We start from the raw sequence: 57671 nt of genomic DNA, 5'->3' as shown, positions 1-57671 counted from the left end.
GCCGAGGGCAAGGGCCGCCCGTCCGCGAACCGTTGCATCGGGATCATCGAGGGCTCGTCTCAGCAATACCGTTGCCTCCGCGGTGTGCACTGCCGTGATCGCGGCAGTGGCGCGACGCCGGACGTCGACCTCCTCCGAGTCGAGACCGGCGGCCAGATCCGCGAGTCCCCGACCGTCGGCCCTCGCCAACGACCACTGCAGCGCCCCCGCCACATTGGGGTCGTCCTCCGACAGGACCGCCGCGACCAGCGCTTCGACCGGCAGCGGGGCGCCCTCGTCGTGGGACAGGACCGCCTGCTGGCGGCGGGCCCCGGACTCCGATTCGAGCGCGCGCAGCAGCGTGACGATGCGCAGGACATCGCCCCACTCCGCAGGCGCCGCCGCGTCGACGCGCTCGAGCTTCGCGAGCAGTTCTTCCTCGGCGGCTATCCGCTGCCGCGTGTGCCGGATGAGGTCTCCCACCAACTCGGTCGGTGCGAAATCGGCCTCGTCCAGCGCGCGCTTGGCGTCGTTCAACGACAGTCCCAGGGTCCTCAGGCTCTCGACATGGAAGAGCCGTCGGATGTCGTCGGCGGAGTACTCGCGGTAGCCGCCGGAGGTGCGGCCCGTGGGTTGCACCAGCCCCAATGAGTCGTAGTGCCGCAACATCCGCGTGCTGACACCGGACCGCCGCGAGACCTCACCGATCAACATCCCATCTCCTCCTCCTACGTGTCCGGACCGACGACCACGACGCGCTTGGCCATCTCGAGCGAGACGGTGAACCCGCTGTCAGGATCGTGACAGAGCTGCTTCGTGGCCTCCGCATGCGCACGAGTGCGCGGATCGGGACTCGTCCCCGCTGCGTCGAGGACCGGGAGGACCGTGTCCCCGAGTCCCACCAGCGCACGGCTCAGACTGAGCTGCATCTGCCGGTCGCCCCGCCCGAGCTCGGTCACGAGGTCGGACGCGAGCACGGCCTCGTCGCCGGGCGGCACTAGCGCCACGGCCGCCCGCCACGCGCTGCGCGCGACCTCGTCGTGCTCGTCGTGCAACAGTGCCGACACCGCGGGCCAGGCGAGCCGGTCCCCGATCTTGGACAGGGTGTGCAGCGCCTGACTGCGGGCCTGCGCGGTGTCGGACCCGAGCTCGTGGACCAGGCTCGGCACCGTGATCTCGGCGGGCAAACGGCACAACGCCCAGGTCAGCATGTCGCGGACGTAGAAGTCCGGTTCGACCGCGCACCGGGCGACCAGAGCCTCCGCCAGACGGGGATCAGCGCGCGTGCCCGCCGCGAGCGCCGCCTGCAGCCGACCCGACGGGTCGGCGGCGGCCAGTGCGTCGACGAGGTGAGCATTCGGCCCACCGTGGTTGGTTGTGTTCACGACAACCACCTCCTTCGTCGACCATTCGAGTCCTTGTCACTGTGTCAGGGTCAAGTCCTCACCGCCCGGAGAACAAGACGGCACCTTGCTTGACCGTGCGATGCTGGAGCAGGCGGGAATTGCGAGCAACGGGGAGGCTGTCATGGGGTTCTATGGGGAGCAGATCGTTCCGCGGCTGGTGGACTGCTCGTGTGGCATGTCGCTGACCGATCGGTCACGGGAGCGGGTGTGCTCCGGCCTGCACGGTCGCGTGATCGAAATCGGGTTCGGCTCGGGCCTCAATGTCCCGTTCTACCCGGCCACCGTCGAGTCCGTCAGCGCCGTCGAACCGGCGGACCTGGCCTGGAAGCTGGCCGGCAAGCGACTCGCGGCCTCCCCTGTCACCGTCGAACGCTCCGGACTGGACGGCCAGTCACTTCCCTTCCCCGACAACACCTTCGACACCGCCCTGTCGACCTGGACGATGTGCACGATCCCCGATGTCGACGCCGCGCTGCGCGAGCTGCGGCGGGTTCTGAAGCCGGGTGGCACCCTGCATTTCGTCGAACACGGTCGCGCCCCGCACGAGAAGGTCCGACGGTGGCAGCACCGCTTCGAACCGATCCAGAAGGCAATTGCGGGCGGCTGCCACCTCACCCGCGACATTCCCGCTCTCGTGCGGGAATCCGGGTTCGAGATCCGCGATCTCGACACGTTCTACGAGAAGGGCGCCCCGAAGATCATGGGCGCCCTGTCGCTCGGGGTCACCGAGCCCCTCGTTGGTTGATCACCGCGCATCCGCAGTCGCGCCGCATTCACCGCACGCGGGCGACAGCGCCTCGATGGGCTGCTGTCCCACACCGGCCCGCGACCGCACCGGGAGCAGCGGTCGCCACGGCCAGTGCTGGCCGAGGCGGCCCCGCACATGCAGGAAGCCGAGGCCGAGTACCAGTCCGAAGATCAGGTGCCCGATCAGCGACAGCGTGATCGTCGTCGGCGTGAGCGGAAACATGTCGTCCTGACCGTGCGGCGACAGAGCAACCGTTCCGATGAGCCCGGACCATACGGGGAACACCGCGAACGCAACGAACGCGAGGAGGACCGTGCGGCGTGATCGATGTTGGAGGCCGAGCGCGAGGGCGATGAGGAAGAAGGCGATTCCGATGCCGCCGCCGTCGCCGAGGTAGCGCCACAGGTAACCGACGATCGCGCCGGTCCTGGCATCGGTTCCCGTGTGGAGCCACGTACCCATCTTCGGGATGAAGTCGCCCCAGAGGCCGAGCAGGTACACGGTGTCGAGGCGGAAGACGTCGTAGACCAGGCACGCGAACATCCCCCAGCCGAGGCCATGGCCGACGATGCGGTCGATCGGGTGCGGCGCGAACACGCACAACACGATGAGGGTGGCCGCGAGCGGAATGATCAGCAGCGGTCCGGTGGCATTCATCGACACGACGCCGAACACGTGCGCCGAGATCGCGAGCAGCGGCAGCGAAGCGAGCAGCAGGTACATGCCGATCCGGGCGAAGGCCCAGTGGTGACGGACCGCCTTCCGGACGGATTCGACGGCGGGCAGGGCTGAGCCCGGCGGGCCGTGTTCGTGCACGTCGGGGGCGGTGGTACCGAGGATACGGGGCATGGCGGCGGGTTCCTTTCGGCCGAGGGTCTCTCAACGAGTGGTCGATTTCCGACTCCCAGCGTCCGTCGAATACCCGGCATGCGAATAGTGCCCCGAGGGGTGGTGATAGCCACCCCGCGTTGGCCCGGCTGGTTCATCTCGACCTTCGCAAGTCGGGCATAATCCCCGTCGAACCCACCCGAGACCAGGAGTGCCCCCGGTGATCAGCGAGCTGCAGAACGAGGTCCACGGCCTTCCCGTCGTGGAGTTCCCCATCGACACCGCCCCCACCGTGCCCGCGCAGGGCCCGGTCGCCTGGCGAATCTCCGTCCCCACATACGAACCGCCTTTCGAGTGGCCGGAGGCGTTCGCGAAGTTCCGTGCCGCGGTCGATCCGTCGACCGTGCAGGCGATCGTCGTCGGCGGCTGGTCCGATCCGTACGAAGACGACAACAGTTCAGCTCACGTGGTGGAGGCTCTCACCGCGGCAGCCGGCGAACTGCCCGCGTTGCGTTCGCTGTTCATCGGGGACATGACCTCCGAGGACTGCGAGATCTCGTGGATCGTGCAGTCAGACGTCACCGCCCTGCTGACGGCCTTTCCTCGGCTGGAGCACCTGGGGGTGCGCGGCGGCAATCAACTGGTGCTGACGCCGGTCCGGCACGAGAACCTGCGCAGCCTGGTGATCGAGACGGGCGGCCTGCCCGCCGACGTGGTCAGGGCAGTGGCCGCTTCGGATCTGCCGGCCCTGACCGACTTGGAATTGTGGTTGGGCACAGAGGAATACGGTGCAGATTCGACCGTCGACGACCTCACCCCGATCCTTGACGGCGAGAAGTTCCCGCGGTTGACCCGCCTCGCACTCTCCAACAGTGACCAACAGGACGCGATCGCGGCCGCCGTCGCGACGGCGACGATCCTCCCGCAGTTGCGTGCCCTGGATCTGTCCAAGGGTGTGCTGCTCGACGCGGGCGCCGAGGCGCTGCTCGCCGGGCAGTCGCTCACCCACCTCGAATCGCTGGACCTGCACCACAACTACCTCAGCGACGGTATGCGGGAACGTTTTCGGGCGGCACTCGAGCCGTCCGGTGTGGACCTGAACCTCGACGCCGGGGACGCCGACGAAGACGAGTACGACGGAACGATCTACCGATCGGTCGCGGTCGGCGAATGACCCGTCCCCACCTGGCGGTCGTGGGCAATCCGGGGAACCGACGCGTCACGCTGCTGCAGGATGCCGCGGCCCGCAACGGCATTCCCGCCCCGCGGGTGGTGTCCTGGCGCCAGGTGCTCGCCGAGGGCGGGGCGCGGTTCGACCCCGACGAGTTGGTGCGCCTCGATTCGCCCGGCGAAGACCCCGAAGTGGACGCACTGCTTCGCGGGCCCGGAGACCCGACCCGCATCGCCGGCGGCCCACGCTGGTACGCATCGCTGCTCGCCGCGGCGGGAACGCTGCGCGGCGGGCGGCGACTGACCGATCCCGACGACCTGGCCGTGCTGTTCGACAAGCGACGGTGCCACGGGGTCCTCGCGGCCGGGGGCGTCCCGGTACCGACCTCCCCCACCTCGGGCGGCGGCGCACCGGTGCCCCTGGATTGGCCGGAGGTGCGCGAGTTGGCCGCAGCGGCCGGGCTGCGGCGGTTCTTCGTCAAACCCGCGCACGGCTCGTCCGCGGCCGGGGTGGTCGCGGTGGAGACCGCGCCCGGTGGCCGGGTGCAGGCCCGCAGCAGCGTGGAGATCGCGGCGGACGGTGTCTACAACTCGCTGCGCGTCCGCCGGCTCACCGGAGAGGCCGAGGTGGGCGCCCTGGTCGACGCTCTGGCGGGCGAACTCCTGCACATCGAGGCGTGGTTGCCGAAGCCGTCGTCGCGGGGCCGCGCCGCCGACCTTCGGATCGTGGTGGTCGCCGGGCGGGCGACCCACGCGGTGCTCCGCACCAGCGCCCACCCCATGACCAACTTGCATCTGGGCGGACAGCGCGGCGACCTGGACACCGCGCGAGCGGGTTTCGAGTCCGCCGGATACGGCTGGGACAACGCGCTCGCCGTTGCGGAACGGGCCGCCGCCCGGTTCCCGCGCACCCTGTGCGTCGGGGTGGACCTGCTACCCGCCGCGAACTGGCGCGGTGCCGCGGTCGGTGAGGTGAACGCCTTCGGCGACCTGCTCCCGGGCCTGAGCGGTCTCCCGGGCCGCGCCGACGGTCTCGACACCTATTCGGCGCAACTGGCCGCGATCGTGGAGTGGACCGGTCATGCCGCGGCCTGACGCAGCGGTCGCCGCACAGTCGGAATCGACTGCGGCACAGCCGGACATGAACACAGTCGTCGGCTCCGACGATATCCTGCTGATCACGCTCGACACCCTGCGCTACGACGTGGCGTGTGAGCTCGCGGCCGCCGGGCGGATCCCGAACCTGGCGCGACACCTGCCCGGCGGCCGGTGGGAGGAACGCCATGCCCCCGGAAGTTTCACCTATGCCTCGCATCAGGCGATGTTCGCCGGATTCCTCCCCACCCCGGTCGGGCAGGGGCCGCACCCTCGGCTGTTCGCGGCCGAGTTCGGCGGGAGCGAATCGACCGCGGATGGCACCTTCGTATTCGCGGAGTCGAATCTCGTTGCGGGCCTTGCCGCCGTCGGCTACCGCACGGTCTGTATCGGCGGTGTCGGCTTCTTCAACCGCCGGGGCGCGCTGGGTTCGGTGCTGCCCGACCTGTTCGAGGAGGCGCACTGGTCTCCCGAGCTGGGCGTGACCTCGCCGACCTCGTTCGCAGCGCAGGTGGACCTGGCGGCGCAGGTGGTGGCCGGGCTTCCCGCCGAGCGCCGCCTGTTCCTGTTCGTCAACGTCTCGGCGCTGCACCAGCCGAACTGGTTCCACGCCGAGGGAGCCACCGCGGACCACGGGGACACCCGGGAGACGCACGCGGCGGCGCTGGAGTACGTGGACCGGCACATCGCGCGGCTGTTCGCGGCGATGTCCAGCCGGCGTCGGTGTTTCGCGATCGTGTGCTCCGACCACGGAACCACCTACGGCGAGGACGGGTACACCGGGCACCGGCTGGGCCATCCCGCGGTGTGGACGGTGCCCTACGCCCACTTCTTCCTCGAGGGACCACGATGACCGCCGTCGACCTGCCCCTCCCGACCGGCGTGGCTCCGGCGGGATACGTTCCGCCGTACCAGAACTACGTGTACGCATACCCGCACAAGACCGCGTACCGGCCGCTGCACCCGCGCCCCGCCCTGACCGACCTGTGGGCGGACGAACCGCAGGACGCGCTGTCGCTGTATCTGCATGTGCCGTTCTGCGAGGTGCGGTGCGGATTCTGCAACCTCTTCACCCGCGTCGGCGCGCCGGGCGAACTGTCCGCCCGATACCTGGTCGCCCTGGAACGACAGGCCGAGGCGGTGCGCGAGGCCCTGGCGCCGTCCGCCCGATTCGCCACGGCGGCGTTCGGCGGCGGTACCCCCACCTACCTGACCGCGGCGGAACTGGACCGGCTGTGCGACATCGCCGAACGCATGGGCGCCGACCTGCGAGCAGTCCCCCTGTCAGTGGAGGCGTCCCCGTCGACGGCCACCGCCGACCGGCTCGAGGTGCTGGCCACGCGTGGCGTCACCCGGCTCAGCCTCGGGGTCCAGAGCTTCGACGAGACCGACGCAAGGGCGGCGGTCCGACCGCAACGACGCGCGGACGTGGAGGCCGCCCTGCAACGCATCCGGGACGCGGCCATCGACGTCCTGAACATCGATCTGATCTACGGGATCGACGGCCAGACACCGGAATCCTGGATCGCCTCCCTCGACGCCGCGCTGGCCTGGCGTCCCGAGGAGTTGTACCTGTACCCGCTGTACGTGCGACCGCTTACGGGTCTGGCCCGCCGCGGCGGCGGGCCCGATCCGGAATGGGACGCCCGCAGACTGGACCTCTACCGGCGCGGCCGCGATCACCTGATCGCGTCGGGCTACATCCAGGAGTCGATGCGCATGTTCCGGCGCGCCGACGCGCCCGACCTCGGTCCGAACGACTACGCCTGCCAGACCGACGGCATGATCGGACTCGGCTGTGGCGCACGGTCATACACCCGATCGCTGCACTACTCCTTCGACTACGCGGTCGATGCGCGCGAGGTGCGCGCCATCATCGACGACTACGTCGCGGGCACCACAGCGGACTTCCGCCGCGCCGTGGTGGGCCACGCGATGACCGAGGACGAGTCCCGACGCCGGCACCTGCTGCAGTCCGTCCTGCAGGCCACGGGAATGCCGGTGGCGAACTACCGGTCCCAGTTCGGGGCCGACCCGCATGAGCATTTCGGCGTCGAGCTGAGCCGGTGGGCCGAGCGCGGATGGCTTGTCTCCGAAGGTGACCGGCTGCGACTGACCGCACTGGGCCTGGCGTACTCCGACGCCCTCGGACCGGAGCTGTTCTCACCGGAGGTGCGGGCGGCGATGGCCGAGTACGAGGGCCGCTGACGGTGCTGACCATCCTGTATCGCGGCCCGCTGGCGTCCTGCGACTACGACTGCCCGTATTGTCCCTTCGCCAAACGCCGGGACAGCCCCGAGCAGCTGCGCGCCGACCGGGCCGCCCTGGAACGCTTCTGCGGGTGGGTGGCGGACCAGGACCAGGAGCTGTCGATCCTGTTCACGCCGTGGGGTGAGGGCCTGGTTCGGTCCTGGTACCGGCGGGCCCTGGTGACGCTGTCTCGGCTCCCTCAGGTTCGTAGGGTGGCGATCCAGACCAACCTCAGCTGCCGCACCGGCTGGCTCGGCGACGCCGACCGCGGCGCGGTCGCGCTGTGGTGCACGTACCACCCCGGCCAGACGCCTCACGAGCGGTTCCTGACCAAGACATCCGAGCTGACAGCGCTCGGGGTGCGCTTCAGCGTGGGTGTCGTCGGACTGCCGGAGCACCTGGAGGCGGCACGTCGGCTGCGCGCCGAGCTGCCCGATTCGGTGTACCTGTGGGTCAACGCCGCCGAGGGGCACGAATACACCGACGCCGACGCGGCCGGCTGGATCGGGATCGACCCGCTCTTCGAGTTCAGCAGGCGTCCGCATCGCACGCGAGGTCGCGCCTGTCGTACCGGGGACTCGGTGGTGTCCGTCGACGGTGACGGCACCGTCCGGCGCTGCCATTTCGTCCCCGAGGTGCTGGGCAACCTGTACGACGACTCCTTCCGGGACGGGTTGCGGCCGCGGCCCTGCCCGCTGGACGTGTGCGACTGTCACATCGGCTATGTGCATGCCGAGCAGCTTCCGCTGTACGACGTCTTCGTGGGCGGTGTGCTGGAACGGATCCCGGCGGAGCCGGTGTGGCTACCGCTCCCCGCGCGGCGCGAGAACACCCTGGAACTCAACCGATCCGCGGCCCACGGCAGCTCATTTAATTGCGTTGCCGCGGGAGGGACAACTCCGTAGGTTCTGTCGCATGCATTGCCTCGACTTCATCCGCATCCGCCACAGCCGGGCTCTGGCCCGCTAGCGGACTCCCGGTCGCGCTGGCGCGCCCAGGGCCCTTCGAGACCTTCTTTCACTCGAAGACCCGGAAGGGCAGCAGCTGTGGCGTCACAGTCATTCGCACACGGAAACTACTCACACACGCAGAAGAAGGTACGGGTCAAGGGCGGTCGCACGCCCAGGGACCGAGCCAGGCGGGAGCTCTCGCAGAACTTCCTGACCGACCAGCACGCCGTCGACCTGGTGGTCAAGGCGGCCAGACCGGCCGGACTGGTCCTGGAACCCGGATCCGGCAAGGGCGCGCTCACCGTCGCCCTCGCCGGCACCGGAGCCGTGGTCGTCGGTTACGAGATCGACCCGCTGCTGGCCGTCACGCTCAAGGCCAGGACCGGACTCAAGGTGGTCACGGGCGACTTCACCGCCGCCCGGCCGCCGCGCGAGCCGTTCGCGGTGGTCGGCAACATCCCGTTCTCGATCACGTCGAAGATCGTCGACTGGTGCCTGCGGGCCCCGTCGCTGACCTCGGCGACACTGGTCACGCAATTGGAGTACGCGCGCAAGCGGTCCGGCGACTACGGCCGCTGGAGCCGGGTCACAGTGCAGAGCTGGCCGTGGTTCACCTGGGAGCTGCTTGGACGTATCGGTAGGGAGAGCTTCAGGCCGGTGCCCTCGGTCGACTCGGCGATCCTCCGGATCGAGCGACGGCCCGAGCCGCTGGTGCCAGAGGGACCCGCCTACCGGGACATGGTGGAGCTGGGCTTCTCGGGCATCGGCGGTTCGTTGCACGCGTCGTTGTCCACGCGGTACCGCGGGGTGGACGATGCCTTCGCCCGGGCGGGGATCGCCGACGACACCGTCGTGGCGTTCGTCCATCCAGACCAGTGGATCGCGTTGGCCGACCTGTTGCTCCGCTGAGCGGACACGCCCGGGCATCGAGCCCAACGATGCCCGGGTGTTCCGCTTTCGCTTGAGTAGGGGCGTGCGCGCGTCACCACCAGTGAAGGATCGCGGCTATCACTCGGCGCCGCGGGCAGCCAGGCGCTGCCGCCACTGCTCCATGGCCTGCCGGAGGGCCTCGCTCACGAGGAGAGTCAGTTCGGCGGAGGATTCGAAGCGGGCGCCCGCCGGGGTTGTGGGCCCGAGGATCTCGGCTGCGCGCTGGGATGCGGCCGCCAGGGCGACGCTCATCTGCACAGCGGTGAGAAGGTTCCGGAGCCCGATCTCATCGTCGATGACGTAGCGTTCGCGACGCCCACCGGGAACCAGTTCCCGCCTGAGCATTCCCTGCTGTTCGAGGAATGCGACGGCGTGTGAGACGGACGCGGGGCTGACGCGAAGCCGCTGGACCAGGTCGGCGGCGGTGAGAGCGCCGGAGTCGGTGATCTGCAGGCATGCCAGCACCCTGGCCTCCATCCGGGGCAGCCCCTGCTGAATCAGGAGTTCGGTGAAGGATTCGGCGACTTCCTGGACCGCTTGGGGGTCGCGCCCATGGCCGCCGTCGGGGATCGGCGGCGCCGGGGGCTGAGCTTGCTTGTGCCTGCGCGCGCGCTGGCGTGTGGCCTTGTGCGCGCGGTCCGCGCGGTAATCGTCGGGACCACCGTTGCGGGTGACCTCCCGCATGATGGTCGAGGCGGGCCGCTCCAGACGGCGGCCGATTTCTGCGTATCCGAGTCCCTTGGCCAGCCCCGCCGCGATGTGCTGACGGTCCTCATTGGTGAGTCTGCCTCCGGGCATCGGTGCCGGTCCCCTCCCGTGTCGACATGCGCTGAGCGCGGCGCCCGCACCCGCCCCAGTATGCATTCAGCTCTATCCCATTGCAAAGCTCAAACCGAACCACCCTTTGCGTTCACCGCCATATTCATTGCAAAGATCGCTCTACTCATCCGTTTTAACTGGTTAAATAGACGAACGTTGAGTGTTGACGGATCTATAAACGCAACGTACTGTCTCAATCGTTCAGAAGTTCCCGAACATCGATGGGGTGCCGGTGGCGCCACAAGGAGGATGAGAAGAATGACTGTTTCGAACTCGACCACTTCGAGCTGGACCGGCATGGTTCCCGTCGACGACACGGAGCTGGCCGTGACCGACACCGGTGGGCCCGGCCGTCCCATCGTCTACCTGAACGGCTCCTACGCCGATCAGAAGCCCTGGCGGCCGTTGATCGCCGAACTCGGCCCCGACTACCGGCACATCACCTTCGACGAGCGGGCCCGGGGCAAATCGAAGCGGTCGGCGGACTACTCCTTCGAGGCGTGCCTGCGGGATGTCGATGCGATCCTCGCGGCGCGTGGGGTGGAGCGGCCGATCCTCGTGGGCTGGTCCTATGGTGCGCTGCTCGCGGCGCACTGGGCCGAACGGAACCCGGACCGCGTCGCCGGGGTGGTGTCGGTGGACGGCGCCATGCCCTACGGCATCACCGGCGAGGAGGCTCGTGAACGGATCCGGAAGCTGTTCCGCCGGATGCGGTTTCTGATGCCGGTGGCGCGCCCGCTCGGTATGGCCGCACGGATGACCGCCGACCAGCATGCCGAGGTCAACATCGAGGCCAACGAGCTCCACGCCGCCCTCGGTCCGGTCCTCGACCGCGTGACCTGCCCGGTGCGCTACGTGCTGGCCACCGGCGCCAACCTCGGCGGAGGCGAGGAGGAGATGGAAGCGGTGCGGGCCTCACTCGATCCGGTGCTCGCCCGGAACCCGAACATCCAGGTCAGCGCGAAGGTCGCGAGCAACCACTCCCACATTCTCCGCAAGGACTTCCGGGCCGTCGCGGAGGCCGTACGTGAGACGGCGGCGACCCTGGCTCAGCAGAGCTAGTCGAACCAATCACCGACCAGCCCAACATATTCAACTATCTGACTCTTCAATTCAGTTTCACCACAACAGATTCGAAGGAGAACACCACCATGTCCATCACCCTCAACGACCAGGACAAGATCACCCTGCGGACCGCGGCCTACGGCGCCGTCTCGCTGCTGGCCGCCGCCGGCAGCTCGCCCCACAAGATCGCCACCAACGGCACCATCGCCCTTTCCTCCGCGACCGGCCTCGTCGGGCGCGTGCTCGCCGAGAAGTCCTCGATCAAGGACCTGAACGGCAAGTCCGTAGCCGAACTCGCCGACCACGTGCTCCCGGCGCTGACGGCGGCCATGAGCCTGCTCGAGAAGCAGGTTCCGGCAGAGGCAGAAAACTTCCGCAGCACCATCAACGTCACCATCGAAGCCGCCCAGATCCATCAGGGCGAGCCCAGCCCCACCATGACCGAGATGGCCCGCAAGATCACCGGCGCCCTCGACGCCGCCTGATCGGATGCAGACCAACCCAGCCGCGGCGTGTCACGGGGTCCTGTTCTGGACCCCGTGGCACGGCAGCGGGCCGGTCGACTCAGCTCAGCGCTCTGAGGCTCTGCAGCCTGCTCAGGATCGGCGCCCGCCACGCCTCGAGATCCTCCGGACCGTTCTCAGCCCACAACTCATGCAGCTCCGAGGTGTCGCTGTCGGCGATCGTCCGTTCGAGCGTGGCGAGAATCCATCCGCGCTGCTCCTGGCTCAGGGACCCGGTGTACGCGGCGGCGTCGATGCCCTCGAGCTGAGGGGGCGCAGGCCGAAGTCCGTGGGCCACCGCGACGATCTCGGCAAGCGCGATGGCCGCCTGCGCGTCGTCCACCTCCAGGTACCCCTCGTCGACATGCCCACTGAAGTCTTCGATCTCGAAGTCACCTGCCCGAAGCGCCGCGAGCAGATCCCCCGCTCCGTCGTTCTCGAACGGTCCCGAACCCCACGTCCCCACGCCTCGCTCCTCCTGTTTCGCGGGCCGCTCGGCCCGTCGCGCCGACCCTACGATCGACCACCGACAGCCCGCACGTCATGCTCCTCAGACGACGAGACGCGGCGGTCGTTGGGATTCTCAGAAGCTTCTTAGAGGACCACCTGAGATCGCTCCTGGACACCCGACCACCAGGGAATTCACCCTCCGCCGTGTAGCTTCCGCCGGTAGTTCGGGCGGCTGACCTCACCGGATCGGCACTTGTATGCCCTCCACAACCAGAGATCTTGCGTACCGTGAGCTCGCGGTACCGAGCAGGTCGAGGACCGGTGGGGGCAGTTGCCTCGACATGCGCGGGGCTTATCGGGCTCGATGCTCGGAGAGCCCGGTCCGTGCACCACCAGGGGGGGAGCGCAGCAGGTGTTCGCTACATGGGGACGGATCGCCTATCGCCTGCGGTTCACCGTGATCGGGTTGATGGTCGGGCTGATGCTCGCCCTCGGGGCATATGGCCTCGGGGTCGAGAAGCAGCTGAGCCAGAGCGGATTGGTCGACCCGGGATCAGAGTCCGTGGCCGCCGCGGAGTTGGCCGACGGCACCTTCGGTCGCGATACCCGCGCGGACGTGGTGCTCCTCTACACCGCACCCGAGGGCAAGACCGTCGACGACCCCGCGTTCGCCGCCAGGATCACCGAGAGCCTCGACGACCTGGCGGCAGACAACCCGGACGAGATCCTCAAGATCAACGCCAGCTACTGGCAGACCAAGATCGCTGCCGCCATGATGGCCGATCCAGCCAAGGAACACGCCATCGCCAGCGTTGCGATCAAGGGCGACAACGACACCGAGGTCGCCGCGAACTTCAAGAAGGTCCGCGACCAGTTCTACATCGACGGGGTCGACGTCCAGCTCACCGGACTGCAGCCGGTGACCGGCACGATCAGCGACACGATGGCCGACGACCTGCACCGGATGGAGATCCTCGCGATCCCTGCGGTCGGCGTGCTGCTGTTCTTCATCTTCGGCGGCGTCGTCGCCGCGGCGCTACCGCTGATCGTCGGCGGCCTGACCATCATCGCCGCCAATGGCATCGTCAAGGCACTGGCCCAGCTCACCGAGGTGAACGGATTCGTCCTGTCGGTGGTCTCGCTGATCGGCCTGGGCCTGGCGATCGACTACGGCCTGTTCATGGTGAGCCGCTTCCGCGAGGAGATCGCGGAGGGCTACGACACCGGCGACGCCGTGCGCAGGACCGTGATGACCGCCGGCCGGACGATCGTGTTCTCCGCGACGATGATCGTCGCCAGCCTCGGCGGCCTGCTGATCTTCCCGCAGGGCTTCCTCAAATCCATGGCATACGGCGCGATCGCGGCGGTCGTCCTGGCCGCACTGATCTCGATCACGCTGCTGCCGGCCATCCTGGGAACCCTGGGCCCTCGTGTCGATGCGCTCGGACTCAAGTCGATTCGCAAGACCAAGACCACCGAGGAGATCGAGAACGGCGTCTGGGGTCGGCTGACCCAGTGGGTGATGAAGCGCCCACTGAAGGTCGCGATCCCCATCGTGATCGGACTGCTGCTGCTCACCATCCCGATCTCGGGGATCAAGCTGGGCGGGATCAACGAGACCTACCTGCCTCCGGACAACCCGACCCGCCTCGCGCAGGAACAGTTCGACGAGCTGTTCCCCAGCTATCGCACCGAGCCGATCAAGCTGGTGTTCGACGGCGCCCAGGGCACGCAGCAGATCACCCAGATCGTCAAGGAGGCCAACGGGGCGCCCGGTCTTGTCGAGAAGTTCTCGGTGAACAACGCCACCAAGGACGGGGTGACGGTCTTCAAGGCAGGCCTGGTCGACCGCAACGACTCCGAGGCGACGATCGACTACCTCCGCGCGATGGACGTGCCCGACGACGTCACGATGCTGGTCGGCGGCACCCCCGCGATCGAGCAGGACTCGATCGCCGCGCTGCTGGACAACCTGCCGCTGATGATCACCATGGTGGTACTGCTGACCACCCTGCTGATGTTCCTGGCGTTCGGGTCGCTGGTACTGCCGATCAAGGCGGTGCTGATGACCGCGCTGGGCCTCGGCGCCACCCTCGGCATCCTGACCTGGATCTTCATCGACGGCAGCGGTGCCGGTTTCATGAACTTCTCCCCCGGCCCGATCATGTCGCCGGTCCTGGTGCTGATCATGGCGATCGTCTACGGCCTGTCCACCGACTACGAGGTGTTCCTGCTGTCCCGGATGGTGGAGGCGCGGGCACAGGGCGCGAGCACCACCGAGTCGGTTCGGATCGGCACCGCGCACACCGGCCGCATCATCACCGCGGCGGCACTGATCCTCATCGTCGTCACCGGCGTGTTCGCGTTCTCCGAGCTGGTGATGATGAAGTACATCGCCTACGGCATGATCGCGGCGCTGATCATCGACGCGACCCTGATCCGGATGTTCCTGGTGCCGGCGACGATGAAGCTGCTCGGCGAGGACTGTTGGTGGGCACCCGCCTGGATGAAGCGGATCCAGGAGAAGCTGGGCATGGGCGAGCCGATCCTCGCGGACGAGCGGATGCCATCCGACATCCCGGATCTCGCCGCATCGTATGGCCCGATGCCCGCACAGGAAGAAAGCCCAGAAACCGCGACCTCGCTGAAGCCCGTTGCCGGCGAGTCACGTCCGTCCGTCTCGCCCGCTTTTGGGGCCGCCCGGAATCGGCGTTCGGACGACGCACCGACGATCAGTGTTGCCGAACTGATTGCGCGGCAGAACCGCCTCCGGGCCCCCCGGAGCTAGCAAGGGCCGCCTGGCCGGCTGGGGCAGAGATTCAGCTACTGCCTTTGTAGGCTCGACGCCATGTCGAAGGCATTCCTGGCACCTGTGGGCGCCGAGTTGACGATGCCGGAGCGCAGCACGGTCACCTCACATCCGGCCGGCTGGCTCGTCTCGTCGCCCGAACGGCTGGAAGTATTCGACGCGACCTTCGGCCGGTCGCTGTTCGCAGCCGAATTCGAAGGATGCGGCGCTTCGACGGTATCCGCCGCACTCGACTACGCGGCGGTCAGCCTTCGAGACCGAACGCAGCTGCGCAGGCCGGACGGATCGGTCGTGTGGGAGCATGTCCACGACGGTTGGCCGGAGTGGGGAACCGGTTCCGCGTACTGGGATTCGGCCAGCGAGACATTCGCGTTCACCGAGCCTGGTCACGACAGTGACCGTTGGTGCCTTGTCCGCGACGGGAAGATGGTCGCATCCGTCGAGCTCACCGACCTGACGGCGGGAGGATCACACGTTTCCCGCACCCGCAGCGGGCATCTCGGGCTTTCGATCGGTGCGGGGCAGGATGGCTGTGCGGTCTATTGGATCGACCCGATTCGGCTCGGCGATCGGCTCGACCCGCTCGTGTACGACGAAGAGGTCGTCGTCGATGTCGGCCGAGTCGATTCGGTGGTGACGCTGACACACGAGTCGGACATCATGCGCGTGCGGCCGACTGTGGACTCGGATTCGTACAAGTCGATACGTTCTGAAGACATCGATTCCGACATCGACGAGGGCATGCCATTCCACTGGGCGGTTGGCGCCGAGGATCGATTCGTCGTGTGCGTCGGCGACGACGAAGACCAGGTATTCGCCTCCGGTGCAGCAGATCTCGATTCATGGACACGGCTCGATCCTCCGGCCGGCCTCGGTCCGGATGCCACCCTGGTCGGTGGTGCCAACGGATCGTGCGCGAGTTATGACTGGCCCTCAGGCGTGGTACGCCTGTGGCACGGCCCGATGGTGTGATCCGAGCGCAGATACCCGGGTCACGCGCGCTCAGCCGGCGGCAGCGCCGAACCACGTGGGCAGACGGCCGATCAGATCCTGCTGATCCTCACCGGCCCAGGCCACGTGGCCATCCGGCCGCAGCAGCACCGCGGGCACGTCGAGTTCCTCGCTGACGTCGACGACATGATCGACCCGATCCGCCCAGCCCGCCACCGACAGCCGGCCGGTCTGGTCGAGCAGCAGTCCGCGGCCTGCGTGCATCAGTCCGTAGAGGCGGCCTCGATTCGCCAGCCCCACGTCCCGCAGCCGCCGGCCCAGCAGTTCATGCCCCTCGCCGAAGTCGTAGCGGACCCCGATCGCGGTGACCTTCTCGGTCAGGAACCGGTTCACCCCCTCGAAGTCCATCAGTTCCGACAGCAGCAGGCGCACGGACCGGGGACCCGGCTCGGTCGACAGCAGTTCGGACTGCACGCGGGTGTTGTTCAGCACGTCATCGGCCACCGGGTGCCGTTCGGTGTGGTAGCTGTCGAGCAGCCCGTCAGGCGCCCAGCCGCCAACCTCGGCGGCCAGTTTCCAGCCCAGGTTGAACGCGTCCTGGACGCCTAGGTTGAGGCCCTGCCCGCCCAGCGGCGGGTGGACGTGCGCCGCGTCGCCTGCCAGCAGCACCCGGCCGACCCGGTAGCGCTCAGCCAGCCGGGTGGCGTCGCCGAAGCGGGACAGCCAACGCGGTGAGTGCACGCCGAAGTCGGTGCCGGCGAACACCCGCAGCTGTTGCTTGAACTCCTCGAGGGTCGGCGGGACCGACCGGTCCTCGGCCACCCCCTCGGCGGGCACGACGACGCGGTACACCCCGTCCCCGGAGGGCCCGGCGCCGAACCCCTTGTGGGTCTCGCGGACCTCGGCCACCACTGCCGCCACGGTCTCCGGCGCGGCCATCTCCATCTCGCCCAGCAGCGACTCGACCCGGGTGGGCTCGCCGGGGAAGCCGACGCCGAGCAGCTTGCGCACCGTGCTGCGGCCGCCGTCGCAGCCGACGAGGTAACGCGACCGCAGCTGCGTGCCGTCGGCCAGCAGGGCGGTCACCCCGTGGTCGTCCTGACTCAGCCCGACCAGTTCGCAGCTGCGCCGGATCTCGGCGCCGAGTTCGGTGGCGTGCTCGGTCAGCAGGCGCTCGGTGACGGGCTGCGGGATGCCAAGGGTGTACGGATGTGCGGTGTCCAACCGGTCGGGCCGCGGCTTGGTGATGCCGGCAAAGAAGCCGCCGACCGGGTACTGCTTGCCGAGCGCGAGGAACCGCTCCAGCAGACCGCGCTGGTCCATCATCTCCACGCTGCGCACGTGCAGGCCGAGCGACCGGACATGCCTGGTCGGCTCGGTCAGCTTGTCCAGGACGAGCGCCTGCACGTCGTGCAGGCGCAGCTCGGCGGCCAGCATCAATCCGGTCGGTCCGCCGCCGACGATGATCACGTCGATCATGGAATCCCCCTTCTGCAAGAGCCCGCATACTTCGCGAATCCCTGATTTCCGCAGGTCCTGGCCTCCGGCTTGGAGATTCTGCAACACGATGGGGGCCTTGCCGCAAGACCCCCATCGCGCTATATGTTGAGAGTGGCAGGGAGTGGGTGACCTCCTTGCCTTTGCTTTGGTCGTCCGCCGTCGACGGCCAACCTCCTCGCGAAGCCACGCGAACGCTGACCGAAGCCCGCCGGACCGGAACGCTGTCCCGGCGTGGCTCGGGACCGAACAGGGATCTCGGTGGAATGATCTCGCCTACGCTGCGGCCGGCCGCTGCACGGGATTCCGTTGCGGTGCGTCTGCCCGGATACGCGGGGTAGCTGGATCTTCTCGGGGGAGGACGGCTGGTCGGGGTGAACACCGTTGTCACTGCAGAGCAAGAACACCGATCCGACGGTGACCGCCTCACCGATCCCACTGCAACGCGATCCGAGACGAGTTTCCGCCCGGACATCGAGGGTCTGCGGGCCGTCGCCGTGGTCATGGTCGTCCTCTTCCACGCCGGCGTTCCCGGCGTGGGCGGCGGGTTCGTCGGCGTGGACATCTTCTTCGTCGTTTCCGGTTTCCTGATCACGGGGATGCTGTGGCGCGATGTGTCGACCACCGGCACGGTCGGCCTCGCCCGGTTCTACGGCGCGCGGGCTCGCCGGCTGCTGCCTGTCGGGGGGCTGGTTCTGGTCGTCACCGCGATCTGCTCGGCGGTGCTGCTGCCTCCGCTGCAGGCACGGGACGTCCTCGGCGACGAGATAGCGAGCGCGCTCTACGTCGGCAACTACCGGTTCGCGCTGCACGGCACCGACTACCTGGCCGCCGACGCGCCGCCGTCGCCGTTCCAGCACTTCTGGTCGCTCGGGGTGGAGGAGCAGTTCTACCTGCTGTGGCCCGCCCTCATCATCGGGGCCGCCTGGATGGTTCGGCGCGTCACGCGTCGCGACGACGCGAACGCCCCGACATCTGCGACGCCATACCTGCTCGTACTCACACTGGTTGCGGCGGCATCGTTCGCGGTCTCGTCGGCCTGGACCGACACGCTGCCGTCGTGGGCATTCTTCTCGCTGCCGTCGCGGGCCTGGGAACTGGCAGCGGGCGGACTGGTGGCGCTCTCACTCCGCGGGTGGAGTCGGCTGCCCGCGGCCGCGGCCGCCGTCGCGGGGTGGGCGGGGCTGGTCCTGCTCGTCCTCGCGTGCACACGACTGGACGAGACGACTCCGTATCCCGGTACCGCCGCGCTGCTTCCGGTGCTGGGCACCGTCCTGGTGATCGGCGCCGGCTGCGCCGCACCGCGACTGGGGGTCGGTCGCGGACTCTCACTTTCGCCGATCCGGGCCGTCGGCCGGGTGTCGTACTCCTGGTATCTCTGGCACTGGCCGGCACTCCTGCTGATGCCTGCCCTCCTCGGTCATCCCCTCGGCCTGCTCGGACGGCTCGGCGCGGTCGCGTTATCCGCCGGATTGGCCATGCTGACCTTGCACCTCGTCGAGAATCCGGTCCGGTTCGCCGCGCCGCTACGGGATTCGGCATCGCGGAGTCTCGCCCTCGGTGGCGCCATCACGGCCGTCGCCGTGTGCGCGGGGCTGATGCTCCTGGCCGCACGTCCCGTCCCGGTCGGCCACGGCGCGGCGGCTGCGGATCTGACGGTCACCACCACGCCCGCGCCCGCGGCGGCGGCGGCCCCGGCCGTCGACCCACACGAGGCCGCGGTGCAGCAGCTGACCGCGCAGGTGCACGCCGCGGTCACGGAGTCGGCCGCGACGCTCGCCGTGCCGTCGAATCTGTCCCCGACGCTGGCCGACGCACCGGCCGACAAGCCCGAGGTATTCGTCAACGGCTGCGTGCGGTCCTGGCTCGAGGTCGGTGCGATCGAGTGCGCCGCGGGCGACCCGCTCTCGACGACGACTGTGGCTCTGGTCGGCGACTCGCACGCCGCGATGTGGGATCCCGCATTCGAATCCGCTGCCGAGCAACGGCATTGGCAACTCAAAACTCTGGGCAAGGTCACCTGTCCGCTGCTGGACCTGCCGCTCACCAGCCCCTACCTCGGTCGGGAGTACAGCGAGTGTGAGCAGTGGCGAGGCGAGGTCGTCGCGCGGCTACAGGCCGAGCGGCCGCGGTTGATCGTGCTGAGCATGTCTCGGCGCTACGGCGGCGATTTCGGGTTCGACGTCTACGGCCCCGCCTGGCTCGACAGCCTGACCCGTATGGTGGCACAGCTACGGGCCACAGGGGCGGCCGTCCTCGTCCTCGGTCCGGTCCCCGATCCGCATTCGACCGTGCCGACATGCTTGTCCGCCCACCTCGACGACGTGACCGCATGCTCGCCGCTCCGCCCGGTCGCGGTGAATGCCGCGGGCGTCGCGGCGGAGGCCGCGGCGACTGCGGCGGGCGGCGGACAGTACGCCGATCTCACGGAATTGTTCTGCACCGCAGACCGCTGCCCCGTCATCGTCGGAAAAGACCTGGTGTTCCGCGATGACAACCACCTGACGCTTGAGCACGCACTGGCGCTCACGCCGGTCGTCACCGCACTCGCGGACCGCGCACTCGCCCCGCGCTGAGCTCGGGGCTGCAGGCCATTCACTTCCAGGCATCATCGAATAGTGCAGGCGTAGAACCGGAACCAGGTCCCACCTGTCGATCACATTCAGTGCTAACTTCGTAGTGCACAATGGCCGCGCTCGCGCTCGGCGGGCGCACCGGCGGCAGGGAGGTGCAACGCTGTGCCCCGCGAGGACGATCAGACGCAGACCCGGGTCGGCGAGTCGCATACGAGCCACCGCGACCCCCACGTTCCGCCCGCCGAGGAGCAGATCCATTGGCCGGAACCAAGCCCCCTCAACGACTGGTGGCAGACCGTGATGAACGGCGGTCGCAATTCTTCGATCTGACCACGCCGGTGAAGCGGTGGTCACCGACGATCGGCCACTGCGGAAACGGGGCGGGCAAACGGAGCGTGTGGGAGGGTGTGCGGACGAAACCCGGAGGGAGAACCATGCGCCGCACGATCATCCGAAAGACGGGCATCGCCGCAGTCGTGTTGATGGCGGCCACCGGGCTGAGCGGCTGCCTGGCCCCGGGCACACCCCCCGGCTGGTCGAGCTACACCATCGAGCGGGGCGCGCACAGTGCGGCGGTGGGTCGCCCGTCCGGCGCGACCGGACCCCTGGAGGGCTGGGTCAGCCCCGGTGGCGCGTCACGGACCTACGACTTCGTGCTGACCCCGACGGCCGAGTACGTGCTCACCTCGCCCACCCAGCCCGAGGACCAGTTCGACTGGAACAAGCTGCCCGGCTTCTCCGACTGCGGCGACTTCGACCTTGCTCGCAATGGCGCAATGTTCGGCTGGCGGTGGCGTACCGACACGTCGCCCCGCGTACTAGAGATCGTGCCGTACGCCAATGCCAACAGCGTGCATCAATACCCGGAAAGCGCGCTCGTCACCCTCTCCCACGACGATCTCGCGGCCACTGCGCCCCTGAGGTATTCGATCCAGATCGACGGGTCCGTCTACCGTTTCGCGATCGATGGCACCATCCTCGGTCGGGACATCCACGAGACGGCCACGCTCCCCCGGTCCTGCCCTTCGAACCCGACTAGCACCGGTAAGTGGTACGCCGGCTTCTACTTCGGCGGCACCTCGACCGCCCCGTCGCAGATGTACGCCTACGTGCGCGAACCCGCAGGCGGCGCGGTGCCCGGTCAGCCCGGCGGGGGCGGCTCTGTTGGTATCCCATCTCCCGCAAGCTGATTCACGGTCGCGCCAGGACGCCCACCGGGAACGCACGCCCGGAACGCGCCTCATGTTTCGCGAGCGAGGGCAGTTCGGGCGCAATCACGTTTCGCCAGAGTCTGTCTCGCTCGTCACCCGTCGCAATCCGTGCCGATACGTCCCATTCCTGATCGGCGACCCGAATCCGGACAGAGTCGGCCGCCGCAAGGTTCCTCATCCAGTCAGGGTCAGTTTTCGATCCGAATGCGGAACCCACCACAACGTACAAATCGCCGTGCTCGAGATAGATGACCGGGACGGTTCGCGGAATTCCGGTCTTGCGACCGGGCACCGTCAACAGGAGAACGGGCAGTCCTACCGACTTCCCACCGAGACGACCGTCTGATGTCCGGTACAGGGCGGCGGTCACTCGGTTGACGAAAGCCAATGCGGCCTTCACCGTCGCATGCATCGGTCAGCCGGCCTCCGTGCCGTCCGGCATCGTGACGCCGGTGAGGTCGGCGCCGTCCAGGACGGCAGCGGCGATGTTCGCACCCGTCAGGTTCGCCTTGCCCAGATAGGTGCCGATCAGGATGGCGCCGGTCAGGTTGGCATCGCCGAGGAATGCGCTGGTCATGTACGCACCGGAGAGGTCCGCTCCGGTCAGATCCGCGTGCCCGAGAAAAGTCGACGTCAGGAAGGCCATTGTCAGGTCGGCATCCCGCAGGCCAGCCCGCGTGAGAAATGCGCCCGTGAAGTTGGCGTCATGAGCGACCGCACCGGCGAGATCGGCCCTCGTCAGGACGGCCCCGGCGAACTCGGCGGAGGTCAGATTCGCGCCTGCGAGACTGGCATCGGTGAGATCGGCTCCCGACAGGTCGGCGCCGGTCAGGTCTGCACCCGCCAGGTTTGCACCGGCGAGGTCCGCACCTGCCAGGTCGGCGTCTACGAGGCTGACGCTCCCCGAGTCACGAACCTCCCGTTGGGAATTCCAGGCCGCAACATCCGAACGGAGTAGTTCGAGAGGATTCGCCTGCGATGTCGATGTCATTGAGCCCCCATATAGGACGAACCAGGTTGACGCCGTCAACCTAACAGCGGCTTGTTGACGGCGTCAACAACCTTCTACCCTCAGGAGATGCAGGACAGAACCCGGGACACGCGCCGCACCCTGATCGCCGCGGCCAGCGACCTCTTGGCCCGGGGCGGACCGGCTCACGTCACGCTGCGGGCAGTCGGTGCGGCGGCCGATGTGTCGCGGACGGCGCCGTACCGCCACTTCCAGGACAAGGACGACCTGCTCAGCACGGTGGCCGCCGAGAACCTGGCCGCTCTGAAGGCGGAGATGCAGGGCGCGGTCGCGGACACCGCGACAGACTCCACCCCGCTGTTTCGCGCCTGCCTCGCCTACGTCCGCGTCGCCTGGGAATACCCGAACCACTACCGACTCGAGTTCGGGGGCGACTACGCGATCAACCCGAGCCAGGTGCTGGTAGACGCCGCCCAGGACTTCACCGACTACTTCAACGAACTCGTGATCGAGGCTCAGCAGAGCAACACCCTCATCGGCGGCGACGCCCGGGAGGTCGGCCCCCTGCTCTGGGTCCTGCTGCACGGACTGGCCATGTCCAACCACCTCGTCGCCGGCCACACGTGCGAGCCCGGGACGGGCTATCAAACCGAAGACATGCACCGCGTCCTCGCCCTGGCCCTACGAAACCTGGCCCCGCGCTGAGCTTTAGACAATTCACCCAATGGCCCCACCACGGGCCTGAGGCACGTAACGTCACCCACCACCTGGTCGATACCCAACCAGGCAGCGTCGTCTCCCGATTCGAGGCGGCGCCAAGGCCCGATCAATCTCCGATCGGCAACAAACATGGCCACCATGAGCCGGTCGGAACCCCGGCAGGCGTAGCGTTAAACACCGAAGACCTGCGAGACGGGAGGCCTGCTCGATGACGACCTCCGTGATGGACAAGCCAGGAAACCTGCCGGCGGAATTGACGAGTTTCATCGGCAGGCGCCACGAGATAGCCGAGGTCAGGCGGCTGCAGTCCGCCTCCCGGTTGGTGACATTGACCGGCATCGGCGGCGTGGGCAAGACCAGGTTGGCGTTACGGGTCGCCGAGGATTCGCGTCGCGCTTTCGCCGACGGTGTTTGGTGGGTCGAGCTCGGCGAACTGCGCGATTCGGCCTTGTTGGCGGAGACCGTCGCCGCCACACTCGGACTACCGGATCAGCCGGGTCGGTCGATGTCCGACCTGCTGATCGATCACCTCTCCACCAGGCAGACGATGTTGGTCCTGGACAACTGCGAGCATCTGCTCGGTGCCGTCGCGGAGTTGGTGGAGACCCTGCTGCGAGCATGTCCGGGACTGCGGATCCTGACGACGAGCCGCGAGGTCCTCGGGGTGGATGGCGAGCGCGTGGTGCGGGTGCCGCCGTTGACGGTGCCGGACACGAAACAGACCCCACCGCTCGAGGCGATGGCCCAATACGAGGCGGTGGCACTGTTCGTCACGCGGGCCACCGCCCGGCAGCCGGACTTCGCGCTCACCGAGGCCAATTGTGCTGCGGTGGCCGGAATCTGCGGCAGGCTGGACGGCCTTCCGTTGGCGATCGAGCTGGCCGCGGTGCGGATCCGGGCGATGTCGGCCGGACAGATCATGGACCGCCTGACCGACCGGTACCGGCTGCTGACCGTCGGCTCGCGGGTGGCGCCGACCCGGCTACAGACCTTGCGTTCGTGTGTGGACTGGAGTTACGAGCTGTGCACCACGAAGGAGCAGCAGCTGTGGGCGTGGCTGTCGGTGTTCGTTGGCGGTTTCGAGCTGGACGCGGCCGAGGGCATCTGTCCCGAGGAGCTGGTCGCCGACGGGTTCCTGGACGCGGTGGCCTCCCTCGTGGACAAGTCGGTCCTGGTTCGTGAGCAGGTCGGGGATGTCGTGCGCCTGGGCATGGTGGAGACGATCCGCGATTACGGCAGGGAGAAGCTGAGCGAATCGGGCGACCTTCACAGAGCTCTGCGGCGGCACCTCGTGTGGTACGAACGGCTGGTGCTGCGGGCGGAGTCCGAGTGGATCGGCCCCCGCCAGACCGATTGGATCGCCCGGCTCGATCGCGAACAGCCGAATCTCCGGGAGGCGCTGGCCTTCAGTCTGACCGAGCCGGTCGTCACCACCGATCCGGATGTGAATGCGCGCCTCACCAATGCCATGTTTGTTGCGTTCTGGTTGTGCCGCAGCCAGTTGGCGGAGGCCAGGCGTTGGATGGACCGCTCTCTGACAACCGCCGTCAACGCGCAGACCGAGGAACGCCTGAACTCGCTGTACGACGACACCGTGTTGGCGGGAATGCAGGCAAAACCCGACGAAGCCGCGGCGAGGGCGGCGCAATGCCGTTCGCTCGCAGAGCAATTGGGAGATCCGGAGTCGCTCGAGACCGCGAACTACGCGAGCGGCTACATGGCGTTGTTCACCGGAGACCTCGCCGCCGCGGTCGAGCCGTTCCAGGCCGCTCTCGCCAGCGCAGGCGTGCGGTCCGAGGTCGGGCCCCCTCCAAGGCGAGCCGGGTACGAGATCACCCGACAGCTGGGTGGCCTCCTCGGCCTGGCAGGCGCGAGTGGACTGCTGGGAGACGAGGAGACGGCCGTTGCCTGCCACGAACAGATCCTTGCGATCACCACCCCGAGAGAGGAATCCTTCTTCCGCGCGCACTCGTCGTGGGCTCTCGGGCAGACAGCGCTGCAGGCGGGGGACGACGACAGGGCCGCCACCCTGACGGCACAGGCGTTGCGGCTGAGCCGGAAGATCAACGACCCTGCCATGACGGGCTGGTGCCTGGAGTCGTTGGCCTGGAAGGAGAGACGCGAAGGCAAGCCGACGCGTGCCGCCGTCCTTATGGGTGCCGCGGAGGCGCTCGCGAAGGCGGTGGGAAGCGAGTCGGTGACCCTCACGTACCTGCAGGGCCATCACGACGAATGCGAGCGACTCACCCGCGACGCACTGGGGACCCGCGCGTACGGCGAGGCATTTCGCACCGGCACCGAGATGAGTGTGGACGACGCTGTCGCCTACGCGCTCGGGGACCGTCAAACCGACAAACCCCGGGCGACACCTGCCGCACCGCTGTTGACCCGCCGCGAAGCCGAGGTGGCCGATCTCGTCGCAGAGGGACTGACCAACAAGGAGATAGCCGCGACATTGGTGATCTCGCCCCGCACCGCGCAGGGTCATGTCGAGCACGTCCTGTCCAAGCTCGGGTTCACCTCGCGAACACAGATCGCGGCCTGGATCGCCGAGAACCATCAGGAACGACTGCACTGATCCGAAGCCGGCAAGGTGGAGAGCACTTCTTCACCCTCTGGACCTCATTGCTTGCCGGGCAGCCATGCGTAGTTCGCCGTCCTTGACCCGTGCTTGGCGTATCGGGAACTGGGCGAGATCGCGATGATCTACGACTGCGCGCTGATGGTCTCGGTGTCGATGCGCACACCACGTCCCCCCGGGTGCAAATCGCCGCTAGTCTGACGACGCAGCTCGAAGCAGGCGGGGCGGGAAGGCGAGCACGCACGGCGCCATCCCGAAATCGAGGGGAGCGTCTTCATGAAGTCGATCATTGTGTGCACCTCCGTGTCTCACGGAAACACGAAGCGGGTCGCGGACGTCATGGGCCAGGCGCTAGATGCCCGCATTGTCGAACCCGAGCAGGTCGATATCGCGAAACTCGCCGCCTACGACCTCGTGGGATTCGGATCAGGGATCTACCTGGGGTCCTTCCACTCTCGGCTGCTCGAGTTCGTCGAGTCACTTCCGGAGGGGCAACAACACAAGGCATTTGTCTTCGCCACCAGCGGATTTCCCGACGCACGGCCCCATGCCTTCTCCCGACCCCTCGTACGCCGTCTCGGGCAGAAGGGCTTCGAGGTGATCGACACCTTCTCTTGTCGCGCGTTCGACACCTATCTTCCGTTCAGGCTGGTGGGCGGCATCCGGAAGGGGCGCCCGAACGCCGCGGACCTGGAGTCGGCCCGCACCTTTGCCGAAGGGCTGCCGGCTCGGGCCAGTGCCACGCCATGAGCAAGCCACCCGTTGATCATCAACGAGAATCAGGATCTGTGGAGATCTCTCATATCGTCGTCGATTGCAGCGACGTCGAGGGCATCGCGACGTTCTGGTCGAGCCTGCTGCGTCTCGGCGTGGCCACACGGTGGCGCCAGTACGTAATCCTGGAGTCGCCGGGAAACGGCCCGCGCCACCCCGCTCGCCGCGGCCGTCTGCGCAGCGGTGGTCACCTTGTCCGCGCCCTCGGCCGCAGCGGAGGTAGTCGACGTCACCGTCGTCCCCGGTCTCAGCGGGGGCCCGACGACGCCATACGGGGCCGGTTGCACCTACCTGGTCATGGCCAGGACGAGCACCCCGACAGAGCCAGGCGTGTCGATCGTTGACCTGAACCTTGCGTCGACGTTCTTCCCAGAGGAGTTGATCTGGGACAACGCCAATCCCTACTACGTCCCGCCCGTCGTGCTGGGTCACGCCTTCTCGCTCTGGACGCCGACCGCGCCGGGAGAGCACGCCCTGATGGGCTACCAGACGTCGGTAGGCGGACCGATCGAGACGGTCACCGTCAACCCGGGTACGCCGATCGGACCCGGTTGCATCGTCGCGCCGTGATGGAATCGGCGACCAGGTGACCGGCGAGGGCCGTCCTCTTCAGACTCACCCAGCCCTTGTCGATTTTGGCCATCTATCTGACGGGAATTCGGTTGCTGCCCGGGTCACAGTCGTCCCCGACATGCGATACTGCGGATCCCTGGCTCGTTCTCCATAGTGCTCGTCGACAGTAACTGCCGAGATGGTGGTATCCGATGACAGAAGGATCGACTGACAGCGGTGCCGAGCAGCTGGCAGGCAGCCAACGCGTGCTCGCAATCCTGCTGGCAATGGCGATGTTCGTTCTGGTCGTCGACACGTCCCTGATGAATGTGTCGATCTCGTCGGTGGTTCGAGATCTCGACACGACGGTCAGCGGCGTCCAGGCGGCGATCGCCCTCGAGGCACTGGTGTCGGCGGCATTCATCCTGATCGGCAGCAAGGTCGGCGACCTGATCGGACGCAAACGTGCCTACGTGCTCGGCCTCCTCGGCTACGCCGTCGGTGCGTCGGCGATGGCATTCGCGCAGAGCCTGACAGCGGTCGTCATCTTCTGGGCCGTGCTGGGTGGGATCGGCGCATCACTCCTCCTGCCCGCCATGCAGTCCCTCATCCACGGCAACTTCGAAGGAGGCGCCCAGAAGAAGGTCTACGCCCTCGTCGGGGCGGCGGCCGCCATCGCCGCGGCGGTCGGACCGCTGCTCGGAGGATTCATCACCACCTACCTGTCCTGGCGCATCGCGTTCGTACTCGAGGTCGTCATCATCGCCATCGTGCTCTCCGGCATCAAACTCGTCCGCGATGTCCCGTACACGGGACCTCGGGGCGTCGACACGGTCGGCGCGATGCTCTCCGTGCTGGGAATGGGCGGCATCGTGCTGGGAATCCTGGTGTGGCAGGAGGGCGGCGAGGCGGTGGCCGCTCTCCTGGTGATCGGTACGACCGCGCTGACCGGACTGGCGTACTGGCTGGTGCGGCGCAAGCGGCGGGGCGAAACAACCCTGCTGGACCCGGATCTGTTCCGGTCCAAGATCTTCAGGCTGGGGATCTCCCAACAAATGCTGCAGCAGATAGCGCTGGGCGGCACGATGATTGCGCTGCCGATCTACCTGCAGATGGTGCTCGAGTACAACGCGATGCAGGCGGGTTTGTCCCTCGCCCCCCTCTCCCTCAGCATGTTCGCGGTGGCGGTGCTCGCGGGAAAGAAGGCAGGCGATCGGCGCCCCAGCGGCATCATCCGGTGGGGATTCGTTCTGCTCACGATCGGGATCGCAGCGCTGATCCCGATCGTGCCCCGGGCGGAGTTCGGCTGGGCACTGGTGGTCCCCCTGATCGTCGCGGGGTCGGGCTTGGGATTGTTGGTGTCGCAGCTCAACGACTACACGCTCGCCCCTATCTCGGATGAGCGGGTCAGCGAGGCCGCAGGCACCAACTCGGCGGCAGGGTCATTCGGGCTCTCGTTCGGGCTGGCGTTCGGCGGAGCCATTCTGCTGGCAACGCTGTCCATCGCGTTCACCTCGATGGCGCAATCGAGCACCGTACTCCCGCCTGCAGATCAGCAGCACGTGGCGCAGGTGCTCGAGGACGATGCGGAAGTCATGAGCAACACGCAGCTCGAAGAATTGCTCGTCGAGCAGCCCCAGGAGATTCAGGACGAGATCATCCGCATCAACACGGACGCCCGACCCCTCGCCCTTCAAATAGCCTTGCTCGTTCCGATCCTTGCCGGTCTCCTCGGGCTGCTCAACTCGTTCCGCATGATGCGGATACCCGACGCCCCGTCAACGGCCTCCGGCGGCACAGCTCCGGACTGACGCAGGAACCACTACTCGGCAGCTGAGCGCGGGAAATGCACCAATCGATCAGTTTCCCCTCAGAGTCCTGGAACGTGTTCTAGGTTCGGGTCATCGCCCTCGACATCGCGGACCGGCCATGAAAGGAATGAAGATGCAGTTCAACCTCGCGGACGTTTTCGAGACGGTCGCCAGCGCAGTACCCGATCGCATTGCCTTGACCTACGAGGGCGAGAACCTCTCCTACACCCAGCTGGACGCAGAGGCCAACAGGACCGCCCACCTGCTCGCCCAGGCCGGCGTCACCCGGGGCGACCATGTGGCGTTGTTCCTGAAGAACGGCATCGAGCACGTCACGTCCATCCTGGGGTTGATCAAGATCCGCGCTGTGCCGATCAACGTCAACTACCGGTACACGCCCGCCGAGCTCGAGTACATCTTCACCAACTCCGACTCGGTCGCGGTGGTCGTCGAACTCCCCGAGCATCAGCGCACCCTCGCCGCTCTCCTCGAGGCGTGCCCGATGATCCGGACGGTGTTCGTGGTCGGCGAGATCGCCGACGAGCTGCTCACCGCCGCGAATGCGCGCACAGTTTCCGTGGTCTCCTTCGCCGAGGCTCGCGAGCTGTCGCCCACGGCAGATTTCGACTCCCGCACGGGCGACGACCTGTACCTGCTCTACACGGGAGGAACCACCGGATACCCGAAGGGCGTCATGTGGCGGCACGACGACTTCTTCCGCAAGCCGCTCTCCGGCGGGAACCCGTACGGCGAGGGCACGCGGCAGGACCTCGCCGAGATTGCGAGCGCTGCAAAGGAATTCCCCGAACTCTCCTTCCTCATCGCCGCACCCCTGATGCACGGCGCCGCGCTGTATTCACTGTTCACCTTCTTCACCCTCGGTGCTCGCGTGGTCCTCAGGCGGGACTTCGACCCGCAGAAGGTCGTCGAATCGATCGAGAAGGACTCGGTCCAGGTGATCCTCATCGTCGGCGACGGCATGGGGCTTCCGTTGGTCGACGAGATGGAACGACGCAAGGGCGAGGTCGACCTCAGCTCCCTGTTCTCGATCACCTCCGGCGGCGCGATCTGGTCCACCAGCGTGCGGGACCGCATGCTGGCGGTCAAGCCAGATCTGCTGTTGCGGGACAACTTCGGCGCCTCGGAGTCCGGGAACGACGGCGCCTTCACCATCGACGAGGCAGGCAATCTGCGAATGCCGCCCTCGCCGAACATGATCCTGGTCGACGAGCGGCTGAACGAGCTCCCCGCGGGCTCCGACGAGATCGGCTACATCGCCCGCATCGGCAACGTCCCCCTCGGCTATTACAAGGACGAGGAAAAGACCGCCCGGACGTTCCCGACTCGCGCCGACGGCACCCGCCTGTCGGTGCTCGGCGACATGGGCAGGGTGGAAGCGGACGGCACCATCGTCTTCCTCGGCCGCGGCTCGCAGTGCATCAACACCGGCGGCGAGAAGGTCTTCGCCGAAGAGGTCGAAGCCGCGCTGCACGCGCACCCGTCGATCGCCGACGCGCTCGTCGTGCCCGCGCCCGACGAACGCATGGGCCAACAGGTGGCAGCGGTCATCGCGACCTATCCCGGATCGCCCGAACTGACCCTCGACGAGGTTCAGGAGCACTGCCGCAAGACGTTGGCGGGCTACAAGGTCCCGCGTTCGATCGTGCTGGTGGACGAGGTCAAGCGAACCCCTGCCGGCAAGGCGGACTATCGCTGGGCGACGACGATGGCGTCCTCCTAGTCGCACACGATCCGATCCACGCTCGAGCACCTGACGCCCGGGCGTGGATCGGATCACCGTGAACGTCCGTCGACGTCGACCGCTCAGCCAATCCCGCCGGTCGCACGCAGAACCCTCAGCAGCTGCGTCGCATACTCCGAATCGAACCGGTACCCGCCGACGGCGGCGACGAGGTTCCCGCGTTCGACCTTCGCGTCCCACCAGTCCCGCAGGAACCCTTCCGCGTACGCGCCCGTGCAGAATCCGTACGGGTCGGCCACGAACGACGTGGTGACCATGAGGGTGTAGCAGGGCCGCTCATAGTCGTCCTGCCCTTCGGCCCTGTTCACGAAGTCCTCGAACGATGACGCGGTGGCCAGGTGCGAATACAGCCAGAACATCACGTCGCACATCAGCCACGAGTCGCCGTCCGCGTGGAGCGCGAAGAACCCCTTCTCCGTCACGATCCGCTCGGCGAGGCCGCGAACCAGCGCCTCGCCGTCCTGCAGGCCCGCCGCGTCCAGGGCGCGGCGGACGATCGGCGAGAGCGTGCCGTGCCGCACGATCGCTAGGTCGGCCTGCAGCGTCTCCTCGCTGTCGTCGAACTCGTCCTCGCTCACCAGGCCCCGGACGAAGGACGCGAAGTCGGGTGCGACCACGGTGATGCGGTAGTCGCCCTCCTGGTCGACATGCACGACCCGGGGCTCGCCGCGGGGGCCGCACGCGCGGTAGTCGAGCATGATCTGCTCGTGCCCGGCGCTCGGGGTGTCGGCGATGCCGACGCCGATGTCCGGGTACCCCCACTCGTCCCGCATGAACGTCGAGCCGAGCTCCCCGCACAGCGACCAGGTGGCGGTACGGCCGATCGCATACAGGCCGCTGATCTGGATGTAGTCCCCGGCCCAGCTCGTCGACTCGGCCATCGGGTGGCACGGCCGCTCGACCATGCCGCCGTTGTGCATCCGCAGAAGTTCCACGTAGGAGTCCGGGAGCCGGTACCCACCCAGCTCCTCCTCGATCGACGCGATCAGCTCATCGGCCGGTGCGGGCTCGACGTAGTTCTCCCGCGAGTAGTCGCCGTCGTCCCAGAAGCCCTCGAAGTCGATGCCGTCGAAGTGGCCCGTGGTGCGCGGAGCATCATCTGCCCAACGGCCGTCCGGTTCGGCGGGACCGATGTCCTCCACACCCACGGGCCAGTCCTTTCCTTCGGATGCGACGATCGAACCATGAAGCGCCCACCACCGGAATTCGATGGATTCGCTCAGCTGGACTCGGCCGAGCCGACCCTCGTTGCGGCACACCTGTTCGTGCGGGTCTTCGGCGCGAAGCACACCTACGCGGCAGGCGCGAGACTGAAGTGGCACCCGATCATCACGGAGCTGGCGCGACTCGGCGGGTGCGACTCCGAATTCAGACTCTTCAGCGGCGGCGAGAGATCCGATGCGATCGGCGCCATCGCCACCGAGTGCGTTTTGCGGTGGGAGTCCGCGTTGCTTGCGGCGCGCAGAAACGAGGATGTTCTGCTGCTCCGAGCCGGGGTCACTGCACTCGCCTCCCCCGACCCGGTTCGGACCGTGTGGCAGAGGGTCACGACGTCGTGATCTCTCCACCGGACTGACCGCGTGTAACCCGATTTCACAGTTACAGCGTGACAACTGACGTCAATGTGTAACACTCCTCAGGGTTTCTGACGGTCTCGGGGGAGAGGGTTTGCTGATGACCGAGCACGCCAAGATGGCGCTCGAACTGCTGCGCGACAGCAGCCAATTCAAGTGGTACGTGATTCCGCTGCTGCTCCTGGTCATCTACGTGTACGCCACGGAAGTGGAGCGCCGGAACTGGAATGTCTTCTTCGCCGGGCTCGCGCTGTGGGGCATGGACCTGTTCAACGAGATCTGGAACTCGCTGGTCTTCCACGCCACGGGGCGCGCACCGGTATGGGCCGCGACCGGACCGACGGCCTACCAGCTGCTCATCGGCCTGAACATCGAGATCTGCTTCATGTTCGCCGTCATGGGCGTCGCGGCGGCGAAAATGCTGCCGCCCAAGGAGACCCGAATCTTCGGCCTCCCCAACCGGCCGATCCTCATCGCGATCAACTCCGCCGCCGCGGTGGGCGTCGAGGTGGTCCTGAACAAGATGGGCGTGCTGACCTGGGACTGGTCCTGGTGGCAGCCTGGCTTCCCCTACCTCATCTGGCTGATCGGCTACGTGCCGTTCTTCGCCGTCTGCTTCTGGGTCCACGACATGGCGACGGTGCGCGCCAAGGCCATCACCGTCGGCACGATCTTCGGCATCGACGCCCTCGCCCTCATCATCTTCGGAACCCTGGGCTGGGTGTGATGAAGCGACTTGCCACGCGAGGCGCCCTCGTCGCGGTTGCCGGAATCGTCTTCACGGGCCTCGCGGTGCATCCCGGCGCGACGGCCGACCCTGCCGGATGCGTGCTCGTGGGCACGGTGGGTACACCCGAAATCGGTGCGGACCCGAGCACCGCGGGGCTGGAGGCCTTCTCGCCCGCCACGGCGACACTCCCCGATCAGATCTACTTTCGCACCTCGACCGAGACCTTCAACCGCCGCTGGTCCTTCACCGCCCGCGACGGCAATATCTACGTGAAAGAGGCGGCCACCCATGGTGGTTGGCGCTCCATGCCGCTGCCCGGATGCCTGGCGGGCAATATCGCCGGGGTCTCCGCGGATGATGACGAGGTGCTCGCGGTGGACCGCGACGGCCGCTTCTACACCCTGGACCACGCCCTGAGCGCCCCCAAGGACTGGAACTGGAGCACCCGCTACGGCACCCCGCTCTGGACCGGCCCCGGAAACACCCTCCCCCCGGGCACGCTCGACTGGACCTGGTCGGTTCTCTCCGCGAACGAAGACCATGTCTGGCGCGACGCCGTGGGCAACAACCACCCCGTGGGCCTGGCCAAGGTCTCCCACGTCTTCGCACTCACCGACGGCGGCACCCGCATTCGGTACGTGGATCCCTGGCTCCCGGTCGATCACAGCTACGAAGTCGGCATGCCCGCCGGAGGCCGCTTCCGCGCGGTCGCCCTCTCCACCAGCGGCTCCACCTCGCTGGTCGTGAATCGCCATGGGGACCTGTACACCCGGCTCTACGACTTCGACATCTCCGGCGCGGACAAGGTCTTCTTCCGCTACTCCTACGAGGACCAGCCGGGCCTGCGGGAAGCTGCGGACATGCTCAGCGAGCGCATTGATGTCGGCACCGCCGCCATTGCGCTCCCCGCGCCGGACTGGCTGCGTCAACCAAAGGTCCCCGGCGAGATCACCAACCGCATCTCGATACACAAGACCGGCATCGGCTCCGACGCCCGCGAACTCCGCGTCGAGGGCGCCAGCGACGGCCGAACCGGGTATTGGACAAAGCAGCTCACCGCGGACGAGTGGAGCTTCGTCGCCACCGACCAGCCCCTGACCGGGGAGCGTCTGGCCAATACCGCCAACGACCGCAGCGTCGACCCATCCGTAGCGGCTTCGCCGTACAGCTATGCGGGCCGCTCCCCCGCGGGCTGGACCGCCACCGTCGAATCCTTCGACATCGCGAACTCTCCCACGCCGCTGCGCGTGGACTTCGGCAACGGCGTCGGACTCGAACTGATCCTCCACACCGTCGACGCCCTCCGGCAGACGCCGCAACCGGCAGGCCTCACCGGGCAGGCCCGTCACTTCGACGGCACGATCGAGGTGCCGGTGAATGTCTCGAATTCCGGTGCCGCCCAGCCAGGTCCGATCCGCGATTTCCTCGCCGGCGCACTGGGCGGTCGACGCTTCACCGATTTCGGTGTCGATGTGACCGATCGCGACTTCCGCATCGATGGTCTCGGCGTCACGCTCGCGCGCACGCCCTAGAGACCGGGTACGCCCTGGGATGCGGCGATCGCCGGACCGGACGACCGGAATCGCAACCGGCCTCCGACGAGGCAGCCGCGACAGCCGTCCGGTCCGACCGGCCGATCGGTCAGATCACTCCGCCACCGAACAGCACGCTCACCAATCCGCCGACGACGAACGTCACGACGTAGAGCGGTCCCCGGATCGGGTCTCCGGCGTTGGCTCCCTCGCGAAGCCACTCCATGATTTCAAGTGAACCCATGTCCCCACTCCTCATTTCGCGCTGACAAGTACTCCGCGTCGGAAACGTCTCCCCGCCCACGAGCATTCCCAGGGGCGCAGCCACGGGCCGAACTCTACCGGTCACCCCTCGACAACCCGAGCGCTATAGGGTGCAATCATCTAACTGATTAGCGCATGCCCGAAGCGACCGAGGGAACGAGGAACCCGTGATGGCCGAGGCCTACATCGTCGACGCAGTTCGCACCGCAGTCGGCAGGAAGAACGGCGCGTTGTCCGCCGTCCACCCGATCGATCTGGGCGCGACCGTGATCCGGTCGCTCACGGACCGGAACCCCATCGACCCCGCGGCCATCGACGACGTGATGTTCGGCTGCGTCGACACCATCGGCGGCCAGGCAGGCAACATCGCACGCACGTCAGCACTGGCCGCCGGACTCCCCGAGGGTGTCCCTGGTGTGACGGTCGATCGCCAATGCGGATCCAGCCAGCAGGCACTGCATTTCGCCGCCCAGGCGGTGCTCAGCGGGACGGCGGACCTGATCGTTGCGGGCGGCGTGCAGAGCATGAGCCGGATTCCGATCTCCGCAGCCATGACGGCAGGCCGGGAGTTCGGATTCGACGACCCCTATTCAGGCTCCGAAGACTGGCGCCGCCGCTACGGCAACACGGAGATCTCCCAGTTCCGGGCCGCCGAGCTGATTGCCGAGAAATGGGGCATCAGCCGCCTAAGGATGGAGCAGTGGGCGTTGCGCAGCCACCAGCGCGCACGGGATGCGATCGCGGGAGGACGATTCGACGACGAGATCGTCCCGGTCGGCTCGTTCGAGATGGACGAGTGCCCCCGCGACACGAGCCTGGCGAAGATGGCTGCGCTGCTACCACTCCGAAAGGGCGGGCGCCTGACAGCGGCACTCGCGAGCCAGATTTCCGACGGTGCCAGCGCCGTACTCGTCGCGTCCGCGGCAGCGCTCAAGACACACAACCTGGTGCCGCGCGCAAGAATCCACCACCTGAGCGCACGCGGCGACGACCCGGTCTTCATGCTCACCGCTCCGATCCCGGCCACCGAGTACGCGCTCGGAAAGACGGGCATGAGCATCGACGACTTCGACGTGATCGAGATCAACGAGGCATTCGCCTCGGTCGTCCTCGCCTGGCTCGCCGAGACCGGCGCAGACCCGGAGCGCGTCAACGTCAACGGCGGAGGCATCGCGCTCGGGCATCCACTCGGCGCCACCGGCACCAAGCTTTTCGGAACGCTCCTGAACGAACTCGAACGCACTGGGGGACGATACGGGCTTCAGACGATGTGCGAGGGTGGCGGCACCGCGAACGTCCTCATCATCGAGCGTCTCGCTTGAATCGGCTGGTGCAAGCGACGCCGTCCGCGGCCCCGTCCTGGCAGCAGGAATTGCCGAATTCGGTTGCGCGAGTATGGTCCAGATTGCACGATTTGTAACAAACCGTATGCCACCTTCGGTATGAAAGGTGCGGCCGAAACGTCTCGGTTCTCGCTTGTCGGATCAAGGGGAGTGATCATGAGCAATAAGTTGGTGCGGCGTGGGTGCGCTGCGACCCTCGCTGCTGTCGGGCTCGGTAGCGCGGTGATGACCGGTGGAGGTGCCGTCGCGAACGCTCAGCCCGCGCCGCCGACGTCGACGACCATGACGTGCGGGAGCCTGAACCCGCTCTTCTGGGCACCGTCGTTCACGTGGACCGTCCATGCCTCATCGGGAGAGTCGCTCCGTCCGGGCGGATCCGCGCTGGAGCCGGCAATTCTGCTGAGCGGCGGGAACGAACTGCCCGCGCCGCCTCCCGGCCTGCTGCCGAGCTTCGGCGTCAACTGGTACGGCACACGGGTGTTGGTCGACTGGACCAACAAGACGACAGGGGCCACCGGCCACAGCGTCAGCGACGAGACCGCCCTGCAGCAGAAGCCCGGAATCCCGATCAACCGGACCTGGACGGGAACCGGCGCGGTCGATTTCACCGTCACCGTCGAGACCGGCGGGGGATGGCGATTCATCAACACCCAGAAGGCCGTCTGCAAGGGCACGATCTCGGTAGTGCCCGGGCGGGGATAGCTCGGCACCGTCCGGTTGGCGGCACGCCGCCAACCGGACGGCACCACCGGCGCTCACCCGAGCGTGAGGTGATGACCCATCAGAACGCTGAGCTGGGCGCGTGCATCGACGAAGGGCTGGCTCGACTCGAGCGCGCGGCTCTGCACGATGGCGCCCTCGATCACCGACAGCAGTAGCCCGGCCATCGAGCGCGCGGCCGTTCCCTCGATTCCGGCCGCGACCATGCCGTCCGCGAGCCGAGAGGTCCAATCGGTGAACGCCTGACCCGCGGCGGCCTGCACCGCCGGGTTCTGCTCGTCCAACGCGGCCGCCATCATGAACGAGCCCAGCCGGTACTCGCTGGACTCGAGCGGCTCACGCCAGAAGGCGAACAGCTCGTCCAGCCACTGCTCCACCGACGGCGCGCTCGCCAGCTTCTCCGCCATGACGCTCACGTGTGAATGCACCACTCTCGACACGATCCGTGTCGCCGTCTCCACGAGCTGGCCCTTGCCTGCCGGGAAGTGCTGATACAGCGAATTGCGCGACGCATTGCTGCGTTTGAGCAGCTCGGTGAGCCCAGCCGCATTCACCCCGAGCTCCTGCACCGTGGCGATGGTGCTCGAGAGGAGTCGGGCTCGCGGTCGTGCCGTGGTCATGCGAATCCTCCCGCGCTTGTGTGAACCGATCGGTTCATGTTAGATGATCTCAACTATATGGACCGATCGGTTCACATGGAGAGGATGCTGTGCCCGCCCCCATCGCCACCGCCAATCCCGTCACGCACACGGCCCTGCTGGGCCTCGGCGCGTACCGGCCCCGACGCGTCGTCCCCAACGCCGAGATCGTCGACGCCATCAATTCCAGCGACGAATGGATCCATACCCGCTCCGGCATCAAGTCCCGAGGCTGGGCCGACTCCGAGGAGACCATCGTCTCGATGAGCGTCGCGGCATCCCGCGACGCGCTCGCCGCCGCGGGCCTCGAGGCCGGGCAGATCGACGCCGTGGTGCTGGCGACGTCCTCACAGATGGTGCTGGGACCGTCGGCAGGCGCCGTGGTGGCCACGGAACTCGGCATGCACGACACCGCGGCCTACGACATCTCCGCCGGGTGCGCGGGCTTCTGCTACGCGCTCGGCAACGCCGCGAGCCTCGTCCGCGCCGGGCAGGCCCGCCACGTCCTGGTGATCGGCGTGGAACGGCTGTCCGACCTGCTCGATCCGACCGACCGGACCTGCGCGTTCATCTTCGCCGACGGTGCGGGCGCGGTCGTCGTCGGTCCCGCCGACGCAGAGGGAATCGGTCCGGTCGCCTGGGGTTCGGACGGAACCCAGACCGAAGCGATCAAGCAGGACAAGGACTTCAAGCAGTACTTCGCCGAGGTCGCGGCCGCAGAAGCCAGCGGCGGCACCACGGAGCGGCCCTACATCCGGATGAACGGTTCGGCGGTGTTCCGGTGGGCGGTGACCTTCCTGGAGAAGGCCTGCCGCGACGCCCTGGAGAAGTCCGGGATCACGGCAGGCGACCTGGACGCCTTTGTGCCGCACCAGGCCAACAGCCGCATCACCGACGCGCTGATCCGGACCCTGGGACTGCCCGAGACCGTCGCGGTCGCCCGCGACATCGTCGAGACCGGCAACACCAGCGCGGCATCGATTCCGATGGCCATGGAACAGTTGCTCCGTTCCGGCGGCGCCAAGCCCGGCGACACCGCGTTGCTGCTCGGCTTCGGCGCCGGACTGGCCTACGCCGGACAGGTCGTCCGGCTGCCCGCCATCTCCTGAGCCAGCAGACCTGGCGGGGCCGCGTCAGCGCGGTACCCGCCAGTTCAGCGTGGCGTCCGCATGACGGGAACCGTCGGGTGGCCCGGACGCCCCTTTCACCCGGTGGCCAACCAGCCGAGCAGGTCCTCGGTGAGCAGTTCGCCGTCGACGGCGAGGTTCCCGCCGATCGCGCCGAGGTCGAGCAGGTAGACGCTGCGTCGGTCCCGTCCGCGGTGCCGCATGAAGAGGCCGCGTCCACCACTGTCGTCGCCGACCAGCATCCAGTCGGGTGCGTACCCTCGCACCTCGAACGTCTCGTTGCGCTCCTGGATCTGGTGCGGTCCGTACAGAAGCACCCCGTCATCGCGCAGGACGCCGGGCGTCGAGCGCCACAGCGCGGCGATCGTCGGGTTCGGGCCGTCCCGGAGCCCGCGGGCGAGGGCGTCCTGGACCGCGAGGAATCCCGCGAAGTTCTCCGTCACGGGGTACTCGGCGCCGTCGAACCGGTCACGGCGCACCACGGGCCACTCCCCGTCGGAGCCGCGGCGATCGAGCGCGAAGTGGTGTTCGTCGCCGTCCTCCTCCGAGTGGAAGCACAGCCGGGTCCCCCTCGACCGCCACGCTGCCATGATCGCCTCGTCGGCCTCCGCGGGCGCTGCCGTCGCAATCGGGGCCCCGCCAATCCAGCCGGTGCCGTACTCGCCAAGCCACCACCGGTACGACGGGGGCAAAGGACCGAGGCGGGTCTGCGCAGTTTCGATCCGCTCCCGCGACGCCGGCCCGGCCGGGCGTTTCGCCAACCCGGGCGACGCGTCGAGCAGGGAACGCAGCTGTTCGAGATCCGGTCTCACCGGGGCAGCCTATCCGGGATGTCCGTGCCCTCTCCTACGCTCGGACGGGTGGACTGGGCGAGCGTGGAAGCGGCCGTGCGGGATCAGATCGTGGCATTCGTGCGCCTGATGCGCGTGGAACACCCCGGCGACCGGATCTACGGCGCCGCCGTGCACGAGTTCTATGCCGAAGCCGGCGGCGTGATCGCGTGGCCGATGATTGGGGTCGCCAGCGAGGAATCCCTCGCGTCGGTCGCGCCCGACCACCGCGCCGCCGACGCGCTGCGGTGGAGCCCGGCCGACTGGCCGTGGCAGCTCGACCCGGGCAAAGCCGAAGAAGGCTGGGCCGCTCGGGTCGAGTCGACCGCGACGGCGGACGACGGCATGCGCTGGCATGCCGTCCACGACCGGTTCGAGCGCACAGTCGCCAAGGCCTGCAAGGCGGCGCGCCGCGCGCTGATCGACGAGGAGGTCGTCGGCCGGGAGTTCGTCGCGGTGGCCATGGACGAGGCTTGGGAGCTGATTCCGCTGAGCCTGACCAAGACCCAGGTACGCAGGCACTTCCCCGAACTCGACGAGGAGCAGCGGGCGCTGGACCGGCTGGCCGCGCTGCCGCCCGACCTGAGGGTGATCGAGTTGATCGCGATCGCCGACTCCCCCGTCCACGCGCCTCCCGGTACCGAACGCGCACGCGCCTGGCTCCGTGAGCTGGGAACCGACGCGGTGTCCGCGATACTGGAACATCTTCCGGTGGCCCGCGAGAAGTGGTTGTGGGCGAAGCTGCTCGGCGAACTCGGCATCCCCACAACGGAAGTGGTCGCAGCACTGGATGCGATTGTGGGCAACCGTCGACTGGGGGAACCCGATCGAGCCTGGGCAGCGGCGGCGCTCTCCCGTCTCGGCCGGATGGATCTGGTGACGGCCCGGCTCGGTCGGCTGCCCCGGGAGGTCGCCGTCCGCGGGCTCACCGCCCCGTACACCTCCTTCCGAGACGTCGGCGTCCACCAACCATTGGACTACGGCCCGCTGGAGTCTGCGCTGACCGAGCATCCCGCGCTGCACGACGCGGTGTGCGATCGGCTGTCTCCCGGCAGCGGGTACTGCACGATCGACACGGACGAGGCCGAGGCCGCGTTCGTGGGACTCGCTTCGCCCTGGGCCGCGGTGCGGCGGCACGGCGTCTTCGTGCTGGCGGACACGGCGCTCACCCCGAACCTGCGGGAGCGGTACGACGCCGATCTGCGCCTCCTGGCAACGGATCCGGATGCCCTCGTCCGCGATGCCGTCGCAGCAGCCAGCGATCGCGGTCCAGCCGTGCGTTGAGCCGCGGCTCTGGTCGAGCCCGGCCGATCGCGATAACGCTCACTTGCACCAGCCGGGTCGGCCCGTCGTCGGCGGTCAGCCCCGGCGCGGACGGCGCAGCCGGAGCCGGCTGTAGGTGAAGACTGCGAGCACACAGCTGATGAGCACCAGCATGGCGATGCTGAGCAGCCACCACGATGCGGTGTGCTGCCACAGCGTGTCCGGCTCGGTGCCGGTGGAATTCGTGACCAGGTCCACCGTCGAGGCCGCGGCCGCGAACCCCCAGCGGGACGGGAAGAGCCACGCGACCTGTTCGAGTACGGCGCGTCCGGTGATCGTGATCAATCCTCCGCACATCACCAGCTGCGCCATGATCGTGACCACCAGCATCGGCAGTACCTGCTCGTTCGAGCGCGCCACCGACGACAACGCCAATCCGACCAGCACACAGCAACAGGTGGTGGCGGCGATGTCCACGATCAGTTCGACCGAGCCCGAGGGGATCAAGCTGCCGCGACCAGGGAGACCCTTGCCCACGAAGACGATCGCCACCATGATCACCGACTGCACGATCGCGGCGGCGCAGAACACGACGATCTTCGCCGTCAGGTAGGCGGACGGCAGCAGCCCGGCGGCACGTTCGCGCTGATAGACCATGCGCTCACCGACCAGGTCGCGGATGGTCAGTGAACAGCCCATGAAGGCGGCGCCGAGAATCAGCACCACCAGGATCTGGGTGAGTTCACCGGATACGTCGGTACCCGACGGCCCGAACCCGGTGTCGCCCGGCACGAGCAAGGCCAGCCCGCCGAGCACGAAGGGCAGAAGCGACAGGAAGATCAGGTAGCCCCGGTCGGCGCGGATCAGCCGAACCTGGCGGCGGGCGACGGTGCTCAGCTGCTTGCGCCCCGACGTGTGTGCGGGGCGACCGAGAGGCCCGGGCGGGCTCGGTGGCGGCACCGCCTCGGGGCGGGTGGCGCGATATTCGGCGAACACCCCGTCCGGGTCGGATGCGACACGGGCGAAGATGTCGGCCCAGTCGGTACTGCCGAGCGCGGCCCCGACTCTGTCGGGCGGGCCCACATACGCGGTCTTGCCGCCGGGAGCGAGGAGGAGGACCTGGTCACACATCTCGAGGTACGACAGCGAATGCGTGACGATGACGACGACGCGGCCCGAATCGGCGAGACGGCGCAACGTCGCCATGATCTGCCGGTCGAGCGCGGGGTCGAGACCCGAGGTCGGTTCGTCGAGGATGAGTAGGGATGGACCCGTCAGCAACTCCAGCGCGACGGATGCGCGTTTGCGCTGTCCGCCGGACAGACGATCGACGCGGGTGTCGGCGTGCTCGGTCAGTTGCAGTTCGTCGAGTACCCCTGCGATCACCTCCTCACGGTCGGCCCGGCTCGTGTCCGGCGGCAGTCTCAGCTCCGCGGCGTAGCCGAGTGCCCTCCGGATGGTCAGCTGGCGATGGACGACGTCGTCCTGGGGGACCATGCCGATGCGGGAGCGCAGTACCGAATAGTCGGTGTGCACGCTGCGCCCTTCGAATTCGACGACGCCTTCCGTGGGGCTTTCCGAACCGGAGATGATCTTGGCGACCGTGGTCTTTCCCGCGCCGGAGGGCCCGATCACCGCGGTGAGGCTGCCGGGTCCCGCAGTGAAGGTGACGTCCTCGAGCAGTCGCCGCCCGCCTTCGATGACGAGTCCGACGCCGTCCACCCGCAGCCCGCCTGCGGTCGGGACCACCGCCTGCCGTGGGACGAGCCGGCCTTCCTGCACGCTGAAATCGGTGTTGCCGATCGTGACGACGTCGCCGTCGGTCAGCTGCGCGCGCGACACCCGGGCGCCGCCGACGAACGTTCCGTTGGCGCTCCCCAGGTCGTCGATCTCGAGGCCGGACGGCACGTTGTGGACGATGGCGTGATGGCGTGATGCCAGCACATCTCGGACGACGACGTCGCTGTCGGGCGACCGTCCCACCGTGAAGGATCCCGCCGGGAGCGCCTCGTGCGGTGTCGGGGGCGGGGCGCTCGAGGCCCCTACCTCGATCGTCGACTCGTCCCATCGACCGCCCACGTCCAGTCGCGTCGCGTCGGGATCTTCGATCGAGATCCGCACGACGGGCCCCTCGACCGCGTCGCCCAGGCGGACGAGGACGTCGCTCGTGACGGGGACCTTCTCCCGGCGCTCGCCGTCGACGTAGATCCCGTTCTTGCTGCCGGCGTCGACGAGCTGCCATCCCTCGTCCCACCTGAGCCGTGCATGCTCGCGCGACACCAACGGATCGACAATCGTGATCTCCAATTGCGGATCCCTGCCGATGCGTACGGCAGTGCCCGCGCCGTAACTTGCGCGGCCGTGATCGGTCTCGACCACGACCCGCTGGTGCTCGTTCTTCGCCCGGTCGTCCATCGCCACGGCCTCCGGTCAGCCTTATCTGGTGTAGAGCGTCGGCTCTTCCATGGTCGCACGTACGTCGACCCCCTCCTCGGTGTCCGGGTGGGGCCGCTGGGGCAACTGGGGCGACTGGGACAACTGGGGCAACTGGGGCAACTGCGCTGCGACTAGCCGGCGCGTTCGACCAGCACGCAGCGCGCGCCGGAGAAGATCGTCGGCATGCACTTGTTGCAGTGGATGCACAGCGACTTCGCACGGGCGTCCTCGGCGATGCGGTTGACCAGATCCGGCTCCCGCAGCAGCGCCCGAGCCATCGCCACGAACTCGAAACCCTCCGCCATCGCGGTATCCATGCCCGCCCTGTCAGTGACCCCGCCGAGCAGCACCAGCGGCAGCTTCACCGCGGCCCGGATCTGACGGGCCTGCTCGAGCATGAACAGATCCCGATACGGATACGCGTGGAACATCTGCTTGCCGATCAGCTGCACGCCGAGCCGCACCGGCTGCGGCATCGCCGCCGCGAACTCCCGCACCGGAGCGTCGCCCTTGAACAGATACATCGGGTTGAGCAACGAGCTGCCCATCGTCAGCTCCAACGCATCGACGCCGCCGTCCGCCTCCAGCCACTGCGCAACCTGGATCGCCTCGTCCACCCAGAAACCGCCCGGCACACCGTCATCCATGTTCAGCTTCGCCAGGATCGCGACCCTGTCGCCGACGGCCGCCCGCACGGTCCGCGCCGTCTCGAGCACCACCCGCGCCCGGTTCGCCAACGAACCACCGTAGGAATCCTTGCGGCGGTTGAGCTTCGGGCTCAGGAACGAGCTCGCGAAATAGTTGTGGCCGAAGTGGATCTCCACCGCGTCGAACCCGCCGTCCACGGCCAGCTGGGCCGCCGTCCCGTGCGCCTCGGTGATCCGCGCGATGTCATCCTTCGACGCCGACCGGATCATCCGCATGCTCATCGGATTGAACGACCGGGACGGCGCCAACGCCGGCAATCCCGTCGACTTCTCGTTCGCCACCGGCCCGGCATGCCCCAGCTGCGCCGACGCCGCCGCCCCCTCGGCATGGATGGCGTCGGTCAACCGCCGCAGCCCCGGCAGGGCCTCCGGCCGCATCCACAACTGCCCGCGTTCCGTGCGCCCCTCCGGCGCCACCGCGCAGTACGCGACCGTGGACATGCCGACCCCGCCCGCGGCCGGACGACGATGGAACTCGATCAACTCATCGGTCACCAGAGCGTTCGGCGTCTTGCCCTCGAACGTCGCGGACTTGATGATCCGGTTACGCAGGGTGATCGGGCCCAGCTTCGCCGGGGCCAGGACATCGGGATGGGTCATGGGAGTCCTCCAATGTGTTCGGGTGGACCGCGGCGCAGACGACTGAGCCGGCCGTCGAGGTCAGTTGCGTGCACCAGATTGCGGCCGAACACCCGGACCCGATGTGACCCGTCTCACTCAGCGGGAAACCCCGTGGCACCGGGGGGCGGGCACATAGAGTGTTACACGTGTCACCCGCTGGGCCAGGGGAAACATGACCATCAACCAGGGAAGGGCGGCGCAGCTGTGCGAACCGACGGGCCAGATTCGACGTTCCGATCGACCCCGCCCGCCGACTTCGGGCAGCTACTCGATCACCTGGCGGTGGTCGACAGCCTGCACCGGTTCCAAGCCCGACTCGACGCCAAGGACTGGCCCGGGCTCCGGTCGGCGATGACCGAGGACGCCCGCGCCTACTTCGTCGAGGGCGCCGACGCGGTTCTCGCCGTGGTCCGGTCCCACCTGGACGTATGCGGTCCGACGCAACACCTCATGGGCAACGTGCAGGTGCAGCTGGACGGGGACACCGCCCGGACTCGGTCGTACTTCCGCGCGTTCCACGTCGGCGCGGGCACGAACGAGGGCGCGGTCTACGAATGCCTCGGCGACTACGACGATTCGTGGACCCGGACCGACACCGGCTGGGCGTTGACGAGCCGGGTCATCGCCGTCCGCGCGGAGACCGGGGACCGGGCCGTCATCACCCCGCGGTGAGCCGTCAGGCCGACTGCCGAACCACCACCCGCGGGGCGAACAGGTCGCCGAGCGGTTCGAAGGGGCGCCCGTCGACCAGACGGTGAATCGACTCCGCCAGGCCCGAAGCGATAGCCGGCAGGTCGACACAGGTCGTCGTCAGATGCGGTCGCAGAATCGCGCCGAGCGGCAGGTTGTCGGAGCCGACGACGACGATGTCGTGGGGCACTTCCAGCCCCACCTCCCGCAGGGCCTGGATCAGCACCAATGCGAACTCGTCGTCGTACGCGTACACCGCGTCCGGGCGCCGTCCTGGATCGCGCCAGGCCGAAACTGCTGGGAGCAGGCTGTCGATCGACAGGGCGCAGTCGACCCGTTCGACCGCGGCCCCTTCCTGCCCGGCCGCCGACACGAACACCCCGAACCGGCGCGCCCCGAGCTCGGCGAGTTCGGCCCCCGGCACCAGGCACGCGAGTCGTCGATGGCCGCGTCGGCCCGCGAGATACCTTGCCGCACAGTCGGCCAGCGAATCGAATTGGAACCGCGCGGTCGGCGCGTACGGGACCACCTCGGGTCCGGCCAGGAGCACGGCCCGAACCCCGGCCCTGCGCAGCAGCGCCGCCGCCTCGGCGTCGCAACGCGAGGTGTCGGTGAAGACCGCTGCCGGGCGGAGCTGCGCCCACGCGCGGGCGCCGGTCACGCCGCCCGAATTGCGGTCGCCGTGCAGAAGGAACCGGAGCCCCCGCTCCGACAGGCCCCGATCGAGCCCCTGCAGGATCGCGTCGACCGCGAACCCGAGCGGGATGTCGGGCATCGGCATCAGCACGATGTTGCTGCGCCCGGCGCGCAGGGCGCTCGCCGTGAGGTTCGGCGTGTACCCGAGGGCGTCGACGCTCGCCAGCACGCGTCGCTTCGTCTGCTCGCTGATCGGGTGATCGTCGCGACCGTTGAGCACGTAGGACACGGTGGCCCTCGACACCCCGGAGTGGCGCGCGACGTCTGCGCTGGTCGGCCGTCGTTCTCGCGCCCGGTCCACCGTCGTCCCCTTGACCTCCGACCGCCCGCCCCGGGTATCGGAGCGGGATACCCGGAACGCTACACGCGCGGCCGACCGTTGATGGCGGCGAAAGGCCGTCAACCGCCGAGCGCACACACGCTCGATGACCGGCGCGAACGCCTCCATGTACGGACCGTGCACCGTGACGTAGGTGAAGCGGACTCATCAGCCCGCCGTACTGCTCGGCCAGCCGCGCAGCGGCGGCGGGGCGGTCGTCGGTCACCTCGACCGCCTGGATCAGGGCCTGCCACTCGGTCCGGTCGGCCCGCTCCCCGGCGCGATGCCGGCCTCGTCGAACTCCCACTTCATGTGACCGGCGCCGAGTCCGAAGACGTTGTACGAGAATCGGAATGCCCTCATTGGGGCCACGTTGCCACCGCAACGCGGATTCTGTCGCGATTTCTACCCCCGGCCCTCAGCAAGCCTGCCCGGTCACGCGGTTGAGAACAGGTCGCGATGCGCCGACGGGCTGATGCCGAATGCGCGCCCGAAGTGCAGCCGCAGCGACGCCGGTGACCCGAAGCCCGACTCGCCTGCCACCGCGTCGACTCCGAGCTCCGTCGTTTCCAGCAGCAGCCGGGCCCGATCCAGCCGCTGCACGAGCAGCCACTGCTGCGGGCTCGACCCTGTGCGCTCGCGAAACCGCCGGGTGAAGGTGCGCCTGGTCATCAGCACCGTGCGCGACCAGTGGTCGAGGTCGACGGGCTCGGACAGGTTCATCCGGGCCCACGCCATCGCCCGCTCGATCTCGTCCTCACCGTCCTGCTCGCGCACGGGGACCGGGATGAACTGTGCCTGGGTGCCGCTGCGGTGGGGCGCCAGCACCAGTCGGCGGGCGAGCGCGGTCGCGGCGGAGACCCCGTGGTCCGATCGGACCAGATGCAGGCAGCAGTCGAGCGCCGCGGCCGTACCGGCCGAGGTCACCACGTCGCCGAGATCGGACCACAGCACGTCCGATCGGACGGCCACCTGCGGATGCCGACGCGCGAGGTCCTCCGCGGCATGCCAGTGGGTAGCCGCCTCGCGCCCGTCGAGGATCCCGGAATCGGCAATCGGAAAGGCGCCCAGGCACAGTCCGACGATGCGCGCCCCGCGTCCGTGTGCCCGCCGGATCGCCTCGAGCAGCGCATCCGACGGCCGACGGGCCTGCACCCAGCTCGGGACCACCACCGTGTCCGCCTCGACCAGCGCGTCGAGGGAACTCCGCACCGCGATGTCGTAGCCGGCGTTGGTGGGCAGGATCCCCGGATCCTCGGCGCAGATCGTGACCCGGTAGCGGGGCGCCGTGCCGCGGTTCTCCGAGTGCCCGAATACCAGCGACGGGACCGAGAGGTGGAACGGGCTGATGTCGGGAAAGGCAATCACCGCGACCGAACTGACCATGGCCCGATCTTAGCGGAACATGTCCTGAGGGCCACTGGTCGCGACGGGGCGATCGGCCGATGCTTGGGGCATGACCTCGACAACAGCAAGCACGACATCGACCGGTTCCACAGCGGCGCAGGGCGTTCGGGCGGTCCTCGTGGGTGGCCCCACCCTGCACCTGAAGGTGGCCGGCCTGAGCATCCTCACCGATCCCACGTTCGACGAGCCGGGCAGCTACGAGGGCGGCGTCACCCTGACCAAGCTGACCCCGCCCGCGCTCCCCGCGGAGGCGCTCGGCCCCATCGACCTCGTGCTCCTCTCGCACGATCAGCACGCGGACAATCTCGACGACGCGGGCCGCCGACTGCTGGGGCGGGTCGAGACGGTCCTCTCCACGCCGGAGGCGGCCGGGAGACTCGCTGGGGTGACCGGACTCGCGCCGTGGGACCACACGACGATCGCCACCCCGGACGGCCGCGAGCTCACCGTCACGGCGGTCCCGGCACTGCACGGCCCCGCCGGATGCGAGCCGATCACCGGCACCGTCACCGGGTTTGTGCTCAGCGCCAAGGGAATTCCCACCATCTACATCTCGGGGGACAATGCGTCGGTCGAGCTGACCCGCGAGATCGGGGAACGGCTCGGGCCCGTCGACATCGCCGTCCTCTTCGCCGGGGCCGCGGATCCCGGCCGCTTCCCGGTGCCGGTCACCCTGACATCGGCGGAAGCGGTCGAGGTGGCCCGAATCCTCGAACCGTCCGTCGTCATCCCAGTGCACACCGACGGCTGGGCGCATTTCACCGAGGGCGCGGACCGGTTCACGGCGGCTTTCGGGTCGGCCGGACTCGACGCACGCCTGCACACGCCGGTGCCCGGCACGTACTTCGACATCTGAACTCTCGGCGCGACGCGACAGCGGACACCCCCGAACACGGAAACGGTGGGTCGAATCCCGTGACTCGACCCACCGTTTCTGGAGGGTTCCTAGGTCTCGATCACCGAGTCGCTAGAACCGAGCGCACTGGCGATCTCGTTGAACAACGAGATGACGGGGTCGAACACCAGCATCGAGACTCCTTCTCACCGTTGGGATCTGCCGCCTCGACCGACTCGAGGGACGACCCATTTATACCTAAGCGGCCGAATCCCGGGGCGAAATCCGGGCAAACACTGCTCATTCGGGTACCCACCCCAGGGATTCAGAACGAGCCGACCTGACCGAGGTGACGGGCGAAGAAGCGGGTCGCGCTGTCCACCTCGAATCTGGGCACGTCGACATGCCCGCCCGCGTTGGCGTGCAACGACTTCTCCTTCGAGGCGAAGGCGTCGAACAGCGCGAGACCGGATTGACGTTCGACGTGCTCGTCGTCCCACTGGAGCAGGAATTCGATCGGGACGGTGATCTGTGCCGCCGCCTCGGTCAGCGATTCATGCCCGAGACAGCCGAAGACCGCCGCGGCGATCCTGGGCTCGACCGCCGTCAACGGCACCCCGATCCCGGTGCCCTGCATGATGCCCCAGAAGCCGACCGGGCCGTCGGCGCCGATCTCCGGCAGCGCCTGGAGGGCGTCCAGCGTCGCCCGCCATTCCGGCACGGCACGCGCCGCGAGGTCCTTGTGGATCTCCACGACGACCGGGCCGAGCGGCTCGCCCGCGGCCTGAGCCTGCCGCAAGACGGCAATGTGCTGCTCGTCCGCCGCGGTTCGGGGCCGGTCACCGTGTCCGGGTGCGTCGAGGGAGGCGACGTGGAAACCGCAGGCCGTCACGAAGCGCTGCGCACGGCCCAGGATTCCCGGAGCTCTCTTGTGCTGGCCACCGCCGTGCGCCATCAGCACCAGGGGCGCGGGTTCGGAGCCGGATGCGGGCGACCAGAGCAGGCCGGTGACGTCACCCAGGGTGAAATTGCGTTCGACGACACCGTTCGACGATGTCTCCGCAGTGAAATGCATAGGTCGTTGCCTTTCGGGATTGCCTTGTGGAGGCGCTCCCGGCGACGTCTACTTCAGTCGCCCGACCGTGAAGAGGGGGAGCACCCAGTGGATACAGCGTTCACGGGTCTCACCTCCTCGCGTATGTCACGGTCGTCTTCTCGGCGACCCCAGGAGGCTATCAGCTAGGGATTGAGAACGTGGGCAAGCATTGCGTCGACACCTGCCGTGAACTCTGTGACGAAGCCACCGCCGCCGTGGCCCGCATCGTCGACGACGACGAGACGACTCGCCGGCCACAGCCGGGTCACCCGCCACGCGGTGTCCAACGGACTGGATACGTCGTAGCGACCGTGCACGAGAACGGCCGGGATCGCTGCGATCCGGTCCATCGAGGCCATGATCTGCCCCTCCTCGACAAAGCAGTCGTGACTCCAGTAATGCGTCACCAGACGCGCGAAGATGCTGCGGAACAACGGATCCGAATACCGCGGGCACGGCTGCCAGTCGGGCACCAGGGACACGTGCGTGTCCTCCCACTCGCACCACTTCCTGGCCGCCTCCTCACGAACCGCCGCGTCCGGGTCGGACAGCAGCCGCGCGTAGGCCGCCGCGAGATCACCGCCGCGCTCGGCCTCGGGCACCCCCTCGACGAATCGCTCCCACTCCCGCGGGAATACCCGCCCCATCGCGCGGGTGATCCAGTCGATCTCGACGCGGGTGCCTGCGGTCACCGCGCCGAGCACCATCGCCGGCACCCGGCCGGGGTGCTGCTGCGCGTACGCCAGTGCCAGCGTCACCCCCCACGAGATCCCGCTCACGATCCACCGGTCGATACCCAGATGTTCGCGCAGTCGCTCGATGTCCGCCACCAGGTGAGCGGTGGTATTCGAGGAGAGGTCCGCGTCCGGTCCGTCCGCGAGCGGGCGACTGCGGCCGCAGCCACGCTGATCGAACAGCACCGCCCGGCTCCGCGACGGGTCGAAATACCGTCGGGCACCGGCGGCAGCGCCGGAGCCAGGACCGCCGTGCAGGAACAGCACCGGCACCCCGCCGGGGTCGCCGACGCTCTCCCAGTAGAGGACATGCCCGTCGGACACGTCGAGCAGGCCCGATTCGTTCGGCTCGATCGGCGGGTATCGCGTGGTCACCGAAACAGCATGCCGAACCGCCGACGTCCGATCCACATCCTCGAGATCGCGCCTACACTCGGACCGCATGGGGATGTTGTTCGCGATGACGATTCCGGGGCTGGTGTGCCTGCTCGTCCTGGCCGCGTTCGCCGAGACCCTGTTCAATCGCCTCACCGGCGGCCGTTTCCTGCCGTGGACCCGCCGCGGTGGTAGCCGCACCGTGTCTGCCACCGGCTTCGAGCAGGTCACGGCGATGTTCCAGGGCTCGAAGCATCACGAGTTCGAGCAGCGCCAGGTGTCCCTGATGCATCGCGAGGACGACGCGGACGGGGCGCCGCCGCTGGTGCGCGTGGATATCGCATCGAACCGTGCCGTGCTGCGCAACGCCGGCGACGTCCCCCGCTGACGGATTCGGGAGCGGGCTCCCTCTCAGCGGGTCAGTCCGCCAGCACGTCGAGGGCCGCCGACAGCTGCTCCAGCGCCCCCAGTGCACGGCCGAATTCCTCGACCCCCAGCTGATTCGCGAGCCGGTCGGCGAAGGCGCGCTGGTCGGGCGTGATGCGCTGCATCGCCGCCCGACCCTCGGCGGTCAGCCGCAGCAGCTTGGCCCGGCGGTGGGCGGGATTCGGCAGGTACTCCGCGAATCCCTTGTCCACCATCAGGTCAGCTATCCGCTGCACGCTCTGCCGGGTGATGCCCATGGCCCGCGCGATGCCCGCGACCGGCAGTGGTTCGTCGACGATCGCGCCGAGCACCTGCCACCACGCGGCGGTGAGACCGGCGGGCCGGGCCAGCTGCTCCGCCACCGCCAGGAACTGGCCGTTGAGCCGGAACGCGGTCAGGGCGGCGCCGGCGAGCAGCGCCGACGGCTTCGGCTCGGTCATCGCGCGCTCGCCGCCTGCAACACCTCGAAGGCGCTCGCGTCCGAACGCGCGTACAGCCGATACCAGGCGTCGAGCACCTCCGGGGTGTAGACATCGAGGCGAGCCAGGATCTCGCGGGCGAACTCGACGGGGTTCGTCGCGCCCGCGGTGATCAGATCCCGATCGGTCACCGCGGGCTCGTCCCGGTACCGGCCACCGCCCGCGTAGCCGGTCATGGCCAGGAAGTACGCGACGTTGCTGGTGTGGTCACGGTCGTCGAGCAGACCCTCGCCGGCGAGCCCGTAGGTCGCGCCACAGATTGCCGCGACCGGCACGCCCGCGTCGAGGAATGCGCGCGCCTTGGCCGCGAACGGGGCCAAGGCGTCGCCCCCGATCCAGGCGTCGGCACCGGGCAGGATCAGCATCGCACTGTCCTCGGGGTCGAGATCGGCCAGCACGAGGTCCGGGATCATGCGCACGCCGCCGTTGGTGGTCACCGGGTCCAGGGTCTGCCCGACGGTGGATACCGAGTAGCGGCCCGGTTCGCGCTGCCACTGGCGCTGGTTGATGTGCGCGATGGCGTGACCGGTCTCCCAGTCCGCGAGGGTGTCGTAGATGGCCAGGTGCACCACTTGGTTCCTCATGACAGCATTCTGTCATATAGACAGCATGCTGTCACTGAGGGTTTGACCGATGGAGGTCGTCACACCCTCACCGCGGTGACCAGTCGGCGCACAGACTCCGGCTCCGGGACACCCTCCCCCACCCACGGTGCGGGTTCCGGCTCACCGGCCACGGTCCGCAGCGGGACCACGCCCGCCCAGTCGCCGGAGGCAGCCGACGGCGCGGGCGGCGGCGCGTCGCGCACCTTGACCGTCCAGCAGCCCGGCTCGATCGGCAGGGCGATCGCCAGGGTCGCCGCGAGCTCCTTCTTCGTGTGGGTGCGCACCTCCGAGCTCCGGCCGGGAATCAGCGCATCGGACAACAAGTCGAGGGCATCCACCGCACCGTCCCCGCTGAATGCGGTCAGGCGGCCTCGCACGACGGCCGACCGATAGTTGGCCGTGGAGTCGAACAGGGTGTCCGCCACCACGATCCCGTCGAGCATCGTCACGGAGAACGCCACTGGCGCGCCGGCTGCGACGTGCCGCAGGGCGCCGGCACCCGTCGACCCGTGCAGCACGATGCGGTCACCGTCACGGGCGTAGAGCATGGGCACCACCCACGGCAGTCCGTCCGCCACGGTCGAGAGGGTGCCCACCGCCGCGGCATCGAGCACCGCGTCGAGATCGGATCGGTCACTTCTGGCGAGGTCGGTGTATCTCCTGATCTGCTCCATGCACCAGATCGTGCCCACTTTCCGGTACCGCTGACAGGCCCAGAATCACTCAAATCAGCAAGACCACAATTCGACGGGCTCAGGGCGCCTCGACGTGGTCGTCGAGGAAGCGCTCCGTCAGCGCGGCAATCGTCGCCGCCTGAGCGTGGAACAGATAGTGATGGCCGTCGAGGATCGTGACCTGCTGGATCGCGGGGTTGCTGATCGTCGCGTGGTGCGACGGCTCCCATTCCGGTTCCAGCTCGAGCGAGGAGGCTGCCAGAATCGACAGGACCGGCAGCGTCGGCGGGAACACGGCCCCCTCGGCCGCTCGCACGTTCTCCGCTCCGCGGGCAACCTCATCCAGCATGGTCGGGTTCAACACCCACGAGTACGCCCCCAGGTACCGGTCCTGCTGGTCCGGGGTGTACTCGGCGGCGTCGCCGAGGCTCTCCCGGTAGTCGGCCACCAGCCCCAGGTAGTCGGTGCGCTTGTCCAGGGCGAGCAGGTCCCGGATGCCGCCGACAGAGGTGACGGTGGACATCCAGCCCGGCCAGTCCGGGTCGCCCTGGGCACCTTCCGAGGTGTAACGCTCGTCGTCCAGGCCCACCACGGCGGCGACCTCGTCCGGCCGGTGCGTGGCCCACCACGTCGAGTACAGACCCGAGATCGAATGGGGCATCAGGACGTAGGGGCCGTTCAGCCCCAGACCACGCAACGCGGCCCGCGTCTCGGTCACGATCGCCTCGCTGGTACGCGGGGCATCGGTGCCGTCGCTGAGGCCCAGCCCGAAGTACTCGACGGTGACCACCGTGTTCTTCTCCGCCAGGCGACGAGCCAGCGGGGCGAAGCCGAGGATAGGTTCCGGCGTGCCCAGGCCGGGCATCAGGACGATGGTGCGCGGTCCCGATCCCTGGACCGCGACGCTCATCCGGTGTCCGTCCACCTCGACATAGCGGTGGACGGGTCCGATCGCCTCTTCGATGGCAGCCTTGTCGCGCGGTGTCTGCCACCGATGGAAGCCTGCCGAGACCGCAACGGCGATGACGGCCACAGCGACGATGCCGGCGATCACCCGACCGACAACACGGAGGACGCGGCGCGGCCGCGATCGCTTCGACGTCTCGCTGTTCACCGCGGACCCCGCCGCGACGACGACACGCGATCGCCGGGCCCGTCCCCCAAGGACCATGCGCACTGCAACCCCTCCCCTTGTAGCGAAGTCGGCCGCGTCGGCCCACTTCGCTTCCGCCTCGGCCATTTCCCCCTGGCCGAACCTCTCCCATTGGAACATGCCACCGTCATCTCGTCGGTGCGGGGATGTGGAGCAGGGAGCACCACCGAGGGAAATGGGAAGGAGGTCTCGACCTGCGACAAGTAACAAATCATCGATCCCAGTTGATGTTTCAGGTCGTGAGCATTCCTACCAATCCCGACAACGCCCCGCGGTTTCGCATTCGCACCGCTCTCACCTGCTCGATTGCGGTTGTGGCGCTGACCGCGTCGGCGCCTGCCGCGATGGCCGCGTCCACATCGAGCGCACCTGCCGACTGCGTCCCCTTCGGCACCGCGCAGGTGCCGCCCGGCCTGCCGTCGTTCGGCGCCAGGGACGGGTTGGCGGGCCTGCCGGAGTTCGCGGGAACGGATGCCCCGATGAGCGTCGAACTACGCACCCAGACAACCCAGTTCAACAAGTTCTGGGACTACGCGCTGGCCGGGAACGCGTTGCTCACCCGTCCCCGGTCGTGGAACGGCGCCAATCCCGAGCCGTGGCGATACGCGCCGCTGCCGACGTGCCTGCGCGATCGCCTGGTCGGGATCTCGGTGGATGACGACGAGCTGGTCGCGGTCGACGAGGACGGGTGGATCTACACCATGGACAACGCCTCGCAGGCGCCGCTCTTCTGGAACTGGACCTCCTCGTTCGGGGCACCGCTGTGGCTCGGCAAGGGGAAGCAGCTACCGGGCGGGGATCCGGGTACCTGGGCACTGAGCGTCGGATCGCCCTGGGACAACCAGACCTACGCGGACGTCGCGGGACGGATTCACTTCTTCGGGCTAGCGAAGATGACGATGGTGCCCACACTGACCGGGGACGGCAGTCGCATCACGTACGCCGACCCGTGGTTGCCCGACGACGACAGCTACGAGATCGGCGGCCCCGTCGGCGGGCGATTCCAGTCGATCGCCCTGTCCTCCTCGGCCTCAACCACTTTCGTGATGAACAAGTACGGCGACATGTACACCCGCAACTACGACATCGACGGCACCGGCGGAGATTCGGTGTTCTTCCGATACAGCTGGGACGACCAGAGTGGCAAACCCACCGCCCCGAACTCGGCGTTCGAGTCGTGGTTCCACCACTTCGCGGCGATCCAGCTACCCGCACAGGACTGGGTGCACCAGCCCAAGATTCCCGGCGAGATCACCTCGGCCATCAGCGTGCACTCCACCGGCGTGGGCCCGGACCGTCGTGAGCTGCGAGTCGCCGGACGCCAGGACCGCCGGTCCGGGTTCTGGCACAAGAACCTGAACGACCCGGCCTGGTCGTTCGCGGCCACCGGTGCGCCGCTGCCCGGAGCCCCGTTGAAGAATCCGCCGTCGGACCGGTCGTCGGACACCCTCGCGCCGCCCGCGCCGTGGAATCTGTCTGCGCAGCTGCCCGCTCGCGACACCCTGATCGACGCCGAACTGCTCGTCGAGGCACAGGTTCCGTACTCGATCCTCGATCCGCGCCTGCTCGACGAAGCCGGCTTGCACGCCGGACCGTCGGCCTACCGGCTGTCCGTCGAGCATTTCGATCCGGCCGCGACCACTCGGCCCGCCACGGTCACCGCACCCGACGGGAAGACCATCCCGGTACTCCTGCACACCGCGGACGGCCTTCGCCTGGGGCCGCGCGGCACTGGCCTCGACGATCAGCCGAGGCATCTGGTCGGCGCGATCGAGGTACCCCGCGCCGCCTACGACACGCGTGGCGCAGACCCGACCCTCGACGCGTTCGTGCGGGACTGGTCGCGGGGCAAGCGCGTGGCGCCCATCACCCTCAGCGCCACCGATCACGACCTGGTCGTGCGGTAGCCACACGCGCAAGCGAGCACGGGAGCGGAGACGATCCCCAACTACGATGATCGCGTGTCAACGATGAGAGAGACCATCCTGGCCGCCGCGACCCCCGTTCTGGCACGCGACAGGGGCGCGTCCATGCAGTCGATCGCACAGGCAGCTGGGATCAGCCGCACCTCTTTGACGCGATTGTTTCCGACCCGCGAGACACTCGTCACCGCATTGGCCGACCGCATTCATGCCAGGGCGGCCGAGGCGCTCGACGCCGCCGAACTCGGCACAGCGGACTTCCAGACCGCACTGACCGCACTGACGAACAACTTTCTGCCGCTGGCCCAGATCTGGGGAGTCCTGTCCCTGGAACCGCATCTCCTGAGTCAGCCGGCACTGGTCGCGCGGGCCGAGGACCTGATGAACCGTCTCGACGAGTTCTTCGCCCGCGGCCAGCGCGAGGGCCACATCCGCCCCGAACTGCCGCCGCAGTGGTTGTCCTTCACCCTCTTCGGTCTGGCGGAGACCGCCTGGTACCTGGTCCTCGACGAGCAGATGGGCTCCCGGCAGGCACCCGATTTCCTCCTCTCGATGATCCTGCACGGGGCAGCCAAGCGCGACTGAGTTCTCGAGGATCGTTGGGCGCCCGGCACTTCAGGCAGCGCGATATCTGGTACATCGATGTACCATAAGGGCCTTAGTTGTACCGACACAGAGGGTCCAAGGAAGGAACCACCATGAGTCCGAACCGACGGTCCGTGCTTATCGGAGCCGCGATCCTCGCAACCACGTCGGCCGCAGGCTTCGGGCGCCGCAGCGCCAACGCATCGACGCCGGGCACCGGTTCTGTGCTGGTGATCGGAGCCGGCATCGCGGGGCTCACCGCAGCACGCGACCTCGCCCGAGACGGACGCCGGGTGACGGTGCTCGAAGCACGCGACCGCATGGGAGGTCGATTGTGGACCGATCGCAATTGGCAAGACATGCCGCTGGACCTGGGCGCCTCCTGGATCCATGGCATCGACGGCAACCCCGTCACCGAGCTGCGCGACGAGTTCAAGCTCCCCACCGTGGTGCTCAATCAGAACGTCATCACCACCTACAGCGGCGGCGACCACCTGACCGCGGCCGAGATGGCGGAGCACGAAGCCGACGCCGCGGCGGCCCTGGCCGCAATACAGGTGCTGTCCGCGCTCCCACGGTTCTCGAACACCTCCTTCGCCGCCGCTATCGACCTGGTGCTGACGCAGCTGCGCCTGACCGGCATCCGCGCCGACCGCGTCCGAAACACCGTCCACCACTTCATCCAGGACTCTTTCGGCGCCGACCCCGAACAGGTCCCGCTGTGGGTCGGCCAGCACCACGTGAGCCACGGCGGCGATCAGGTGGTCTTTCCCCGCGGCTACGACGAGATCCCGACCCGGCTCGCCGAGGGCCTGGACGTGCGATTGGGTCATGTCGTCGATCGGATCGCCCACGACACCACCGGGGTTCGGGTGCATACCGACCACGGTGTCTTCCATGCCGATCACGTGGTCGTCACCCTGCCGCTGGGGGTGTTGAAGACCGATGCCGTCACCTTCGATCCGCCGTTGCCAGCGAAGAAACAGGAGGCGATCGGGCGCCTCGGCATGGGCGTCTACAACAAGCTGTATCTACGCTTCGACACCCAGTTCTGGGATGACGCCGAGCTCATCGCCCAATTCGGCGTGCCGAACGATCCGATGGCCGCATGGTTTCCGCTACAAAGCGTCACCGGGGTGCCCGTGATCGCCGCGCTGCGCGGCGGGTCGGTCGCGCGCCGCATCGAAACCCTCGACGACACCGCCACCGTCGCCGAAGGGATGCTCGCCCTACGCGCCATGTACGGCGAGAGTGCGCCCGAACCCCGCGACTATCGGATCACTCGCTGGTCGTCCGACCCCTACGCCCGCGGCTCCTACTCCTACCCCGGCATCGACTCCACCCCCGACGACCGGGGCATCGTCGCCGAACCGATCGGCAATCGAGTCTTCTTCGCCGGTGAGGCCACGCACGCCACCGAATCCTCCACGGTCCATGGCGCGCTTCTCTCCGGCCGGCGCGAGGCCGACCTCATCCGCAGAAT

At 68.1% G+C, this 57671-nt stretch carries 54 protein-coding genes and 1 pseudogene (2 of these 55 cut by a window edge); 33 read left to right on the top strand and 22 right to left on the bottom strand.

The window, feature by feature from the left end:
• A protein-coding gene (locus FCG67_RS18470) for a MerR family transcriptional regulator (protein ID WP_136911153.1) crosses the window boundary here: on the bottom strand, nt 1–693 show its 5' portion. Its footprint begins 378 nt before the window's first position; only the first 693 of its 1071 coding nucleotides appear in the window; the start codon lies at nt 691–693; the stop codon falls past the left edge of the window.
• 14 nt (nt 694–707) lie between these two features.
• Complete coding sequence (locus FCG67_RS18465; RefSeq protein ID WP_136911152.1) at nt 708–1373, bottom strand: HEAT repeat domain-containing protein; 666 nt, start codon at nt 1371–1373, stop codon at nt 708–710.
• 133 nt (nt 1374–1506) lie between these two features.
• On the opposite strand from FCG67_RS18465, the gene FCG67_RS18460 reads away from it, so the two are divergent.
• Complete coding sequence (locus FCG67_RS18460) at nt 1507–2130, top strand: class I SAM-dependent methyltransferase (protein ID WP_136911151.1); 624 nt, start codon at nt 1507–1509, stop codon at nt 2128–2130.
• Here the strand turns inward: FCG67_RS18460 and FCG67_RS18455 are convergent, their stop codons facing one another.
• Complete coding sequence (locus tag FCG67_RS18455; RefSeq protein WP_136911150.1) at nt 2131–2982, bottom strand: hypothetical protein; 852 nt, start codon at nt 2980–2982, stop codon at nt 2131–2133. It lies immediately after the preceding gene.
• Nucleotides 2983–3181: 199 nt separating this feature from the next.
• Between FCG67_RS18455 and FCG67_RS18450 the strand changes: the two genes are divergently transcribed.
• The 6 genes from FCG67_RS18450 (at nt 3182) to erm (ending at nt 9335) form a co-directional block, all read left to right on the top strand.
• Nucleotides 3182–4135, top strand: coding sequence for an STM4015 family protein (locus FCG67_RS18450; RefSeq protein ID WP_136911149.1), 954 nt, complete (start codon nt 3182–3184; stop codon nt 4133–4135).
• A complete protein-coding gene (locus FCG67_RS18445) occupies nt 4132–5226 on the top strand; it encodes an STM4014 family protein (RefSeq protein WP_136911148.1) in 1095 nt (364 codons plus the stop codon). Before FCG67_RS18450 ends, FCG67_RS18445 begins: the two co-directional genes overlap by 4 nt.
• A complete protein-coding gene (locus FCG67_RS18440) occupies nt 5213–6079 on the top strand; it encodes an STM4013/SEN3800 family hydrolase (protein WP_246045145.1) in 867 nt (288 codons plus the stop codon). Before FCG67_RS18445 ends, FCG67_RS18440 begins: the two co-directional genes overlap by 14 nt.
• Nucleotides 6076–7434: an STM4012 family radical SAM protein gene (locus FCG67_RS18435; RefSeq protein ID WP_136911147.1), complete on the top strand. Its 1359-nt coding sequence runs from the start codon at nt 6076–6078 to the stop codon at nt 7432–7434. The genes FCG67_RS18440 and FCG67_RS18435 overlap by 4 nt, the downstream gene beginning before the upstream one ends.
• A 2-nt stretch (nt 7435–7436) precedes the next feature.
• Entirely contained in the window at nt 7437–8381 is a 945-nt protein-coding gene (locus FCG67_RS18430) for an STM4011 family radical SAM protein (RefSeq protein ID WP_211243263.1), read from the top strand.
• A gap of 141 nt (nt 8382–8522) precedes the next feature.
• Nucleotides 8523–9335, top strand: coding sequence for an ErmE/ErmH/ErmO/ErmR family 23S rRNA (adenine(2058)-N(6))-methyltransferase (gene erm / locus FCG67_RS18425; protein WP_136911146.1), 813 nt, complete (start codon nt 8523–8525; stop codon nt 9333–9335).
• A 99-nt stretch (nt 9336–9434) separates the two neighbouring features.
• On the opposite strand, the gene FCG67_RS18420 is transcribed toward erm, so the two are convergent.
• Nucleotides 9435–10154 (bottom strand): GbsR/MarR family transcriptional regulator, encoded by a 720-nt coding sequence (locus FCG67_RS18420; RefSeq protein WP_136911145.1) that lies wholly within the window; start codon nt 10152–10154, stop codon nt 9435–9437.
• A gap of 279 nt (nt 10155–10433) precedes the next feature.
• On the opposite strand from FCG67_RS18420, the gene FCG67_RS18415 reads away from it, so the two are divergent.
• Both FCG67_RS18415 and FCG67_RS18410 read left to right on the top strand, forming a co-directional pair.
• Nucleotides 10434–11237, top strand: a complete 804-nt coding sequence (locus FCG67_RS18415; RefSeq protein ID WP_136911144.1) for an alpha/beta fold hydrolase — start codon at nt 10434–10436, stop codon at nt 11235–11237.
• An 89-nt stretch (nt 11238–11326) separates the two neighbouring features.
• Nucleotides 11327–11725, top strand: a complete 399-nt coding sequence (locus FCG67_RS18410; RefSeq protein WP_136911143.1) for a hypothetical protein — start codon at nt 11327–11329, stop codon at nt 11723–11725.
• Between the two features lie 79 nt (nt 11726–11804).
• Here the strand turns inward: FCG67_RS18410 and FCG67_RS18405 are convergent, their stop codons facing one another.
• The gene (locus FCG67_RS18405; RefSeq protein WP_136911142.1) at nt 11805–12209 is read right to left on the bottom strand and encodes a DUF4259 domain-containing protein; all 405 of its coding nucleotides are present in this window, start codon (nt 12207–12209) and stop codon (nt 11805–11807) included.
• A gap of 396 nt (nt 12210–12605) precedes the next feature.
• Here FCG67_RS18405 and FCG67_RS18400 point away from each other — a divergent pair.
• A pseudogene (locus FCG67_RS18400) lies at nt 12606–14780 on the top strand (MMPL family transporter); the annotation flags it as partial.
• Nucleotides 14781–15041: 261 nt separating this feature from the next.
• Nucleotides 15042–15974 carry a hypothetical protein gene (locus tag FCG67_RS18395; RefSeq protein WP_136911141.1) on the top strand — a complete coding sequence of 311 codons (933 nt, stop codon included), beginning with the start codon at nt 15042–15044 and terminating at the stop codon, nt 15972–15974.
• A gap of 30 nt (nt 15975–16004) precedes the next feature.
• Here FCG67_RS18395 and rox read toward each other — a convergent pair whose 3' ends face one another.
• Nucleotides 16005–17432: a rifampin monooxygenase gene (gene rox / locus FCG67_RS18390; protein ID WP_136911140.1), complete on the bottom strand. Its 1428-nt coding sequence runs from the start codon at nt 17430–17432 to the stop codon at nt 16005–16007.
• Nucleotides 17433–17824: 392 nt separating this feature from the next.
• On the opposite strand from rox, the gene FCG67_RS18385 reads away from it, so the two are divergent.
• Entirely contained in the window at nt 17825–20026 is a 2202-nt protein-coding gene (locus FCG67_RS18385) for an acyltransferase family protein (RefSeq protein WP_136911139.1), read from the top strand.
• Nucleotides 20027–20460: 434 nt separating this feature from the next.
• The gene (locus tag FCG67_RS18380) at nt 20461–21216 is read left to right on the top strand and encodes a hypothetical protein (protein WP_211243262.1); all 756 of its coding nucleotides are present in this window, start codon (nt 20461–20463) and stop codon (nt 21214–21216) included.
• Between the two features lies 1 nt (nt 21217).
• On the opposite strand, the gene FCG67_RS18375 is transcribed toward FCG67_RS18380, so the two are convergent.
• The gene (locus FCG67_RS18375; protein ID WP_136911138.1) at nt 21218–21649 is read right to left on the bottom strand and encodes a nitroreductase/quinone reductase family protein; all 432 of its coding nucleotides are present in this window, start codon (nt 21647–21649) and stop codon (nt 21218–21220) included.
• A 3-nt stretch (nt 21650–21652) separates the two neighbouring features.
• Nucleotides 21653–22228, bottom strand: a complete 576-nt coding sequence (locus FCG67_RS18370) for a pentapeptide repeat-containing protein (protein ID WP_136911137.1) — start codon at nt 22226–22228, stop codon at nt 21653–21655.
• An 87-nt stretch (nt 22229–22315) separates the two neighbouring features.
• Between FCG67_RS18370 and FCG67_RS18365 the strand changes: the two genes are divergently transcribed.
• The 6 genes from FCG67_RS18365 to FCG67_RS18340 all read left to right on the top strand — a co-directional run bounded on the left by FCG67_RS18365 (nt 22316) and on the right by FCG67_RS18340 (nt 30386).
• Nucleotides 22316–22912 carry a TetR/AcrR family transcriptional regulator gene (locus tag FCG67_RS18365; protein ID WP_136911136.1) on the top strand — a complete coding sequence of 199 codons (597 nt, stop codon included), beginning with the start codon at nt 22316–22318 and terminating at the stop codon, nt 22910–22912.
• Nucleotides 22913–23135: 223 nt separating this feature from the next.
• Entirely contained in the window at nt 23136–25505 is a 2370-nt protein-coding gene (locus tag FCG67_RS18360; RefSeq protein WP_136911135.1) for an ATP-binding protein, read from the top strand.
• A gap of 279 nt (nt 25506–25784) precedes the next feature.
• Complete coding sequence (locus FCG67_RS18355; protein WP_136911134.1) at nt 25785–26258, top strand: flavodoxin family protein; 474 nt, start codon at nt 25785–25787, stop codon at nt 26256–26258.
• Nucleotides 26259–26465: 207 nt separating this feature from the next.
• Nucleotides 26466–26852: a hypothetical protein gene (locus tag FCG67_RS18350; protein ID WP_136911133.1), complete on the top strand. Its 387-nt coding sequence runs from the start codon at nt 26466–26468 to the stop codon at nt 26850–26852.
• 194 nt (nt 26853–27046) lie between these two features.
• On the top strand, nt 27047–28645 hold the full coding sequence (locus FCG67_RS18345; RefSeq protein ID WP_136911132.1) for an MFS transporter: 1599 nt from the start codon (nt 27047–27049) through the stop codon (nt 28643–28645).
• A 133-nt stretch (nt 28646–28778) separates the two neighbouring features.
• Nucleotides 28779–30386, top strand: a complete 1608-nt coding sequence (locus FCG67_RS18340) for an AMP-binding protein (RefSeq protein ID WP_136911131.1) — start codon at nt 28779–28781, stop codon at nt 30384–30386.
• A gap of 83 nt (nt 30387–30469) precedes the next feature.
• Here the strand turns inward: FCG67_RS18340 and FCG67_RS18335 are convergent, their stop codons facing one another.
• Nucleotides 30470–31555, bottom strand: coding sequence for an SMI1/KNR4 family protein (locus FCG67_RS18335; protein WP_211243261.1), 1086 nt, complete (start codon nt 31553–31555; stop codon nt 30470–30472).
• Between the two features lie 36 nt (nt 31556–31591).
• Between FCG67_RS18335 and FCG67_RS18330 the strand changes: the two genes are divergently transcribed.
• The 3 genes from FCG67_RS18330 (at nt 31592) to FCG67_RS18320 (ending at nt 34243) form a co-directional block, all read left to right on the top strand.
• Complete coding sequence (locus FCG67_RS18330) at nt 31592–31966, top strand: hypothetical protein (protein ID WP_136911130.1); 375 nt, start codon at nt 31592–31594, stop codon at nt 31964–31966.
• Nucleotides 31967–32081: 115 nt separating this feature from the next.
• Nucleotides 32082–32708 carry a hypothetical protein gene (locus FCG67_RS18325; RefSeq protein WP_211243260.1) on the top strand — a complete coding sequence of 209 codons (627 nt, stop codon included), beginning with the start codon at nt 32082–32084 and terminating at the stop codon, nt 32706–32708.
• On the top strand, nt 32708–34243 hold the full coding sequence (locus FCG67_RS18320) for a hypothetical protein (protein ID WP_136911129.1): 1536 nt from the start codon (nt 32708–32710) through the stop codon (nt 34241–34243). Before FCG67_RS18325 ends, FCG67_RS18320 begins: the two co-directional genes overlap by 1 nt.
• A gap of 109 nt (nt 34244–34352) precedes the next feature.
• On the opposite strand, the gene FCG67_RS25585 is transcribed toward FCG67_RS18320, so the two are convergent.
• A complete protein-coding gene (locus tag FCG67_RS25585; protein ID WP_257017466.1) occupies nt 34353–34487 on the bottom strand; it encodes a hypothetical protein in 135 nt (44 codons plus the stop codon).
• A gap of 190 nt (nt 34488–34677) precedes the next feature.
• On the opposite strand from FCG67_RS25585, the gene FCG67_RS18315 reads away from it, so the two are divergent.
• Both FCG67_RS18315 and FCG67_RS18310 read left to right on the top strand, forming a co-directional pair.
• Nucleotides 34678–35829: an acetyl-CoA C-acetyltransferase gene (locus tag FCG67_RS18315; protein WP_136911128.1), complete on the top strand. Its 1152-nt coding sequence runs from the start codon at nt 34678–34680 to the stop codon at nt 35827–35829.
• A 177-nt stretch (nt 35830–36006) separates the two neighbouring features.
• Nucleotides 36007–36552 (top strand): hypothetical protein, encoded by a 546-nt coding sequence (locus tag FCG67_RS18310; protein ID WP_136911127.1) that lies wholly within the window; start codon nt 36007–36009, stop codon nt 36550–36552.
• A 53-nt stretch (nt 36553–36605) separates the two neighbouring features.
• Here the strand turns inward: FCG67_RS18310 and FCG67_RS18305 are convergent, their stop codons facing one another.
• On the bottom strand, nt 36606–37190 hold the full coding sequence (locus FCG67_RS18305) for a TetR/AcrR family transcriptional regulator (RefSeq protein ID WP_136911126.1): 585 nt from the start codon (nt 37188–37190) through the stop codon (nt 36606–36608).
• An 89-nt stretch (nt 37191–37279) separates the two neighbouring features.
• Here FCG67_RS18305 and FCG67_RS18300 point away from each other — a divergent pair, with 89 nt between their 5' ends.
• On the top strand, nt 37280–38317 hold the full coding sequence (locus FCG67_RS18300) for a beta-ketoacyl-ACP synthase III (RefSeq protein WP_136911125.1): 1038 nt from the start codon (nt 37280–37282) through the stop codon (nt 38315–38317).
• 95 nt (nt 38318–38412) lie between these two features.
• On the opposite strand, the gene FCG67_RS18295 is transcribed toward FCG67_RS18300, so the two are convergent.
• On the bottom strand, nt 38413–39147 hold the full coding sequence (locus FCG67_RS18295) for an SMI1/KNR4 family protein (RefSeq protein ID WP_136911124.1): 735 nt from the start codon (nt 39145–39147) through the stop codon (nt 38413–38415).
• A 48-nt stretch (nt 39148–39195) separates the two neighbouring features.
• Here FCG67_RS18295 and FCG67_RS18290 point away from each other — a divergent pair, with 48 nt between their 5' ends.
• Entirely contained in the window at nt 39196–40449 is a 1254-nt protein-coding gene (locus FCG67_RS18290; RefSeq protein WP_211243259.1) for a DUF4303 domain-containing protein, read from the top strand.
• A gap of 75 nt (nt 40450–40524) precedes the next feature.
• Here FCG67_RS18290 and FCG67_RS18285 read toward each other — a convergent pair whose 3' ends face one another.
• A complete protein-coding gene (locus FCG67_RS18285) occupies nt 40525–42843 on the bottom strand; it encodes an FHA domain-containing protein (RefSeq protein ID WP_136911262.1) in 2319 nt (772 codons plus the stop codon).
• A gap of 152 nt (nt 42844–42995) precedes the next feature.
• The gene (locus FCG67_RS18280; protein ID WP_136911122.1) at nt 42996–44171 is read right to left on the bottom strand and encodes an NADH:flavin oxidoreductase; all 1176 of its coding nucleotides are present in this window, start codon (nt 44169–44171) and stop codon (nt 42996–42998) included.
• A gap of 225 nt (nt 44172–44396) precedes the next feature.
• Between FCG67_RS18280 and FCG67_RS18275 the strand changes: the two genes are divergently transcribed.
• Nucleotides 44397–44864: a nuclear transport factor 2 family protein gene (locus FCG67_RS18275; RefSeq protein ID WP_246045144.1), complete on the top strand. Its 468-nt coding sequence runs from the start codon at nt 44397–44399 to the stop codon at nt 44862–44864.
• Between the two features lie 4 nt (nt 44865–44868).
• On the opposite strand, the gene FCG67_RS18270 is transcribed toward FCG67_RS18275, so the two are convergent.
• Nucleotides 44869–45879 (bottom strand): LacI family DNA-binding transcriptional regulator, encoded by a 1011-nt coding sequence (locus tag FCG67_RS18270; protein WP_211243258.1) that lies wholly within the window; start codon nt 45877–45879, stop codon nt 44869–44871.
• A gap of 172 nt (nt 45880–46051) precedes the next feature.
• Here FCG67_RS18270 and FCG67_RS25075 point away from each other — a divergent pair, with 172 nt between their 5' ends.
• On the top strand, nt 46052–46213 hold the full coding sequence (locus FCG67_RS25075; protein ID WP_169310562.1) for a hypothetical protein: 162 nt from the start codon (nt 46052–46054) through the stop codon (nt 46211–46213).
• A gap of 119 nt (nt 46214–46332) precedes the next feature.
• Here the strand turns inward: FCG67_RS25075 and FCG67_RS18265 are convergent, their stop codons facing one another.
• Nucleotides 46333–47283, bottom strand: a complete 951-nt coding sequence (locus FCG67_RS18265; RefSeq protein ID WP_136911119.1) for a GlxA family transcriptional regulator — start codon at nt 47281–47283, stop codon at nt 46333–46335.
• 70 nt (nt 47284–47353) lie between these two features.
• On the opposite strand from FCG67_RS18265, the gene FCG67_RS18260 reads away from it, so the two are divergent.
• On the top strand, nt 47354–48160 hold the full coding sequence (locus tag FCG67_RS18260; RefSeq protein ID WP_136911118.1) for an MBL fold metallo-hydrolase: 807 nt from the start codon (nt 47354–47356) through the stop codon (nt 48158–48160).
• Nucleotides 48161–48464: 304 nt separating this feature from the next.
• On the opposite strand, the gene FCG67_RS18255 is transcribed toward FCG67_RS18260, so the two are convergent.
• Together FCG67_RS18255 and pip are read right to left on the bottom strand one after the other, a co-directional pair.
• On the bottom strand, nt 48465–49214 hold the full coding sequence (locus FCG67_RS18255; protein WP_136911117.1) for an alpha/beta hydrolase family protein: 750 nt from the start codon (nt 49212–49214) through the stop codon (nt 48465–48467).
• A gap of 164 nt (nt 49215–49378) precedes the next feature.
• The gene (gene pip, locus FCG67_RS18250; protein ID WP_136911116.1) at nt 49379–50344 is read right to left on the bottom strand and encodes a prolyl aminopeptidase; all 966 of its coding nucleotides are present in this window, start codon (nt 50342–50344) and stop codon (nt 49379–49381) included.
• Nucleotides 50345–50411: 67 nt separating this feature from the next.
• Here pip and FCG67_RS18245 point away from each other — a divergent pair, with 67 nt between their 5' ends.
• Nucleotides 50412–50732, top strand: a complete 321-nt coding sequence (locus tag FCG67_RS18245) for a DUF6191 domain-containing protein (RefSeq protein ID WP_136911115.1) — start codon at nt 50412–50414, stop codon at nt 50730–50732.
• Between the two features lie 31 nt (nt 50733–50763).
• Here the strand turns inward: FCG67_RS18245 and FCG67_RS18240 are convergent, their stop codons facing one another.
• The 4 genes from FCG67_RS18240 to FCG67_RS18225 all read right to left on the bottom strand — a co-directional run bounded on the left by FCG67_RS18240 (nt 50764) and on the right by FCG67_RS18225 (nt 53699).
• Entirely contained in the window at nt 50764–51210 is a 447-nt protein-coding gene (locus tag FCG67_RS18240) for a MarR family winged helix-turn-helix transcriptional regulator (RefSeq protein WP_136911114.1), read from the bottom strand.
• Nucleotides 51207–51833 carry a DJ-1/PfpI family protein gene (locus FCG67_RS18235; RefSeq protein ID WP_136911113.1) on the bottom strand — a complete coding sequence of 209 codons (627 nt, stop codon included), beginning with the start codon at nt 51831–51833 and terminating at the stop codon, nt 51207–51209. Before FCG67_RS18235 ends, FCG67_RS18240 begins: the two co-directional genes overlap by 4 nt.
• A gap of 59 nt (nt 51834–51892) precedes the next feature.
• Nucleotides 51893–52528: a pyridoxamine 5'-phosphate oxidase family protein gene (locus tag FCG67_RS18230; protein ID WP_136911112.1), complete on the bottom strand. Its 636-nt coding sequence runs from the start codon at nt 52526–52528 to the stop codon at nt 51893–51895.
• A 79-nt stretch (nt 52529–52607) separates the two neighbouring features.
• A complete protein-coding gene (locus FCG67_RS18225; protein ID WP_136911261.1) occupies nt 52608–53699 on the bottom strand; it encodes an alpha/beta fold hydrolase in 1092 nt (363 codons plus the stop codon).
• A 326-nt stretch (nt 53700–54025) separates the two neighbouring features.
• Between FCG67_RS18225 and FCG67_RS18220 the strand changes: the two genes are divergently transcribed.
• From FCG67_RS18220 to FCG67_RS18210, 3 genes are all read left to right on the top strand, one after another.
• On the top strand, nt 54026–55588 hold the full coding sequence (locus tag FCG67_RS18220) for a hypothetical protein (protein ID WP_136911260.1): 1563 nt from the start codon (nt 54026–54028) through the stop codon (nt 55586–55588).
• 54 nt (nt 55589–55642) lie between these two features.
• Nucleotides 55643–56188, top strand: coding sequence for a TetR/AcrR family transcriptional regulator (locus FCG67_RS18215; protein WP_136911111.1), 546 nt, complete (start codon nt 55643–55645; stop codon nt 56186–56188).
• 113 nt (nt 56189–56301) lie between these two features.
• On the top strand, nt 56302–57671 hold the 5' portion of the coding sequence (locus FCG67_RS18210; protein WP_136911110.1) for a flavin monoamine oxidase family protein. 7 nt of this gene lie beyond the right edge of the window; the window shows 1370 of its 1377 coding nt (coding positions 1–1370); its start codon is at nt 56302–56304; its stop codon lies off the right edge, out of view.

Source organism: Rhodococcus oryzae (assembly GCF_005049235.1).
In the GTDB taxonomy this organism is placed as follows: Bacteria; Actinomycetota; Actinomycetes; order Mycobacteriales; family Mycobacteriaceae; genus Rhodococcus_G; species Rhodococcus_G oryzae.
The sequence above is the reverse complement of the archived record's forward strand: the minus strand, read 5'-3'. Positions and strand labels throughout refer to the sequence as shown.

Coding starts and splice junctions, on each gene's coding strand:
- FCG67_RS18460 (WP_136911151.1), top strand. CDS start 1,507: ATGGGGTTCTATGGGGAGCAGATCGTTCCGCGGCTGGTGGACTGCTCG.
- FCG67_RS18455 (WP_136911150.1), bottom strand. CDS start 2,982: ATGCCCCGTATCCTCGGTACCACCGCCCCCGACGTGCACGAACACGGC.
- FCG67_RS18445 (WP_136911148.1), top strand. CDS start 4,132: ATGACCCGTCCCCACCTGGCGGTCGTGGGCAATCCGGGGAACCGACGC.
- FCG67_RS18440 (WP_246045145.1), top strand. CDS start 5,213: ATGCCGCGGCCTGACGCAGCGGTCGCCGCACAGTCGGAATCGACTGCG.
- FCG67_RS18435 (WP_136911147.1), top strand. CDS start 6,076: ATGACCGCCGTCGACCTGCCCCTCCCGACCGGCGTGGCTCCGGCGGGA.
- FCG67_RS18420 (WP_136911145.1), bottom strand. CDS start 10,154: ATGCCCGGAGGCAGACTCACCAATGAGGACCGTCAGCACATCGCGGCG.
- FCG67_RS18415 (WP_136911144.1), top strand. CDS start 10,434: ATGACTGTTTCGAACTCGACCACTTCGAGCTGGACCGGCATGGTTCCC.
- FCG67_RS18410 (WP_136911143.1), top strand. CDS start 11,327: ATGTCCATCACCCTCAACGACCAGGACAAGATCACCCTGCGGACCGCG.
- FCG67_RS18395 (WP_136911141.1), top strand. CDS start 15,042: ATGTCGAAGGCATTCCTGGCACCTGTGGGCGCCGAGTTGACGATGCCG.
- rox (WP_136911140.1), bottom strand. CDS start 17,432: ATGATCGACGTGATCATCGTCGGCGGCGGACCGACCGGATTGATGCTG.
- FCG67_RS18380 (WP_211243262.1), top strand. CDS start 20,461: ATGCGCCGCACGATCATCCGAAAGACGGGCATCGCCGCAGTCGTGTTG.
- FCG67_RS18375 (WP_136911138.1), bottom strand. CDS start 21,649: ATGCATGCGACGGTGAAGGCCGCATTGGCTTTCGTCAACCGAGTGACC.
- FCG67_RS18370 (WP_136911137.1), bottom strand. CDS start 22,228: ATGACATCGACATCGCAGGCGAATCCTCTCGAACTACTCCGTTCGGAT.
- FCG67_RS18365 (WP_136911136.1), top strand. CDS start 22,316: ATGCAGGACAGAACCCGGGACACGCGCCGCACCCTGATCGCCGCGGCC.
- FCG67_RS18360 (WP_136911135.1), top strand. CDS start 23,136: ATGACGACCTCCGTGATGGACAAGCCAGGAAACCTGCCGGCGGAATTG.
- FCG67_RS18355 (WP_136911134.1), top strand. CDS start 25,785: ATGAAGTCGATCATTGTGTGCACCTCCGTGTCTCACGGAAACACGAAG.
- FCG67_RS18345 (WP_136911132.1), top strand. CDS start 27,047: ATGACAGAAGGATCGACTGACAGCGGTGCCGAGCAGCTGGCAGGCAGC.
- FCG67_RS18340 (WP_136911131.1), top strand. CDS start 28,779: ATGCAGTTCAACCTCGCGGACGTTTTCGAGACGGTCGCCAGCGCAGTA.
- FCG67_RS18330 (WP_136911130.1), top strand. CDS start 31,592: ATGAAGCGCCCACCACCGGAATTCGATGGATTCGCTCAGCTGGACTCG.
- FCG67_RS18325 (WP_211243260.1), top strand. CDS start 32,082: ATGACCGAGCACGCCAAGATGGCGCTCGAACTGCTGCGCGACAGCAGC.
- FCG67_RS18320 (WP_136911129.1), top strand. CDS start 32,708: ATGAAGCGACTTGCCACGCGAGGCGCCCTCGTCGCGGTTGCCGGAATC.
- FCG67_RS25585 (WP_257017466.1), bottom strand. CDS start 34,487: ATGGGTTCACTTGAAATCATGGAGTGGCTTCGCGAGGGAGCCAACGCC.
- FCG67_RS18315 (WP_136911128.1), top strand. CDS start 34,678: ATGGCCGAGGCCTACATCGTCGACGCAGTTCGCACCGCAGTCGGCAGG.
- FCG67_RS18310 (WP_136911127.1), top strand. CDS start 36,007: ATGAGCAATAAGTTGGTGCGGCGTGGGTGCGCTGCGACCCTCGCTGCT.
- FCG67_RS18305 (WP_136911126.1), bottom strand. CDS start 37,190: ATGACCACGGCACGACCGCGAGCCCGACTCCTCTCGAGCACCATCGCC.
- FCG67_RS18285 (WP_136911262.1), bottom strand. CDS start 42,843: ATGGACGACCGGGCGAAGAACGAGCACCAGCGGGTCGTGGTCGAGACC.
- FCG67_RS18280 (WP_136911122.1), bottom strand. CDS start 44,171: ATGACCCATCCCGATGTCCTGGCCCCGGCGAAGCTGGGCCCGATCACC.
- FCG67_RS18265 (WP_136911119.1), bottom strand. CDS start 47,283: ATGGTCAGTTCGGTCGCGGTGATTGCCTTTCCCGACATCAGCCCGTTC.
- FCG67_RS18260 (WP_136911118.1), top strand. CDS start 47,354: ATGACCTCGACAACAGCAAGCACGACATCGACCGGTTCCACAGCGGCG.
- FCG67_RS18255 (WP_136911117.1), bottom strand. CDS start 49,214: ATGCATTTCACTGCGGAGACATCGTCGAACGGTGTCGTCGAACGCAAT.
- FCG67_RS18245 (WP_136911115.1), top strand. CDS start 50,412: ATGGGGATGTTGTTCGCGATGACGATTCCGGGGCTGGTGTGCCTGCTC.
- FCG67_RS18240 (WP_136911114.1), bottom strand. CDS start 51,210: ATGACCGAGCCGAAGCCGTCGGCGCTGCTCGCCGGCGCCGCCCTGACC.
- FCG67_RS18235 (WP_136911113.1), bottom strand. CDS start 51,833: ATGAGGAACCAAGTGGTGCACCTGGCCATCTACGACACCCTCGCGGAC.
- FCG67_RS18230 (WP_136911112.1), bottom strand. CDS start 52,528: ATGGAGCAGATCAGGAGATACACCGACCTCGCCAGAAGTGACCGATCC.
- FCG67_RS18225 (WP_136911261.1), bottom strand. CDS start 53,699: ATGGTCCTTGGGGGACGGGCCCGGCGATCGCGTGTCGTCGTCGCGGCG.
- FCG67_RS18220 (WP_136911260.1), top strand. CDS start 54,026: ATGGCCGCGTCCACATCGAGCGCACCTGCCGACTGCGTCCCCTTCGGC.